We start from the raw sequence: 57671 nt of genomic DNA, 5'->3' as shown, positions 1-57671 counted from the left end.
TCGAACAGGTCGAAGGTCTGGTTTATGACCCAGTCGATCCGCGCGCCCGGACGGTCGATCTTGTTGACGACCACGATCGGCTTCAGGCCGAGCGCCAGCGCCTTCTTCGTGACGAAGCGCGTTTGCGGCATCGGGCCCTCGACCGCGTCGACGAGCAGCAGCACCGAGTCGACCATCGACAGCACACGCTCCACCTCGCCACCGAAGTCCGCGTGCCCCGGCGTGTCGACGATGTTGATGTGCGTGCCTTCGTATTCGACCGCGCAGTTCTTCGCGAGAATCGTGATCCCGCGCTCTTTTTCGATGTCGTTCGAGTCCATCACTCGCTCGGCAATCTGCTGGTTCTCGCGGAAGGTGCCGGACTGGCGGAGCAGTTGGTCGACGAGCGTGGTCTTGCCGTGGTCGACGTGAGCGATGATGGCGATATTGCGAAGGGCGCGGGTCATAGAAACCTGGAAATCGTTGAACGCGCAAACGCGCACGCTCGTCAGTCACCGGGACACGTGCGCGCGCGTTGCAGCTTGGAAAGCCTCAAATTATAGCACGTGAGAATGTCGAGAGCCGGACCGTGTGTTGCAACGCGAAAGATGATGCGCCCCGCCCTCGCCTCGCAGAGGGCGATTTCGCCTGCCGACACACCGCCCACGAACGAAGACCCTGACGCCCGCAAGGGAATTTCGGGCCGCGCAGCGCCCGCCCGCCCGTTCGATTAATATTTGCCGCGGCAAGCAAATAGCGCCTATACTGCTGCCTAGTCAACTATTGCAGCTTCAGGGTTTTATGTCGGATTCTCCTTCCCAACCGCCCGTTTCACCGCTGTCCTCGTATCAGATGAACGACAGCGTCGGTTATCTGATGTCGCGTGTGAAGTCGGTGATGACCAACCTCGTCACGCAGCGCACGCAGGAAGAGCTCGGCATTACGGGCACGCAGGCGAGCATGCTGTTCATGATCGCCGTCGGAAAGTGCTCGACGGCCGCCGAACTCGCTCGGGAATACGGGATCGACGCGAGCGCGGTCACGCGCCTGCTCGATCGCGTCGAGAAACGCGGCCTGCTGTCCCGCGTGCGCAGCATCGAGGATCGGCGGGTCGTACGCCTTGAGCTGACCGATGAAGGCCGCGCGCTTGCCGAGCGTTTGCCGCCGGTGTTCCGCAGCGTGCTCGACGAGCTGCTGGACGGATTTACGCCGGAAGAAGTCGGGTTCCTGAAGAGCATGCTGCGCCGCATTCTCAGCAACTACTGCGAAACCGCGGGCGGCAGCATCACGTAATAGTTGCCATAACAATTACTTTTGACAGATTAATGTAAGGAAATCCTTGCAGTGTCCATCATTCATTCCGAGTCAGGGAACAGCGCGATGAAATCCTCCCCGTTGTCCGTGTGCGCCGGGTCGTGCCGCGCCGCCGTCGCCGCCGCGGTTGCCGCGCTGGCGCTGGCGGGCTGCGCAAACTACATCGGCATCAAGAGCGACAAGCAGATCGCACCCGCATCGCAATTCGAAACCGCCCAGAGCCTGCCGGCCCAGGGCGGCCAGTGGCCGGCGCTTGACTGGGCCAACCAGTTCGGCGATCCGCAGTTGCCGAAGCTGATCGACGAGGCGCTCCAGGGCAACCCGTCGATCGCGCAGGCACAGGCGCGCATCGCGAAGGCGTCGTCGTACATCGAGTCGTCGCGCTCGAACCTGATGCCGAAAGCCGAAGCCAGCTACTCGTGGACACGCGAGCTGTATTCGTCGAACGCGCTGTTCCCGCCCCCGTACGGCGGCCAGTGGTACAGCGAGAACAACGCGCTCGCGAGCGCGTCGTGGGATCTCGACCTGTGGGGCAAGAACCGCGAGCGCCTGCACACCGCCGTGTCGCAGGAAAAGGCCGCCGAGGCCGACATGCAACAGGCGCGCATCACGCTCGCGTCGTCGGTGGCCCGCACCTACAACTCGCTCGCCCAGCTGTATGCGCTGCGCGACATCGCGCAGCGCGAGATCGCCAACCGCCAGACGGTCGGCAGGATCACCGACGGCCGCGTGTCGGCCGGTCTCGACACCAACGTGGAACGCCAGACTGCGCGCGGCAACATCGCGACGACCCAGGCATCGCTGTCCGACCTCGACGGCCAGATCACGACCGTGCGCTACCAGCTCGCCGCACTGCTCGGCAAGGGGCCGGATCGCGGGCTGCAGATCGCCGCGCCGGTGATGAACCCGACCGGCGAAGTCGCACTGCCCGGCAACCTGCCGGCCGACCTCGTGTCGCGCCGTCCCGACATCGTCGCCGCGCGCTGGCAGGTCGAGGCCGCGATGCACGACGTGAAGGAAGCGAAGGCCGAATTCTTCCCCGACGTGAACCTCGCGGCCGGCTTCGGCTTCGATGCGTTCGGCTGGGGCAAATTCCTGAATTTCGCGAGCCGCCAGGCGCAGTTCGGGCCGGCCATCCACCTGCCGATCTTCGATGCCGGTGCGTTGCGCGCGCAGCTCAAGGGCCGCTACGCGGACTTCGACCTGTCGGTCGCGAACTACAACCAGACGCTGATCAGCGCGCTGAACGACGTCGCGACGCAGGTCGCGTCGATCCGTGCGGTCGATCGCCAGATGGATGACGCGCAGCGTGCGCTCGATGCGTCGACGCGGGCGTACGACCTCGCCGTGATCCGCTACAAGGCGGGCCTGTCGCCGCAGCTCCAGGTGCTGACCGCGGACACCAACCGCCTCGCATCGGAACAGACGGTGACCAACCTGAAGATGCGCCGGCGCGACATGCAGCTCGCGTTGATCAAGGCGCTCGGCGGCGGGTTCGACGCGACCGGCACGCGGCTCGCCGCGCCCGACGCCGACAAGCAGACAAGACAGGCCGCCAACTGATCCGGCGCCACCACTACGCAGACACTCGAAATAACGGACGGAGAAAATCGCCATGAGCGACCCTCAACAAAACGCCGCCAGCGCACAGCCGCAGAACAACGGGAAGCGCAAACGGATGATGACGCTGCTGATCGCGGTCATCGTGATCGCGGCCATCGCGTACGGTCTGTACTACTTCCTCGTCGCGCGCTTCCATGAAGAGACGGACGACGCATACGTGAACGGCAACGTCGTGCAGATCACGCCGCAGGTCACGGGTACCGTGATCGCCGTGAAGGCCGACGATACGCAGACGGTCAAGGCCGGCGATCCGCTGGTCGTGCTCGACCCGGCCGACTCGCAGGTCGCGCTGCAGCAGGCCGAGGCCAACCTAGCGCAGACGGTGCGCCAGGTGCGCGGCCTGTTCGTCAACGACGACCAGTACCGCGCGCAAGTCGCGCTGCGCCAGTCCGACCTGTCGAAGGCGCAGGACGACCTGCGCCGCCGGATGGCCGTCGCACAGACGGGCGCCGTGTCGCAGGAAGAAATCTCCCATGCACGCGACGCGGTGCGCGCCGCGCAGGCGTCGGTCGACGCCGCGCAACAGCAGCTCGCATCGAACCGCGCACTGACCGCGAACACGACGATCGCGTCGCACCCGAACGTGATGGCCGCGGCAGCGAAGGTTCGCGACGCGTACCTCGCGAACGCGCGCAACGTGTTGCCCGCACCGGTCACCGGCTATGTCGCGAAGCGCTCGGTTCAGGTCGGCCAGCGCGTGTCGCCGGGCAACCCGCTGATGTCGGTCGTGCCGCTGAACGCGGTGTGGGTCGACGCGAACTTCAAGGAAGTCCAGCTCAAGCACATGCGCATCGGCCAGCCGGTCGAATTGACCGCCGACATCTACGGCTCGTCGGCCGTCTACCACGGCAAGGTCGTCGGCTTCTCGGCCGGCACGGGTTCGGCGTTCTCGCTGCTGCCGGCGCAGAACGCGACGGGCAACTGGATCAAGGTCGTGCAGCGCCTGCCGGTGCGTATCGAGATCGATCCGAAGGAACTCGAGAAGCATCCGCTGCGCATCGGCCTGTCGATGCAGGTCGACGTCGACATCAAGGACGAGCGCGGCGACCAGCTCGCCAACGCGCAGAACACGGTCTACGAAACGAACGTGTTCGCGAAGTACGGCGACGAAGCCGACGCCGAGATCGCGCGCATCATCGCCGAGAACGCCGGCGGCAACGCGCCCGCACCGGCCGCGGCGAAGTCGAACGCCGCCGCCAAGATGATGTAACGGTTCCGACTCCGGAAAACTATCGACATGGCACAGGCTCCTGTCTCCCACCCGCCGCTGCAGGGCGGGCAACTCGTGCTCGGGACGATCGCGGTATCGCTCGCGGTGTTCATGAACGTGCTCGACACGTCCATCGCGAACGTCGCGATCCCGACCATCTCGGGCGACCTCGGCGTGTCGTCCGACCAGGGTACGTGGGTCATCACGTCGTTCGCCGTCGCGAACGCGATCTCCGTGCCGCTGACGGGCTGGCTGACCGACCGCTTCGGTCAGGTCCGCCTGTTCCTCGCGTCGATCATCCTGTTCGTCATCTCGTCGTGGATGTGCGGGCTGTCGCCGAACCTGCCGTTCCTGCTCGGCTCGCGCGTGCTGCAAGGCGCGGTCGCAGGCCCGATGATTCCGCTGTCGCAAGCGCTCCTGCTGTCGAGCTATCCGCGCGCGAAGGCACCGATGGCGCTCGCACTATGGGCGATGACGACGCTGATCGCGCCCGTCGCAGGCCCGATTCTCGGCGGCTGGATCTCGGACAACTATTCGTGGCCGTGGATCTTCTACGTCAACATCCCGGTCGGCATCGCCGCCGCCGCCGCGACGTGGGCGATCTATCGCAATCGGGAGTCGGCCGTGCGCCGCGCGCCGATCGACGGCGTGGGCCTCGCGCTGCTGGTCATCTGGGTCGGCTCGCTGCAGATCATGCTCGACAAGGGCAAGGATCTCGACTGGTTCGCGTCGACGACCATTATCGTGCTCGCGCTGACCGCTGTCATTGCGTTCGCGTTCTTCGTGATCTGGGAGCTGACCGCCGAGCACCCGGTCGTCGACCTGTCGCTGTTCCGCATGCGGAACTTCACCGGCGGCACAGTCGCACTGTCGATCGGGTACGGCCTGTACTTCGGCAATCTCGTGCTGTTGCCGCTGTGGCTGCAGACGCAAATCGGCTACACCGCGACCGACGCCGGCCTCGTGATGGCGCCGGTCGGGTTGTTCGCGATCCTGTTGTCGCCACTCACCGGGAAGTATCTGCCGCGTACCGATCCGCGCTTCATCTCGACGGCGTCGTTCCTGACGTTTGCGCTGTGCTTCTGGATGCGTTCGCGATACACGACGGGCGTCGACGAATGGTCGCTGACGCTGCCGACGCTCGTGCAGGGTATCGCGATGGCGGGCTTCTTCATCCCGCTCGTGTCGATCACGCTGTCCGGCCTGCCCGGCAACCGCATTCCCGCGGCGTCCGGCCTGTCGAACTTCGTGCGGATCATGTGCGGCGGCATCGGCACATCGATCTTCCAGACCGCGTGGGACCACCGCAACAACTTCCATCACGCGCAGTTGGCCGAGCAGGCGAACCCGTACAACCCGACGTTCAACCAGGCCGTCACACAGATGCGCAGCCTCGGGCTGACGCAGGACCAGGCGCACGGCCTCATCAACAACATGGCCACGCAGCAGGCCGCGCAACTCGGCGTGAACGACCTGTTCTACATCTCGGCGGCGATCTTCGTGCTGCTGATCGGACTGATCTGGATCACGAAGCCGGAGCGCGCGGGCGGCGGCGATGCGGGTGCGGCGGCGTCGGCTGCACACTGAGCACCGCGCTCGAACGAGCGCGCCCAACAAAAAACCCGGTCGATTTCGACCGGGTTTTTTTCGTTCCGACGACGGCGCTTGCGCGTCGCGCGTTACGCAGCCGTCACGACGAGGCGTTCGGGCGCGAGCACGCCGTTGGCCTTGCGCGCCACGCCGAGCAGTCGCTGCGCGTCGTACACGCGCACACGCTCGCCCTCGGCCGCATCGATCGAATCGAGCGCCGACAGCGGCAAGCGCTGGCCGTGCAGGAATCGCTTCGCACTCGTTTCGTCGAGGCGCACCAGCGGAAACGTCGACAGCAACGCGTCGACCGGCTGAAGCCAGGCGTCGCGCGCCGCTTCGGCAGCGTCGGACAGCGCGTCGAGCGTCACCGCATGTTCGAGCGTCAGCGCGCCGACACCCGTGCGACGCAGCATCGTCAGATGCGCACCGCAGCCGAGCGCTTCGCCGATGTCTTCGGCCAGCGTGCGCACATACGTGCCCTTGCTGCAGGTCACGCGGAACGTCACGTCCGGCAATTCACAGGCCAGCAGATCGAGCGCATGGATCGTCACGTTGCGGCCTTCCCGCTCGACGGTCTGGCCCGCACGCGCGTATTCGTACAGCGGCTTGCCATCGCGCTTGAGCGCCGAATACATCGGGGGCACCTGCACGATCTCGCCGGTAAAGCGCGCGAGCGCCGCTTCGACCGCCGCACGGTCGCATTCGACGGCGCGCGTGTCGAGCACGTCGCCTTCCGTGTCGCCGGTGGTCGTGCGCACGCCGAGACGCATCGTCGCTTCGTAGGTCTTGTCCGCTTCCAGCAAGTCCTGCGAGAACTTCGTCGCTTCGCCGAAGCACAGCGGCAACAGGCCCGAGGCCAGCGGATCGAGCGTGCCGGTATGGCCGGCTTTCTTCGCGAGAAGCAGGCGCTTCGCGCGAATCAGGGCGTCGTTGCTCGACAGGCCGACCGGCTTGTCGAGCAGAAGGACGCCATCCAGCGCGCGCCGCGGCACGCGTGGACGCTGGGGAGCTGCAGTCGTCATGGGGCGTGCGCGCTCAATCGTCCTTCGCGGGCGCGTCGGCTTCGTCGTCGTCCTTCGCGCGCGTCGAGTTGGCTTCCTTGATCAGGCGCGACATTTCCACCGCCTTCTCGATCGTCTGGTCGTAATGGAAGTGCAGCGTCGGCACCGTATGGATGTGCAGGCGCTTGAACAGCAGGTTGTGCAGGTGGCCCGACGCGTGGTTCAGCGCTTCCTGCGTCTTGTCCGGATCGCCGGTCAGCGCCGTGAAATAGACCTTGGCATGCGCGTAGTCCGGCGTAAGCTCGACGCTCTGGATGGTCACGATACCGATGCGCGGGTCTTTGACCTCGCGCATGATGAGTTCGGACAGATCGCGCTGAATCTGGTCGGCGATCTGAACGTTGCGATTGGGGGAAGTACGTTTCCTGGACATGATCGATCCGTGATCCGTTTATCAGGATAAAGCGGCGCGCCGTTGGCACGCCACCATGAAAATGGGCGGGACAGGCCCAAGCCTGCCCCGCCCCATGAGCCGATACGCGACGATTACAGCGTCCGTGCGACTTCGGTCACTTCGAAGACTTCGAACTGGTCGCCTTCGATGATGTCGTTGAAGTTCTTCACCGACATACCGCACTCGAAGCCTTGCTTGACTTCCTTCACGTCGTCCTTGAAGCGCTTCAGCGATTCGAGTTCGCCCGTGAAGATCACGACGTTGTTGCGCAGCACGCGAACCGACGACGAGCGCTTGACGATACCGTCGGTGACCATACAGCCGGCAACCGTACCGACCTTCGGCACCTTGAACACCTGGCGCACCTCGACCATGCCGGTCACGACTTCGCGCTTCTCCGGCGCCAGCATGCCCGACATCGCGGCCTTCACCTCATCCACTGCGTCGTAGATGATGTTGTAGTAGCGGATGTCGATACCGTTCGCTTCGGCCAGCTTCCGCGCCTGTGCATCCGCACGCGTGTTGAAGCCGATGATGACCGCCTTCGATGCCGTTGCCAGGTTGACGTCGTTCTCGCTGATGCCGCCCACCGCGCTGTGCACGATCTGCACGCGCACTTCGTCGGTCGACAGCTTGAGCAGCGACTGCACGAGCGCTTCCTGCGAGCCCTGCACGTCTGCCTTGATGATGAGCGGCAGGTTCTGCACTTCGCCTTCGCCCATCTGCTCGAGCATGCTTTCCAGCTTCGCGGCCTGCTGCTTCGCCAGCTTGACGTCGCGGAACTTGCCCTGACGGAACAGCGCGATTTCGCGCGCCTTGCGCTCGTCCGGCAGCACGATCACTTCCTCGCCTGCACCCGGCACTTCCGACAGACCCTGGATTTCGACCGGGATCGACGGGCCGGCTTCCTTCGTCGGCTTGCCGTTCTCGTCGAGCATCGCACGCACGCGGCCGTAAGCCGTGCCTGCGAGCACGATGTCGCCGCGATTCAGCGTACCCGACTGCACCAGGATCGTCGCGACCGGGCCCTTGCCCTTGTCCAGCTTCGCTTCGATCACGATGCCCTTCGCCGGCGCCTCGACCGGTGCCTTCAGTTCCAGCACTTCGGCCTGCAGCAGCACGTTCTCGAGCAGGTCGTCGATACCGGCGCCCGTCTTGGCCGACACCGGCACGAACGGCGAATCGCCACCGTATTCTTCCGGCACGACGCCTTCCGCGACCAGCTCCTGCTTGACGCGGTCCGGGTTCGCTTCCGGCTTGTCGATCTTGTTGATCGCCACGACGATCGGCACGCCACCCGCCTTCGCGTGCGCGATGGCTTCCTTCGTCTGCGGCATCACGCCGTCGTCGGCAGCCACCACCAGCACCACGATGTCGGTCGCCTTCGCGCCGCGTGCACGCATTGCCGTGAACGCTTCGTGACCCGGCGTATCGAGGAACGTGATGACGCCGCGCGGCGTTTCGACGTGGTATGCGCCGATGTGCTGCGTAATGCCGCCCGCTTCGCCCGCTGCAACCTTCGCGCGGCGGATGTGGTCGAGCAGCGAGGTCTTGCCGTGGTCGACGTGACCCATCACGGTGACGACCGGCGGGCGCGGCAGCTGTTCCGCATCGGTACCGGTCTCGCCTTCGACCAGCAGTGCTTCCGGATCGTCCAGCTTCGCGGCAACCGCGCGGTGGCCCAGTTCCTCGACGACGATCATCGCCGTTTCCTGGTCCAGCACCTGGTTGATCGTGACCATCTGGCCCATCTTCATCATCACCTTGATGACTTCGGAGGCCTTGATCGACATCTTGTGCGCGAGATCGGCAACCGAGATGGTTTCCGGCACGTGCACTTCACGCACGATCGGTTCGGTCGGTGCCTGGAACGTCGATGCGCTGTCCTGGTGACGGCCGCGACCCTTCGGGCCGCCGCGCCAGCCGCGGTCGACGCCGCCGCTCGAATCGCCGCGCGTCTTGATGCCGCGGCGCTTCGCTGCGTCGTCCTGCCAGCCGCCCTTGCCGCCGCCCGGCTTCTTGTTGCGGTCGCCCGCGCCTGCCGGTGCCGTCGTGGCCGCCGGCGCTGCACCGGCCGGCTTCTTCACGGCCGGACGTCCCTGCGCGCCTGCGCCCGCCGGCTTTGCCGGCTTGTGCAGCGTGCCCTTCGCTTCGGCCGGCTTCGGCGGTTCCACCGGCTTCGGCGGCTCGACTGCCTTGACCACGGCCTTGCGCGGCGTGTTCATCATTTCGCGGATCGCGCGTGCTTCGGCTTCTGCCGCCGCGCGACGCTTGCTGATCTCTTCCTGCTCGGCGCGCGCCTTGTCCGCCGCCTCGCGGGCAGCATCCTCGGCCTTCTTCGCCGCTTCGCGCTGGGCCGCACGTTCGGCGGCCGCGCGTGCTTCATCCTGCGCGGACTGCGCACCGGCTGCTTCCTGCTGAGCCTCGGCGGCCTGCTGGGCAGCCGCCTGCTGTGCCGCTGCGGCTTCGGCCGCGGCACGCTTCGCCGCCGCTTCTTCCTCGGCACGGCGGCGCTCGGCTTCGGCCGCTTCCTCACGGGCACGGCGCTCGGCTTCCTCGCGCTCGAGGCGCTCCTGACGCTCGCGCAGTTCCTGCGCCTGCTTCTCGAGCAGCTCGGCCTCGCGGCGCGCTTCCTCCTCGCGACGCTTCAGTTCCGCATCGTCGTCCGCTTCGGCGACCTGCGCCTGACCCTGTTCCGCACCCTCGGCCACGTCGTCGCGCTTGACGAACGTACGCTTCTTGCGGACCTCGACCTGAATGGTGCGAGCCTTGCCCGTCGCGTCAGATTGCTTGATCTCCGACGTATGCTTGCGGGTCAGCGTGATCTTGCGCTTGTCGCCGTCGGTTGCGCCGTGTGACTTGCGCAAATGATCGAGCAGACGCGCCTTGTCCGCTTCGGACAGCGCATCGTCTTCACTCGCTTTCTGGACGCCCGCTGCCTGCAGCTGTTCGAGCAGCACACCAGCAGGCATTTTCAGTTCCGCGGCAAATTGGGCTACGTTGTTACTCGCCATTCATTCCTCTTAGTGCAAGGACCGATTCCTTGCGGTTAGCATCGGGTCAGGCCATACGGCCGCCATCAAATCAGTGCGCCATGGTCATTTCTCACTGGAACCAGTGTTCACGTGCTTTCATGATCAACGCCTTAGCGGCATCCTCTTCCATCCCGGTCATATCGACCAGTTCATCCACGGCCAGCTCGGCGACATCGTCGCGCGTCTGCATGCCGTGTTCGGCCAGCTTCGCGAGCAACTCCGGCGTGATGCCGTCGAGGCCCTTCAAATCCAGCGCTGCATTTTCAACCTTTTCTTCGTTCGCGATCGCCATCGTCAACAGTGCGTCGCGTGCGCGGTTGCGCAGTTCGTGCACGGTGTCCTCGTCGAACGCCTCGATTTCGAGCATTTCGTTGAGCGGCACGTACGCGATCTCTTCGAGGCTCGTGAAGCCTTCGTCGATCAGGATGTCGGCAACTTCTTCGTCGACGTCGAGACGCGCCATGAACAGCGAACGCAGTCGGTCGCGCTCTTCACCCTGCTTCAGGGCGGATTCGTCCGGCGTCATGATGTTGATCTGCCAGCCGGTCAGTTCGCTGGCAAGGCGAACGTTCTGACCGCTGCGGCCGATCGCGACAGCCAGCTCGTTCTCGTCGACGACGACGTCCATCGAGTGCTTTTCTTCATCGACGACGATCGACTGGACGGCTGCCGGCGCGAGCGCGCCGATCACGAACTGGGCGGGATCCTCGGACCATAGCACGATGTCGATGTTTTCGCCACCGAGCTCGTTGCGCACGGCCTGCACGCGGGAACCGCGGATGCCGACGCAGGTGCCGATCGGATCGATCCGCTTGTCGTAGGCGATCACGCCGATCTTCGCGCGCACGCCCGGATCGCGAGCGGCTGCCTTGATCTCGAGCAGGCCCTGCTCGATTTCCGGCACTTCCATCTCGAACAGCTTCATCAGGAACTCGGGCGCCGTGCGCGAGAGTTCGATCTGCGGGCCGCGCGCGGTGCGGTCGACCTTCGCGATGTAGGCACGCACGCGGTCGCCCACGCGCAGGTTTTCCTTCGGGATCAGCTGGTCGCGGCGCAGCAGCGCTTCGACACGGCCCGATTCGACGATGAAGTTGCCCTTGTCGAGGCGCTTCACCGTGCCGGTCATGATCTTTTCGCCGCGCTCGAGGTAGTCGTTCAGAATCTGCTCGCGTTCGGCATCGCGCACCTTCTGCAGGATCACCTGCTTCGCGGCCTGCGCGCCGATACGGCCGAACTCGATCGACGGCACCGGCTCCTCGATGAATTCGCCGACTTCGACGTCGGGCTTCTGCTCACGTGCTTCGAACAGCAGGATCTCGCGATCCGGCTCCTGCAAGCCTGCCTCGTCGGGCACGACGAGCCAGCGACGGAAGGTTTCGTGCTCGCCGCTTTCGCGATCGATATGGACGCGGATTTCGGCGCCTTCGTCGAACAGCTTCTTGGAAGCGGAAGCGAGCGCGGCCTCGAGGGCGCCCAGCACCACATCCTTGTCGACGTTTTTCTCGCGCGCCAGCGCATCCACCAGCATCAACACTTCGCGACTCATTATTTGCGGCTCCTAAAGTCAACTTGCGGAATCAGGCGGGCTTTGTCGATATCGGCCAGCGTGAAATCCAGCATGGCTGCCTCGCCCTTCTTCCTCTCAAATTCCAAACCGATCGTTTCGCCATTCGGCGCGCGCAGAATGCCCCGGTACGTCTTGCGCCCGTCCAGCGGCTTTTTCAAGGTCACGGAAACTTCGCTGCCGGCGAAGCGCTCGAAGTCGGCCAGCTTCTTCAACGGGCGGTCGAGCCCCGGGGACGAGACTTCGAGCCGTTCGTAATCGATGTTTTCGACCGTCAAGACGTGCTGGAGCTGACGCGTGACCTTTTCGCAATCTTCGAGCGAGATGCCGGCAGGCTGATCGATGTAGATGCAAAGCATGCCGCGCCCGGTGCGCTCGAGATCCACCAGCTCGTAGCCGAGCCCGGTGACCGTGGTTTCTATCAGTTCCGTCAGTTGCACAGTGTCCTCTCAGGTGTTCGCGCCCGCCGCTCGCGATTCACCCGCGGGCGCGCGCCTTAGCCGGCGCAGGAAGCGCTACCCGAGATGCCTAACCGTTTCAGCAAAAAAAAATGGGCGGAACGCCCATCTTCTTACTGGTGGTCGCACCTGAGCCGCACATTGAATCCGTACGCCCAGCGACTCCGCGATTATAGCGATTTTTGGCGCAAACGCCAAGCCAGCCGGTAAAAGCAGCGTCCAGCCCGCCTTTACCGACCAAAAATGCGAAACCGGACTGTCCGACCAGGCGGCATAGTCCGGCAGCGCGATATATATACAGTCAAAAGCAAACCACGCGGGGCGAGGTGCCGACCCAATCGGACTCATGCCGATATCGCCGGCACACCGGCGGCTTCATGCCGCCGGACGCCACAAACGCTCAGCGGCCCCGCGAGCGATTGCGCTGCGGACGCTGACCGCCGCGCGCACCGCCACCGCCGTTGCCGGCGCCTTCGGCGCGATTGCCGTTGGGATTGCGGTTGCCGCCCTTGCCGCCGCCGCGCTTGCCGCCAGCGCCTTCACGCTTGGGGCCCGCGCCATACGACGCGCGATTGCCATCGACATCGCGACCGCCACCCGAGCGGTTGCCATAGCCTGACGGCGAAACCGGCAAGCTGCCGTAACCGCTCAGGCCGGGCAGGCCCGGAGCGCCGCGCCGGCCGCCACCGCGACGCGGCTGGTCGAGCTGACCATGCGTCGTCAGCACCGGCTCGCGGCCGATGAAGCCCATCGACGTCTGCATCGGATCCGGCTGGCGGCGCTCGGCCTGCCCTGCACCACCGCGCTTGCCCTTTTCCTCGGACGGCGCCTTCAGGCCGACGGTCGCCATCAGCTTGCGCACCTGCGCCTCGTCGAGCTCTTCCCAGCGGCCGCGCTTCAGGCCGCGCGGCAGCGGGATCGGACCGTGACGCGTACGGATCAGGCGGCTCACCATCAGGCCGGCCGCCTCGAACATCCGGCGCACTTCGCGGTTGCGGCCTTCGGCCAGCGCAACGTGATACCAGTGGTTCGTGCCTTCGCCGCCGCCGTCGCGGATGCGCAGGAAGTTCGCCGGGCCGTCATCGAGCTCGACGCCATGCAGCAGTTTCTGCCGCATCCCTTCGGACAGTTCGCCGACGACGCGCACCGCGTACTCGCGTTCGACGCTGTAGCGCGGATGCATGAAGCGGTTCGCGAGATCGCCCGACGTCGTCAGCATCAGCAGGCCTTCGGTGTTGAAGTCGAGACGGCCCACCGCGAGCCATTTCGCCGTCTTCATCGGCGGCAGGCGGTCGAACACCGACGGACGACCTTCCGGGTCCGCGTGGCTGACGATCTCGCCGGTCGGCTTGTGGTACAGCAGCACGCGCGGCGGCTTGTTCGGCAGCTTGCGCTTGACCGGCTTGCCGTTGATGCGAACCTGATCGGTCGGCATGATGCGCTGGCCGATATGCGCGGGCTCACCGTTCACCGACACGCGGCCGGCGACGATCAGCTCTTCCATTTCGCGGCGCGAACCCATACCGGCTTCCGCGAGCACCTTGTGGAGCTTCGGCGCGTCGTCGTCCGGCGACAGCACGCGCTTGTTCGCCGGCTGGCTGCGGCCGCGACGCAGCATCGGCGCACGTACGCCGCTGCCGCCCGCCGAATTGTCCGCGTCGAATGCCGGCGACGTCACATAGGCGAACAGATCGTCCTGCGACGCTGCGTCGCCTTCGGCCTTCGCCGCGCCGCCCTCGGCCTTCGCCGAACCGCCGCGTCGCCCCTGGCCGCCTTGCCCGCCCTGGGCGCCCTTGGCTGCGCCTTCGCGCTTGCCGGCCGGCTTGCGGCCACCCTTGGCCGCACCTTCCTTGCGCGGCGCGCGTGCGGGCTGCGCTTCCGCCGCGTCGGCCGGCTGCGCTTCCGCGCCCTCGCCGCCCTGCGACTCGCCATCGCCCTTCGACTTGGCTGCCGCGCGGCGACGCGCGATCAGGCTGCGCGGGCCGCGCCGCAGGCCGCGGCGGGGACGCTCGTCACCACCCGCGGCCGGAGCGTCCTGCTCCGGCGCATCGTCGGCACGCGCGGCCTGCACGGCAGGCGCGGACGATTCAATATCGTGGATATCAGTCAAAACAACCTCAAAATGTCAGGTCTCGCGCCCGACTCGGGCGCGGCAAGAAGTCGGCCGCGATCAGGCGCGGCGCTGTTCGGGTTCTGCTTCGTCGTCCGGCAGCGCGTCGGCGCCGATGGGCGCGCTGGCACTGCGTACGGCGTCGGCGAGGCTGTCGGACGTATCGTCCAGCAACTCGCCGTCCGCGGGACGGGAGCGTGAGGCGTCGGCCTGGCCAGCCTCGCCCGGCATGTCGCCGGCCGCTTCCGCTCCGTCTCCGGCAACCGCGTCGGCAGCCGGCTTGCGATCTTCCTCGTTCCACACCGCGTGCAGCGGCTCGGGCTGCTCGCCGGCCGGCGCTGCTTCGGCGCCGCCCTGTTCGCTCTGAACGCGATCCGCTTCCAGCGTATCGCGGTTCGGCATTTCCTGCGTCGGCGCGCCTTCCGTTGCGGCGTCGCCCGGCAATTCGTCCGGCCGAACGTGCGACTCGTCCGCCGCCGCCTCGCCGGCTTCCGGCACCGCGTCCGCCGCCGGCGCATCGCCGTCGAAGTCCATCGCCTGCTGCGCGAGCAGCGCGGCTTCGATGTTCGCCGCCGGCTCCTCGAGCGCCGGCAGGTCGTCGAGCGCCTTCAGGCCGAGATCGTCGAGGAACTGCTTGGTCGTCGCGTACAGCGCCGGGCGGCCCGGCACGTCGCGATGCCCGATCACCTCGATCCAGCCGCGATCCTCGAGCTGCTTGACCACCTGCGTATTGACCGTGACGCCGCGAATCTCTTCGATGTCGCCACGCGTGACGGGTTGCCGATACGCAATGATCGCGAGCGTCTCGAGCACCGCACGCGAATATTTCGGCGGCTTCTCGGGATGCAGTCGGTCCAGGTAATGGCGCATCGCCGGCTTGCTCTGGAAGCGCCATCCGGTTGCCAGCGCCACCAGTTCGACACCGCGGCCGGACCAATCCTGTTTCAGATCTTCGAGCAACGTGCGGACCGTGTCAGCCGACACGCCGTCGGCAAAGAGCTTGCGCAAATCGCCGAGCTTCAGCGGTTCCTGCGCGCAGATCAAAGCAGTCTCGAGGACGATCTTCGCCTCTTGGGTATTCATGCAGCTAGGCCAGACCCTGTGGTCAAACGAACCGGATCAACAAACAGACGAAAGGAACGGAAGACGCGCTCGCCCGATTCTGATCGGTCATATTGATGGGAGCACGAACCGGGGGCGGCGAACCAACTTCAAGCCAGGCCCAAACCGGACGGAACAGCACGGTTCAACGACGGAACCGCGTGACTGAGCGCCATCTTACGCAAAATTGCCCGGTGCGTAAAGATGAGCCGAAAGGCCCGCCGCCCGCATGCCGCACCCGCTCCGCCCCCGCTTCAACGCAGGCCTGCGCCGCGCGCGAGGAACGCCCGCAAGCGCTCGACGCCTGCCTCGAGCCGCACCGGATCGCACGCGTAGCACCAGCGCACGAACCCTTCCCCCTCCGGGCCGAACGCGCGGCCGGGCGCCAGCCCGAGCCCCGCCTCGCGCACCAGCGACTTGCAGAACGCAAGACTGTCGTCCGCGCCCGGCAACCGCAGGAACAGGTACATCGCACCCGGCGGAGGCGGCACGTCGACGCCCGGCAACGTGCGCAGCGCGGCGACCAGGTGGTCACGCGCACCGCGCAGCGCCGCGACGAACGACTGCACGAACGGCTCGCCGTCACGCAGCGCGACTTCTCCCGCGGCCTGGATGAAACCCGGCGCGCACGATGTGTTGTACTCGACCAGCTTCGACAGATCGCCCATCACCGACGCCGGCGCGACCAGCCATCCGAGCCGCCAGCCCGTCATCGCCCAGGCCTTCGAGAACGAATTCACGACGATCACCCGCTCGTCGCGCGATGCGATGTCCAGGAACGACGGCGCGCCGTCCGTGCCGAACACGAGCCGCTCGTATACCTCGTCGGCGACCACCCAGATGCCGTGGCGCCGGCAATGCGCGAGCACGACCTGCTGGTCGTCGCGGGACATCACCCAGCCGGTCGGATTGTTCGGCGAGTTGACGAACAGCATCCGCGTGCCGGGCGTCAGCGCCGCGATCAGCCGGTCGACGTCGAGCCGCCAGCCCGCATCGCCATGGCGGAGCGACACGCACTCGACCTGTGCACCGAGGATCTTCGGGATCTCGACGAGGTTCGGCCAGAGCGGCGTGACGGCGACGACGCGGTCGCCCGGGCCGACCAGCAATTGCGCGGCCAGCATCAGCGCGCTCACGCCCGAACTCGTCACGGCGATCGTATCGGCCGCCGTCGCACCGTGACGCGCACCGACATAGGTCGCAATCGCGTTGCGCAGCGACACGGTGCCGAGGTTGTGCGTGTAGAAGGTCGCACCGTCGCGCAGTGCCGCGGCAGCCGCGTCGCGAATGAATTCGGGCGTCACGCGATCGGATTCGCCGAACCAGAACGGCAGCACGTCGGGTACGCCGAAGCCGGCGTTCGCCACTTCCCGGATCAGCGACGGACGCAGCGCCTGAACTGCGCTGCGCGCCGCCGGCTCGCCCGTCGCCGGGCCGACATCTGCGGAATGCGTCATCGAGAACCGCCACCGAGGAACACGATCCGCGTAGTGTACCGGCGTGCGCGCCCGATCCGCACCCTTTCAGTCGAGATCCTCCGCCCGCGCCGGCATCTGGCGCACGAGTTCCCAGATCGCCTGCGCGGCCGGCGACAGCGAGCGGTCGCTGCGGCGCACCAGCTCGACGGTGCGCTCGGTACGCGGCGTCAGCGGCCGCGCGACCAGTGTCGATCCGGCCGGCAGCGGCAGCGACAGCCACGGCTGCACGCTCACCCCGACGCCGGCCTCAACGAGCCCGAACACCGTCGCCGAATGCCCGAGCTCCTGCATGACCGTCGCATTGACCCGATGGGCGGCCAGCGCGGCGTCGATCAGCGGCCGGCTTCCGGACGCATGGTCGAGCAGCACGAGACGCTCGCCGTCGAGCGCCGTCCACGGCACCTCGGCCCGCGCCGCGAGCGGATGATCGGCGCGCGCGACCAGGCAGAACGAGTCGGTCATCAACGGTTCGCATACGAGATCGGCAACGGCGAGCGGCCCGATGACGACGCCGAAATCGACTTCGCTCGACTTCACCTTGCGCAGGACGTCGCTCTGCACGTCGTCACGCAGGCCGAGCGTGACGAACGGGAACTGGCGCTCGCACGACGCGACGACGCGCGGCATCAGCCGGCACGCGATCGTCGGGCTCGCTGCGACGATCACGCGCCCCCGCCGCTGCTCGCCGATCTCGCGAATCTCGCGCAGCGTGTCGTCGAGATCGGCGATCAGGCGGGACACGCTCGCGATCAGGTTCGTCCCGACGTCGGTCAACTGCACGTCGCGCGTCGTCCGGTCGATCAGCTTCAGTCCGAGCTCGGTCTCGAGTTCGCGCACGCAACGGCTGACCGCGGACTGCGTGAGCCCGATCTCGTCGCCCGCGCGACTGAAGCTCCGGAGCCGCGCAACCTCGATGAATACGCGAAGCTGGCGCAGCGTAACGTTCATCCCCTCTCCTCATCAATCGTCGATACCGATGCGCGATTTTAATGCGCGCCATCGTCTTCGATGTGCGAATCCGGCACCGGCAGCACATGTTTCGCTGCGGTGCAATATCGACGCAAACGCACGTAGCACGGGCGACTTGCACAAGATTGGTGATTGTCCTGATTTGCTGGCGGGTTATTTTGGCGTCTTATACGCCCCTAGCTGACTTAGCCGTCAGCCCGCTGCCAAGCGGCTCTCACGGGAATCGCCTCAGACATGGCACACATCGTGCTTTATCTGACGTACAGGGCGCAGGTCGAGTCGGGACAGAGGGCAGAAACGCCGCTGCCGGCCAACCGGAAGCCCCCACCCGGCACTCGACGCTCGAGTGCTTGAAGAGTGCGCGGCGCAGGGCAGCGCACCGGAGTTAGCTTCGCTGAGGTGAGGACATGATGCTGTTCGACGATTTGAGAGATAACGAGTGGGCGCTGGTCGAAGGTCTGTTTTGCTCGGAACCCGCACGCAGTGAACGGCGCGGCCGTCCCCGCGTGGAGGCCCGTTCGGTGGTAAACGCCGTGCTGTGGGTACTGTCGACGGGTGAAGGCTGGTCGAAGCTGCCGGGCCGCTATCCGTCGCCGCCGACCTGCCGCCGTCGCTTCGACGAATGGCAGGCAGACGGCACGCTCGCCGAAATCGTCAAGCGACTCGGCACGAGCGGCCGCCAGATCTCGCTGCGCGGGCGCATCGGGGCGAGCGCGACGAAGCCGCCAGCACCGCCGAGCCGCGACCGGCTGCGCGGCGCCTTCTGGACCAACCCGGAATCCTGGCGCGCCCCCGTGAAGATGGCGTAACGCATGCTCGATCGGGCGGCTTCGGCCGCCCGGTTTCTTTCAGTGCCACGCGCTTTTGCGCGGCGCTCGCGTCGTCGTCGATTGCGCCTGTCGTGCGGCGATACATCTATTTACGATTATTTACAGCAAGCCTGCACTCCCACGCTTACCTTAGCGAAATATCAACAGGCCGCGCCGGTGGCTTGAAGGGAGCCCCGCCATGAAACCAATGTCACTGCTCGTCGCATGCGGCATTGTCATTTCGCTGGCGCTGACCGCCCCCGCTCGCGCGGACGATCGCGCGAAGCCGCCTCACCACCAGCAGGATCATCGGAACACCCTTCGCCAGCAACCGCCCGCCGCGCCGCCCAATCGGCAGACCGTGCCGCGTGGCGATTTGCGCGGCGACATCGCCAGCAACGCGCGCGCGCGCACTGGCTCGCAGCCGACCGACCTGCCGCGTCATCCGTAGTCCGCGGGATTTCGTCAAAGAAAATTACCGGATTCGGGAACTGCCCGACATGCGACGAGTCACATTCGTTGCCATGAGCACAGCGTGGCAACAGCAAAAGTATCCGGTACGCCCGTATCCTCGCGATACGGGCTTTTTTTTGCGTCGTCGGTGGCCGGCGCGCGAGAACGGGAGTGCGCCGCTACAGGCGGCTTTCGAGAATCGCCACGGCGCTCGCTTCGCTCAATGCGTAGTCGTCCATACGGCGATCGGTCCAGGAAAGCAGTTTCTCGTCACGCTCGAGGCGCGCGCATTCGGCACGACCGTTGTCGGTCAGCACCGCGATGTCGACCGGCGCATGGAAACCCGGTGCGGGAGCAACGGTCTTCTGCCTGACCGTGTCCATCAGCCCCAGCGACCGGAGATACTCGAACACGCCCGGGCGGCGCGCCCACGGTACCTGGCGGTACTGCACTCGTCTCAATGCGTCGAGCACCGCTTCGTTGGAATACGTGGTCATCTCGATTCTTTCTTAAAGTGCAGCGACAATGCGAAGCGGCGCGCCGGGCGGGAGCTCCGCCCGCCGATACCGCCACCGATTCTGGGGGCCGACGTTCGGCGTCGCGTCAGGGCCGGATCGTCAGCCGTCCATAAAAAGACACCATACCCCAATCAAATTGATTCTGTTCGATTCATTTGTACTTCTCTTCATCGGTTTCATGCTCTGCCGCAAGCGGCGGCGACTCATCGCGATCGCGAGCGTCGCGCTATTCTGGCTGCTCGCGACAGGCTGGCTCGCCGCGCCGCTCATCGCGTGGACCGAGGCGGGCGTGACGCCGGTCGAGCGCCCCGACATGCATGGCCGGACCACGCTGATCATCATCGGCGCCGGCACGCGGCGCAGCGACACCGGCCTGCGACCGCCTCCCGACGGGGAAGCACGCATCCGCGCGACCGCGGCGCTCTACCGCACGTGCCGGCAGCAGGCCACCCGCTGCACCGTGGTGATGTCGGGCGGCGACCCGCAACGTCACGGCGAAACCGAGGCGGCCGTCTACGGGCGCCTGCTGGTCGCGGCGGGTGTCGCTTCCAGCGACCTCGTCCTCGAGCCGAACAGCCGTACCACCTACGAAAATGCGAAATTCACTACATCTATACTACGCTCACAACATGACGACACGCGCATTCTCGTCACGTCGTCCTATCAGATGCGCCGCGCATTGCTCGATTTCCGCCGCTTCGACATCGATCCGCAACCCGTTTATGCGAACCGCCGGCGCGCGCAAACGGGCTGGCTGCCCCGCTGGCACAACCTGGAAGACGCGAATCAGGCATTGCACGAACTGATCGGCATCGCACAATTCCACGTCTACCGATGGCTCGGCTGGTTTTGATGGCGACGCTTGCACCGGCGGCGAATGCGACGGTGCCGCCCCGGGATGGCATGCGCATGACGGAATGCACGAAGTGTTGCGCGACTTCAACGGGGCCTTGCGCTGTGCCTCGATCCGGTGCACATTGATCCGTCACTTTTGTTACACTCGACACGCACTCGATTGCAGTCGCCAGACAAAACGGCAACATTCGGGTTCATCACCACTTAGCGGAGGTAAAGCAATGAAGAAGACGTCCCTGGCTATTCTGGTCGCGATGTCGGCGCTGACTGGCGCAGCGTATGCGCAAGAGAGCACGCAAATCCAGACCATCACCGACCCGGCGAAGATCGCCGAGATCGAGCAGCGCGCACAGGCACTGCAACAGCAGCAAGCAGCCGAGGCTGCACAGCCGGCGGCGCAGGAAGAGCACCACGGCAAGAAGGCTGCTCACCACAAGGCAGCGAAGAAGGCTGGCAAGAAGGCCGCCAAGGCCGCTCCGGCAGACGCTGCCAGCCAGTAAGTTCGGCGGCACCGCACAAGCGAAAAGCCGAATCCGGGCAACCGGGTTCGGCTTTTTTGGTTGCGGCGCCTGCGCGCTGTGCTAAAGTCGCGCACCGAAATTTTCCACCCGTGCGCACCCCGGTGCGGAGGACAGCATGAGCAACATTCAACTCGACATCGAGTGGACCGAAGCAGCCACTCGCAAGATCAAGCAACTGATGCCGCGCGGCTCGGACGACGCCTTTCTCGCGCTGCCGCCGATCGAGTGCCTGCCGATGGAGGGCGACGTGCTTTTCCTCGGCCCGCAAGGCAAGCAGCAACCGTTCATCGTCGCCGAACGCCAGTATCACCACGACGGCGATGCCGACTGGACGATCATCCTGATCCTTGACGTACCCAGCGCGTCGCACTGACGCGTCGCGGCGGCCGGCAACGCGTCCGGCCGCACCGCCCTGCTCGCACGCGCTGCGACTGCACGCGAACCCCGGGCCGATCGAGCCGGTCCGCGTCCGTTTCGCGATTGAGCGGCGTGTGAGTGGAACGCTCACACACCGCCAACGCGACCTCGCCCTACCGGCGCTCGCCGGATGCGAACCGCGCCGCCCCCACTCCAATTGATTGCGAATCACCGAATCCCGCACAGGCCGGATCGGCGCCCTCGCATTGCGGCCCCACCAAAAAAAATTGCCCGCGCTTCATACGAAGCGCGGGCGAAACCGTCGCCCTACGAGGATAGGCGACGGGGCCATCGAGACCCGCGCGCGGCGCGGATCATCATCGGTTGTGCCCGCGCTCGCAGCGCCGGCATCTGGGGACGTCGAAACCGTTGGTCGGGCGTTCGCGACGCCTGCCCGGTCTCTGGCACCACCCTCCCTGTCCTAACGATTCGAACTAATAAAGCAGTTTGCGTGCCAGGTGCATTTTCGAAAGCACGTCATTGATCCATAAGGATATTTTCCGGGACCATGACGATGTAACACCCGTTCCGCCGCCGTAACGCGCGGATGTTACGTAACGTCACAAGGCGGAGCAGCCGAACGTCCCGCACACGCCGACGTCACGGCGCGCGACCATAAAAAAAGCCCGCCGGGCGGCGGGCTTGTTCGACGAGCGGGATCGTCGCGATCAGCGCAGCTGATTCACGAGCAGCCCCATGATCTGCCGGGCCGGCGACGACGAATCGATCGCACCCGAATCGTCGACGACTGCCACACGCGTCTGGTCGGCCGTCAGCGCCTTCACGTTGACGCGATACTGCTTCGCCTGCTTTTCCTTCTTGCCGTGGAACAGTTGGCTCCAGAAGCCCTGCTCGGCCGCGCTCAGATCCTTCGGATCGACATAACGCACGAAATACAGACCCTTCGTGCGATCGCGATCGTCGACCGTGAAGTTCGCGCGATCGAGTGCGAGGCCGACGTGCAGCCACGACCGGTCGTACGGCTCGCCGAGCGTGACTTCGGACGGCACTGCACTCGTGTCGACGTCGTTCGCTTGCGACGACGTACGCGCGACGTTCTGCGCAGCAATCGCCGCGGCAGCCGCCTTCGATGCGTCGGTATCGGCCTTCTTGTCCTTCTGCACCGTGTTGTCGTTGATGTTCGCGACCGGCGGCTCGCCGTTCTTCGCACGCTGCTCGTTCTGCGCAAGCACCGCCATCAGCCGCTTCAGGTATTCCGTCTCGAGCGCCGGATCGTTCGGCTTCGCTTCCCACTTGCTCGAATCGTTGTTCGCGCCGGTGATCGCCTCGCGCATGCCCTTCTGGCTGACGAACACATAGGTGCCGCCGTTCGGCGCCGAATCGAGGCGCGTGCGGTACTTGTTGCGCTCGGCCGTCACGTACGAATTGCCCATCGCTTTCGAGATCACACTGCGGATCAGGCCGTCGTTGATCTGCGGATGGGTCTCGTTCCAGTCGGTTTCCATCACGCCCTTGTCGCGCTGGTCGACGACGAGCAGGAAGCCCTGCTCCTGCCAGAAGCGGCGCACTTGCGGCCAGATGTCGCCGGGCTTCTTGCCGTCGATCACGAGCCAGCTCTCGGTGCCGTCGCGCTGGATATGCATGCCGGCCACGGCGGGCGCGACGGTATCCGTCGCGGGCGCCGTGTGCTGGACCTGCTGAAGCGCGGACAGGGAAGTCGCGCCGCCCTGCGGCGGCAGCGAACGCTGATCGGCCGTCTCGTCGAGCATGTTGGGCGGCACTGCGAGCGACGCTTCCTTCGATTTCGAATCGCTCTTGTAGTCCACTTTCGTGGGCGACGACGTACCGCAACCGGCGACGAGCGCGCCAGTGGCGAGCACTGCAGCGAACCGCATGGTAAGACGAAGATCAGTCATGTTCGGGGAATCCTCTTCCGCTAAATCACGGCGCTTTCCGTGGATCAACCTTGCATTTTACCGGGGCCGCGCCGGGATGTGCAAAAAAGCGACGGGCAAGAAAAAACCCGCGTCAGCCTGAACTGACGCGGGTTCTTATCTGGTCGGGGCGAGAGGATTTGAACCTCCGACCACCTGCACCCCATGCAGGTACGCTACCAGGCTGCGCTACGCCCCGAAAGAAAAAAATTATAACAGAGAGTTGGCCGGTTTAGAACGGGTCGCATGCATTTTGTGCATGTCCCTGCCGAAATTTTTTGTGGCGCACCGTGGCATGACGGATCCGACACGAACGGCGACGCACATGACGCCCCGCCGGTCCGTCGTCCGTCCACGCGATCCGCCTGACGCTCACGCGCTGCGCGCGACACAGATCACCGTGAGCCCCGCCAACCGGTTGAACCGGAACATCGGCAACTCGGCGCGGCAGATCAGCTTGAGCAAACCATTGACTACCGGATTGTGTCGACGCAGTTGCGACGCGGGTTCGCGTGGCTGGCGACGCGCTCGCTCGCTCAGTCGCAATGCCGCCGCGAGCGGAAACGTGAAGCCGAAGTAGTAAGCGCCGCGCTCGACCTCGAGCCCCGCACGGCGCACGACGTCTTCGAGGCCGTCGAGCGTATACCTGCGCTTGTGTTCGAGAAAGTCGTCGTGCGCGCTCCAGAGGAACTGAAACGCGGGAACGGTGATCAGGAAGCGGCTGCCCTTCGGCACGCCGGCCACATATTGTGCAAGCAGCCCGACATCGTCGTCGACGTGCTCGAGCACGTCCATCAGCAACACGAGATCGGCATCGAGCCGATTGACGGCGCGGCGAAAATGGACGGGCTTGCCTGCCGCCTCGCCGTCGGTATCGTCGGCGTAGCTCGTGTCGACACACCACGCTTCCGTCGCCTGCGTGCGCTCGAGCAAATGTTTCGAAAAGAAACCCGAGCCCGCGCCGACATCGAGTATCCGGTTTGCATCCGCCGCGCCCAGGAACCGGCGAATCGCGCTCGCCTTCGACGCGTAGTACCAGTGATCGCCGACGTCCGCTCCCAATACGTCGAGTTCCTTCAGATCCATGACGCCTCCCCCGTGTCGGCCACCATGCTTCGATCATCAAGCTACTGACGCCGATCTTACCGCGCCGCAGCCGTCGCACGCATCGCAAGTTGCGCGAATTGCACCGCGCCCGCATCGCGTCCTAGTCGAAAAGGACGATGGCCGTTTCGCCGCGAATCGCTACCGTGCGCTTACCCGGCGAGAGATCGACGCGCCCGGCGCATCGTCCGACTGCAGGCCGATCGAGATCGCAGATCTGCGCGTTGCCGCGCGGCGCGCCGGGCCGGCAGCGACTTCGATCGCAACGGCGGTCGCAACTTCCCGTGACAGTCTCCGACAAAGGTCAGTGAATGCATCAGAAAAACGAAATTTCCCGACGACACTTTCTCCGGCTGGGCGCCGGCACGTTCGGCATCGCGCTGGGAAGCGCGTCGTTTCTGTCCGCGTGCGGCGGCGATTCGATCGCGATCGCCCCCGTCACGACGCCCAGGCTCGCCTCGGTAGCGAATTTTCGCGATACCGCAGGACCGGACGGAACGGGCTATGCCACCCCGAGCGGCGCAGCGATGAAAAAAGGCGTGATCTACCGGTCGTCCGCGCTCACGTTTTCCGCGGCCGACGTCGCAACGGTCGATACGCTCGGCATCACGCAGGTGTGCGACCTGCGCACGACCTCCGAGATCCAAGCGCAGCCGGATGTACCGTTGGCTGGCGCCATTTGGCAGAACCTCAACGTGCTCGGCGCCGCCAATCTCGGCCCGCTGCCGACCAGCGGCGCGACGGCCACGGCCTTCATGATGAGCATGTATCGGGCGTTCGTGACGTCGGAAACCGCACGCACGAGCTACCACGCGTTGTTTGCCGGCTTCGCGTCGTCCGGCGGCAATCTGGTCTTCCACTGCACGGCCGGCAAGGATCGCACCGGCTGGGCGACGGCCATCCTGCACACGATCCTCGGTGTCCGCCCGCAGACGATTCTCGCCGACTATTTGCTGACCAACGTCTACAGCGCGTCGGAAATCGCCGCCTATGTCGCGCAGGCGCAGAAGCGCGGCGGGCAGGATGCGGCCGACATGATGGCCGCGCTGCAAGGCGCGCAAGCCGCCTATCTGCAGGCGGCGTTCGATCAGGTCGTCGCGTCGTATGGCTCGATGACGTCGTACATCGAGAACGGCCTGCAGCTCGACGCGTCGACGCAGAATGCGATCCGGCAGCGCATGCTGGTCTGACCGATCACGCAGGCGGCGCTGGCGACAGCGCGGCTGTCATCGCACTGCCGCCGCGCCCGGACCGGACACGGCCTTCATCCGGCACGAAACCCGGCGTCAACCCACGCCGCCGGGTTTGCCGATCCGGCGCAATGCGCGCCGCCCGCCCCTCGACCGCAAAACCAAACGACCGTTTGATATTGCCGCCCCGACGCCGCGAATCCTTTGCCCTGTCGTGCGCCGACCGGTGTTGCCCGCACGCCCGCTGTTTGGTAACGCCGCTCTAGCGCGCTATGCCACACTGCACGGCATCGACGACTGCGCCGCGCATCGATCGCGCGCCCTCGCCGGTCACGACAAGACATGGAGACAGACGATGCGGAATTCGGTCCGGCGCGGCCATCGCACGCCCTTGGCAAGTTTCGACTGGATGGCCGGCCTGCGACGCGCGGCCGCCCCGGTTTCACACGGCACCGCTCGCGCATTCGGCTGCGGTGCGCTTGCGCTCGCGCTGCTCTGCACCGGCTGCGCGGAACCGGCCGCGCAGCGCGACGGCAACGCGTCGGTCGCATCGACGAAGATCGAGCGCGCCAAAGCCGAACGCCTCGCTCACGAACAGCAGATCGCCCGCACGGTGCCGTCGCTCGCGTCGATCAACCTCACGCAGCCGCGCCCGTTCACGCTGCGCGACTCGGGCCAGAACGGCGCGATGACGTTCCTGCGCGACGTCGATTTCCGCATCGTCAACAACCTCGGCTTCTTCATCCATCAACTGTCCGCGACGCTCGTGCCGACGCAGGCCGGCGCCCCCATCGTGTTCGACGACCCGACGAGCTTCGAGATCGACGTACACGAAGGCGCGGTCACGCTCGACAACGCAAAGCTGACCGCGCTCTTCGACACTTACATCTTCGGTTACCGCAACGCGCCGCTGCGCAAGCTCGCCGTATCGGCCGGCGACAGCGTGATCCATCTTCAAGGCGAGATGCAGCGCGACGGCTGGGTGCCGTTCTCGCTGACCGGCACGCTCGCGATCCGCGACGGCAGCCAGCTCGTATTCCACCCGACCGGCGTGCGCGTGTCGGGCATCAACGCGCAGCCGGTCATGCGCGCGGCCAACGTGAAGATGGCCGATCTGCTGAAGGTGGAAACACCGATCGCGCGGCTCGCCGGCGACGACCTCGTGATGTCGGTCGACAAGCTGATGCCGCCGCCACGGCTGAAGATCCGGATCACCGCGCTGCGCGTTACACCGGCCGGCCTCGACCTGACGCTCGACGACGGCTCGCACGCCGGCTTCGCGCTCCCCGCGAACGCGCCGCAACAGGCGATGTACATCCGCGGCGGCGACGTGAAATTCATGCGCTCGATGCCGATGAACGCCGACATCCTGATCGGCCCGGTCGATCCGACGAAGCGCGACCAGCACTTCGTGTTCGACCTGTACCACTATCGCGACCAGGTTTCGGCCGGCTATTTCAATTTCGACGAAAGCGGCGCGATGGCGATCCGGATGCCGTCGTACGCGGGCCCCGCGAGCGGCGCCGCGCTCGGCAATGCAGCCGCTCGCCTGAACGACAGCTTCCTCGCCGCGCAGCAGAACGCGTTGCGCGACTCGCGCCAGCACTGGGAAGCGTTTGCACTCGCGGCCAGCGCACCGCAACCCGGCATGCAGAAAGTCGCGATGCGGCGCTCGTCGATCGCTCCGTTCAACGAACGGCACGTGTCGAACCGCAACCCGACGATCCACCTGCACAACGTCGACTTCAACCTGTCCGGCGACATCGGCTTCCATGTCGAGGATCTCGACGTGCAGCTGATCGCGAAACGCCCGGGCGAACCGGTCGATCTCGACGATCCGAACCAGTACGACATCCGCATTCTCGGCGGAACGGTCGTCGAATCGTGGAAGGCGATGTCGGCGCTCTTCAACAACTACCTGCTCGACTACTCGCCGCGCTCGCTGAACGACCTGCAGTTGAGCGCAGATGGCCAGGACCTGCGCGTCCAGGGCGGCATCAAGCTCTGGAATCACGTGCCCGGCGTGTGGCTGCCGACCGACATGAAGGGCACGCTGTCAGTGCTCGACGACCGGCACCTCGCGTTCAAGCCGGCGCAGGTATCGGTGCTCGGCATCCCGCAGGCGAAGCTGCTGCGCTCGCTCGGCATCGAGCTCGCGTCGCTGACGCCGCTGCAGCGCCGCGGCGCGGAGCTGCGCGGCGACACGCTCGTGCTCGACCAGTACACCGTGTTTCCGCCGCCGGTGCTGAACGGCAAACTCGGCCAGGCGACGGTCGAACGCGACGGGCTGCGCCTCACGTTCCGGCGTGCCGCCGACGCGCCCGCGACGAAGCGGCCGCAGATCGACGCGCCGAGCTACATGTGGATGGAAGGCGGCGACATGAAGATGTTCAACGTGCTCGAACTGAACGTGCGCGCGCTGATCCGGAACTCGGCCGAGGCCGGCCCGATGCGTTTCGACCTGTACGGCTACCGCAGCCAGGTCGCGCAGGGCTCGGTGCGGATGCTGCCGGACGGCACGCTGGTCGTCGACATGGGCAAGCCGAACCCGCTCGCATCGCGCTGACCCGCCGAGCACGAGCCCGCGTGCATGAAAAAACCCGGCGGCGCATCGCCGACCGGGTTTCCTGTTGATTCGAGCGTTGCGCTCAGTCGTGTTTGAGTCCGTCGATCACATCGAGGAGCGCCTGCCGCAACGCGATCACGTCGACCGTTGCACCCGGCTTGCCCGATACTCGCACGTCGCCGGCCGGCACATCGGGCTCGGCCGGCGCCGCGGCAGCGCGCTCGCCGCCCGGCGAATCGAGCCGGTTGCGCGCCCCGTTGATCGTGAATCCCTGTTCGTACAGCAACTCGCGAATCCGCCGGATCAGCAGCACTTCGTGGTGCTGATAGTATCGGCGATTGCCACGCCGCTTCACCGGCCGCAACTGCGTGAATTCCTGTTCCCAATAACGCAGCACGTGCGGCTTGACCCCGCACAGTTCGCTGACTTCACCGATCGTGAAATAGCGCTTCGCGGGAATCGGAGGCAAGACGACTTTCTCAACCGTAGTGGTCATCGTCGGTTAACCGTCGGTAAAGAATGCGCGGCGGCCGCGCGGAGACTTCGGCGCGCGGGCGTTACTCCGCGCCGTTTTCGACCAGCGCCTTCAGCTTCTGGCTCGCGTGGAAGGTTACCACCCGGCGGGCCGCGATCGGAATCGCCTCGCCCGTCTTCGGGTTGCGGCCCGGACGCTGCGGCTTGTCGCGCAGCTGGAAGTTGCCGAACCCCGACAGCTTGACGCTTTCGCCGTTTTCGAGCGCGTCGCGGATCACTTCGAAAAACGCCTCGACCATGTCCTTCGCTTCACGCTTGTTCAGCCCGACGCTGTCGAACAGCAGCTCCGCCAGCTCCGCTTTCGTCAGCGTCGGCGTCTCGGTGGACGCCGGCGCCGAAGCGTCGCGGTTCATGGCGCTGCGTTGCGCCGTCAGGAGGGCTTCGAATTCACTCGAGGTCATGTCGTTCATATCTGCCATACAGCGCGTTAAACCAAAACTCACGATGGGGAAGCGCCACCCGCGAACGGGCGGCTCCTCTCCTTAGCCGCGCAGGCGGGCACCCGCACGAGCCATCCGCTCGACCAGCGTCTGGATCGCCTGATCGACGACCTCGTCCTGTAGCGTGCCAGCCGCATCCTGCAGCGTCACGCGGAAGGCAAGGCTCTTCTCGTGCGCGGCAAGACCACCGGAAGTATTTGATTTTGCACGAAATTCGTCGAAGAGTACAACCTTCTGAACGAATCGGCAGGCGTCTTCGGCCAGCGCCTTCTTCATTTCATCGAAAAGTGCCTGAACCTCGACCGCCTGATCGACGACAACGGCGATATCGCGCCGTACCGGCGGGAATTTCGACACGTCGGTCGGCGCCGGCAGTGCACGCGCGATCAGCGCATCCGCGTCGATTTCGAACATCACCGGCGCGTGCGGCAGCTCGTACTTCTGCATCAGGCGCGGATGCAGCTCGCCGATCCAGCCGACCGCGCGGCCATCCACTTCGATGCGTGCGCTGCGGCCCGGATGGAGGGCCGGATGCTCGGCCTTCACGAAGCGCGCGGCGGCCGGCGCGAGCAGTGCCTCGAGGTCACCCTTCACGTCGAAGAAATCGACCGCGCGGGTCGCGACGCCCCACTGCTCGTCGACTGCCGGGCCGTACGCGAGCGCGCCGACACGCTTCGGTTGCGTGTAGCCTTCGACGGTCAACTCGCCGGCCTTCACCGACGAATCCGCGAGGAACACGCGCCCCGTCTCGAACACGCGCACGCGATCCGCGCGACGGTTCAGGTTGTGGCGCAGCACGGAGATCAGGCTGCCGAACAGCGTCGTGCGCATCACCGACAGCTGGCTCGCGATCGGGTTCAGCAGGCGGATCGGATTGTCGTTGCCGGCGAAGTCGTGCTCCCACTCCGCATCGACGAAGCTGAAGTTGACCGTTTCCGCATAGTCGCGCGCCGCGAGCGCGTGACGGATATCGTGGATCGAGCGCCGCGTCTCGTTGGTCGCGCGCATCTCGCTCGTCGCGACCGGCGGACGCGCGGGAATCTTCTCGAAACCGTAAATGCGCGCCACTTCCTCGATCAGGTCTTCCTCGATCTCGATGTCGAAGCGGTGCGACGGCGGCGTGACCAGGAACGCGTCGTCGTCACGCTCGAACGGCAGGCGCAGGCGCGTGAAGATGTTCGCGATCTCGTCGGCGTCGATCTTCACGCCGATGATGCGGTTCGCGCGCGATACGCGCATCTTCACCGGCGCACGCTGCGGCAGGTTCACTGCCTGGTCGTCGACCGGGCCGGCCTTGCCGCCGCAGATCTCGAGAATCAGCTGCGTGATGCGCTCGACGTGTTCGACGGTCGTCGCGTAGTCGACGCCGCGCTCGAACCGATGGGCCGCATCGGTCGAGAAGTTGTACTTGCGCGCGCGGCCACGGATGCTGTCCGGCCACCAGAACGCGGCTTCCAGGTAGATGTTGGTCGTATCGAGCGTGACGGCCGTGCTGTCGCCGCCCATGATGCCCGCGAGGCTTTCGACCTGACGGTCGTCCGCAATCACGCCGACCGTTTCGTCGAGCTCGACCGTGTTGCCGTTCAGCAGCTTCAGCGACTCGCCGCGCTTGCCCCAGCGCACTTCGATGCCGCCGTGGATCTTGTCCAGATCGAACACGTGCGACGGACGGCCGAGCTCGAACATCACGTAGTTCGAGATGTCGACGAGCGCCGACACGCTGCGCTGGCCCGAACGCTCGAGGCGCTCGACCATCCATTGCGGCGTCTTCGCATGCGCGTTCACGCCGCGGATCACGCGACCCGAGAAGCGGCCGCACAGATCGGGCGCAGCGATGCGCACGGGCAGCGTTTCGTCGAGCTCGACGCGCACCGGACGGATATCGACCGGCGTCAGCGGCGCGCCGGTGATCGCGGCCGTCTCGCGCGCGATGCCGAACACCGACAGGCAATCGGCCTTGTTCGGCGTCAGCTTGATTTCGAAGATCGTGTCGTCGAGATTGAGCGTATCGCGGATGTCCTGGCCGACCGGCGTGTCTTCCGGCAGGATCAGCAGGCCGCTGTGGTCCTCGGACAGCTTCAGCTCGCGCGCCGAGCACAGCATCCCCTGGCTCTCCACGCCGCGCAGCTTCGACAGCTTGATCGCGAACGGCTTGCCGCCCTCTTCTGCCGGCGGCAGTTCCGCGCCGACCAGCGCGACCGGCACCTTGATGCCGGGCGCCACGTTCGGTGCGCCGCACACGATATTCAGCGTCGCGCCGGTGCCGGCGTCGACCTGGCAGACATTGAGCTTGTCCGCATCCGGATGCTTGACGACTTCGAGCACGCGGCCGACGACGATCTTCGATGTCGGCGGCGCAGCCTTGCTCAGCGATTCGACTTCGAGCCCCGCCATCGTCAGCGCGTGCGACAGTTCGTCGGTCGTCAGCTGCGGGTCGACAAAGGTTCTCAACCAGGATTCAGGGAATTGCATGGATGTCTACGTTCGAAACAGGTTAGATCGGCGCCCGGCCCCCATCGGAAACGTCCGGCGGGGCATGCGCGGGCACATGTCGGCGCGGCGCGTGCGTTATGCGAACTGGCGCAGGAAACGCAGGTCGTTCTCGAAGAACAGCCGGAGATCCTGCACGCCGTAGCGCAGCATCGTCAGGCGCTCGAGGCCGCTGCCGAACGCAAAGCCGATGTAGCGCTCGGGATCGAGGCCCATGTTGCGGATCACGGTCGGATGCACCTGCCCCGAGCCCGAGATCTCGAGCCATTTGCCGGCGTTCTTGCCGTGCTCGAACATCATGTCGATCTCGGCCGACGGTTCCGTAAACGGGAAATACGACGGGCGGAAGCGCACGAGGATGTCGTCGCGCTCGAAGAATTTCTTCAGGAAGTCGGTATAGACGCCCTTGAGGTCGGCGAAGCTGATGTTCTCGTCGATCCACAGCCCCTCGACCTGATTGAACATCGGCGAGTGGGTCGCATCGCTGTCGACGCGATACGTGCGGCCCGGCGCGATCACCTTGATCGGCGGGCGGTTCATGCGCGCGTAACGCACCTGCATCGGGCTCGTGTGCGTGCGCAGCAGCAGCTGGCGGCCGTCGGCATCCTTGCCTTCGACGTAGAAGGTGTCCTGCATCGAACGCGCCGGATGGTTCTCCGGGCTGTTCAGCGACGTGAAGTTGTACCAGTCGGTCTCGATTTCGGGACCGTCGGCCACGTCGAAGCCGATCGAGCGGAAAATCTGTTCGACGCGCTCCCACGTGCGCATCACGGGGTGCAGGCTGCCTGCGCCGGCGCCGCGGCCCGGCAGCGTCACGTCGATCGCCTCGGCGGCGAGGCGCTGGTTCAACAGCGCGTCGGCGAGCGCCTGGCGGCGTGCGGTCAGCGCGGCTTCAACCTGCTGCTTCGCGACGTTGATGCGTGCGCCTTCGGTCTTGCGTGCTTCGGGATCGAGCTTGCCGAGGCCCTTGAGCAACTCGGTCAGCGCACCCGACTTGCCGAGAAAGCGTGCTTTCTCGTTTTCGAGCGTGGTGATGTCGGCAGCCTGTTCGAAGGACTGCTGCGCGTCGGCGACAATCTGGTCCAGATCCATAGATCCCATCATTTCCAACGTCATTCGGTCTTGGCGAGCGAAACTGCTCCACCAAACAAAAAAGGGGCTCGGAAGAGCCCCGTTTTCGCTGCAGCGGCCGAGACTACCGGAACGTCGCTGCAACTAACCACGCAGTGCTAATTTCGCAATTAGGCTGCAACGGCGGCTTTCACCTGCTTGACGATCGCAGCAAAAGCAGCCTTGTCGAACACCGCCATGTCGGCCAGAACCTTACGGTCGAGTTCGATCGACGCCTTCTTCAGGCCGTTGATGAACACGCTGTAGGTCATGTCGTGCTGGCGAACTGCCGCGTTGATACGCGTGATCCACAGTGCGCGGAACACACGCTTCTTGTTGCGGCGATCGCGGTACGCGTACTGACCAGCGCGCATCACCGCCTGCTTGGCGATGCGGTAGACGTTATTGCGACGGCCGCGATAACCCTTGGCCAGGTTGATGATCTTCTTGTGGCGGGCCCGTGCGGTTACCCCACGTTTGACTCGAGGCATGTTTCTCTCCTTGGAGTATCAGTTGAGGGGTTACGCGAACGGCAGCATTGCGCGGACGGAGTTCAGATCGGAATCATGAACTGCCGTTGCGCCGCGCAGGTGACGCTTGTTCTTCGTGGTTTTCTTGGTCAGGATGTGACGCTTGAAGGCTTGACCGCGCTTGACGGTACCGCCCGGACGCACCACGAAGCGCTTTGCAGCACTCTTCTTGGTCTTCATCTTAGGCATGACGAACAACTCCAGTTTATTTGATGGCGATGGGTGTGCGGTTGGCTTGCGCCCTTGACCCGCCCTTCGAAACCCAGTCCACTTGTGTACGGCGAACCGCTTGCGCAGCCGCCGTCATTGTTGGTGCGCCGCCCTGACCGGGCCACGCACCGAACCACTTTCGAACCTGCGCGCGTGGCGCGCAGGCCCGTTACTTCTTTTTCTTCGGCGAGAGCACCATGATCATCTGGCGCCCTTCCATCTTCGGCATCTGCTCGACCTGGCCGACTTCCTCGAGATCCGTGCGCAGACGCTCAAGCATCCGCATGCCGATCTCCTGGTGAGCCATTTCGCGGCCGCGGAAACGCAACGTGATCTTCGTCTTGTCGCCCTCTTCGAGGAAGCGCACGAGATTGCGAAGCTTGACGTTGTAGTCACCGTCATCGGTACCCGGGCGGAATTTGACTTCCTTCACCTGGATGACCTTTTGCTTCAGCTTCGCTTCGTGCTGCTTCTTCGATTCCTGGTACTTGAACTTGCCGTAATCCATCAGACGGCAAACCGGCGGAACCGCTTGCGGCGCGATTTCCACCAGGTCAACATCCAGTTCTTCCGATTTACGGAAAGCATCAGCGAGTTTTACGATACCGAGCGGTTCGTTCTCGATCCCGACCAGACGCACTTCCGGCGCAGTGATTTCACCGTTGATGCGGTGCGACGACTTATCAGTAGCGATGTTACGTTTCCTCTAAAAATTAAAAAAACGAGCCGCGCTGCCAGGGCGGTTACTTGAACGAGCGCAGGTCTTCCTGCAGACGCTCAACGAAGGCTTCGATCGGCATAACGCCAAGATCGACGCCGCCACGGGCACGCACGGCTACCGTTTGCGCATCACGCTCCTTATCGCCCACGACGAGGAGATAAGGCACCTTTTCCAGCGTGTGCTCGCGTATTTTATAGCTAATCTTCTCGTTGCGCAAATCGGCCGCCACTCTAACCCCTTGTTTTTGCAACGATTGGGCCAGGGACTGCGCATATTCGGCCTGACTTTCGGCGATATTGAGCACAATTGCCTGGAACGGCGCGAGCCAGACGGGCATTGCACCAGCATGGTGCTCGATCAAAATGCCGAGGAAACGCTCCATCGAACCGACGATCGCGCGGTGCAACATCACCGGCCGGCGGCGGCTGTTGTCTTCCGCAACGTACTCGGCGCCGAGGCGCTCCGGCAGGACCATGTCGAGCTGCAGCGTGCCGCACTGCCACGAACGGCCGAGTGCATCCTTGATGTGGTACTCGATCTTCGGGCCGTAGAACGCGCCTTCACCCGGCAACTCTTCCCACGTGAGGCCGCAGGCCGTCAGCGCGTCGCGCAGGCCCTGCTCCGCGCGATCCCACGTCTCGTCCGTGCCCGCACGCTGCTCGGGACGCAGCGACAGCTTGATGTCGATGTGATCGAAACCGAAGTCCTTGTACACGCTCATGGCCAGCGTGTTGAACGCGATCGATTCCGAAATGAACTGGTCTTCCGTACAGAAGATGTGCGCATCGTCCTGCACGAAGCCGCGCACGCGCATCAGGCCATGCAGCGCGCCCGACGCCTCGTTGCGATGGCACGAACCGAATTCCGCGTAGCGCAGCGGCAGGTCGCGGTACGAGCGCAGGCCGTGCTTGAACACCTGGACGTGCCCCGGACAGTTCATCGGCTTGATCGCGTAGTCGCGCTTCTCCGACTCCGTCGTGAACATGTTCTCGCGGTAGTTCTGCCAGTGGCCCGACGCTTCCCACAGCGAGCGGTCCATGATCATCGGCGTCTTGATCTCGAGGTAGCCGGCTTCGTTCACGCGGCGGCGCATGTACTGCTCGACCTGCTGCCACAGCGCCCAGCCCTTCGGATGCCAGAACACCATGCCCGGCGACTCTTCCTGCATGTGGAACAGGTCGAGTTGCTTGCCGAGCTTGCGGTGGTCGCGCTTTTCCGCTTCCTCGAGCATGTGCAGGTATTGATCCTGGTCTTCCTTCTTCGTCCAGGCCGTCCCGTAGATGCGCTGCAGCTGCTCGTTCTTCGAGTCGCCGCGCCAGTACGCGCCCGCGACCTTCATCAGCTTGAAGACCTTCAGCTTGCCGGTCGACGGCACGTGCGGGCCGCGGCAGAGGTCGGTGAAGCCGCCGTGCGAGTACAGCTTGATTTCGTCACTTTGCGGAATCGATTCGATGATCTCGGCCTTGTACTTCTCGCCGAGGCTGCGGAAATAGCCGGCCGCCTCGTCGCGCGATACGACGCGGCGCGTCACCGGCTCGTCCTTCTTCGCGAGTTCCTGCATGCGCTTTTCGATCTTTTCCAGATCTTCAGGCGTAAACGGGCGGTTGTACGAGAAGTCGTAATAGAAGCCGTTGTCGATCACCGGACCGATCGTCACCTGCGCATCCGGATACAGATCCTTCACCGCATAGGCGAGCAAGTGCGCGGTCGAGTGACGAATGATGTCGAGACCGTCGGCATCCTTGTCCGTGACGATCGCGAGCGATGCGTCGCGATCGATGACCGTGGACGTATCGACCAGCTCGCCATCGAGCTTGCCACCAAGCGCAGCCTTCGCAAGGCCGGGACCGATCGAGGCCGCAACCTCGGCAACTGTCACCGGATGCTCGTATTGTCGAACTGAGCCGTCAGGCAAGCGTATCGAAACCATAGCAATCTCCGTGATGCCGACAGTGGGCGGCAAACCAAGCACGCGATATCAAAGTCACGCGCGAAAATTTCGCGACAAAAAAAATGCGGCCCCGCTTTCGAGGGGCCGCATTCGATACTTCACTCAAACTGAAAGGGCGAAAACGTTCCTCGACTAGCGTCGCTCCGAAAAGGTTTCGGTCAACGTTCGCGGTGTCATAACCGTATTCGCCTTGTTCGCGTTGAGTTATTTACTTCATCGAACACCCGAAAAACCGGGCATTCTCAATTCGTTGGTAGGCTCGATTGGACTCGAACCAACGACCCCCACCATGTCAAGGTGGTGCTCTAACCAGCTGAGCTACGAGCCTAGAGAAGCTAAGATTATATGGAGCCAACGCAGACTTGGCAAGCGTTTTTATGCGGCCGCAGCAAAATGATCGGGCTCCAACCCCATTACAGGGACATCAAGCCTTGCGCCCCGCCCGCACGACGCCCGGCACTTCGCCGAGCAGCGTGCACGCCCGCTGCACCTGCGCGGAATTCGACACCTCGACCGTGAACTGCATGAATGCCGCGTTGCGGCGGCTCTGCGTCTTCACGCCCACCACGTTCATCTTCTCGCGCGCGAACACTTCAGAGATATCGCGCAGCAGGCCTTGCCTGTCGCTCGCCTCGATCATCAGGTCGACCGGATAGACGGACACACCACGGCCGCCCAGCACGTCGGCCGACCAGGTCGTCTGCAGTACGCGCTCCGGCGCCCGCTCGGCCATCCGCCGGAACGTCGGGCAGTCGCTGCGGTGGATCGACATCCCCTTGCCGCGCGTCACGAAACCACTGATCGGGTCGGGCGGCGCCGGACGGCAGCAGCGCGCAAGCTGCGTCAGCAACGCATCGACACCGACCACCAGCACGCCGGTCGACGCGCCGTGCGCGACGCTCGCCCCGCTGCTGCGCTTCTCGAAATCGGCGGGCGCCTCGGGCGCATGGTCGGGCGGCGGCGCATCGGACAGCGCGTGCTCGACGTTGCGCAGGCTGAATTCCTCCTTGCCGACGACCGAGAACAACTCATCGGGCGACTTGAAGCCGAGCTTCGCGGCCAAATTGTCGAGGTTGACCGACGTCTTGCCCTCGCGCTGCAGCGTCTTTTCGACGAGCGCGCGACCATGCGCGATGTTCTCTTCCTGCTCGATCGAGTTGAACCACGCACGCACCTTCTGTCGCGCGCGCGGGCTCTTCAGGTAGCCGAGCTGCAGGTTCAGCCAGTCGCGCGACGGCCCGCCCTCCTTCACCGCGACGATCTCGACCGTCTGGCCGTTGGCGAGCGACGTGTTCAGCGGCACCATCACGCCGTCGACGCGCGCGCCGCGGCAGCGATGGCCAAGCTCGCTGTGCAGGTGATACGCGAAATCGACCGGCGTCGCGCCCTGCGGCAGCGCGATCACGCGCGCCTGCGGCGTCAGCACGTAGATATGGTCGTCGTCGAGCGATGTCTCGCGCAGTTGCGCCCACGCCTTGTCGCCCGAGACTTCGGTGCCGTCCTCGACGTCGTCCTTCCATGCGAGCAGCTGGCGCAGCCACGCGATCTTCTCGTCGTACTTGTCGCTCGCCGAGAACTGGCCGCCATAGCCGCGCGCGCCCGCTTCCTTGTAGCGCCAGTGCGCGGCGACGCCGTACTCCGCGAAGCGGTGCATTTCCTGCGTGCGGATCTGTACTTCGAACGCGCGACCGTCGTCGCCGATCACGACCGTATGCAGCGACTTGTAGCCGTTCGGCTTGGGACGCGAGATGTAATCGTCGAATTCCTTCGGCACCGGCTGCCACAGGTGATGCACGATGCCGAGCACCGCGTAGCAATCCTTGATGTCCGGCACGATCACGCGGAATGCGCGCACGTCGTACAGCTCGGAGAAGTCGAGCTCCTTGCCGCGCATCTTGCGCCAGATGCTGTAGATGTGCTTCGGCCGACCGCTCACGTCGGCCGGGATGTGCGCTTCCGCCAGTTCGTGCTGCAGCCGCTCGATCGCCTGCGCGACGTACGCCTCGCGTTCGATGCGCTTTTCGTCGAGCAGCTTGGCGATGCGCTTGTAGGTGACCGGATCCTCGAAGCGGAACGCGAGGTCCTCGAGCTCCCACTTCAGTTGCCAGATACCGAGACGGTTCGCGAGCGGCGCATAGATCTCGAGCGTCTCGCGCGCGACGTCGGGGGGCGGGTCGATCTTCGCCGCCGCGTAGTAGCGCAGCGACTGCAGCCGCGACGCCAGCCGGATCAGCACCACGCGGATGTCCTGCGCGAACGCGAGCAGCATCTTGCGCAGCGCCTCGATCTGCGTGCGCCGCTCTTCCGCGGCGTCGCGCCCGGCGTCGGGCATCGCGTTCTGCGCGGCGCGCAGGCTCACGGTGCCGAGCCGCAGCAGCTTGCGCACGTCGGATACGAGCCGCGCAACCTCTTCGCCGAAGCGTTCGGTCAACTCCCGCTCCGGGTCGTTCAGGTGCGGCGTCAGCACGAACAGCGCAGCCGCCTGCATCGCGTGCGGGTCGACGTTCAGCGTGCGCATGATCGACGCCGTGCCCGCCGAATGATCGGCGAGCAACTCGCCCGTCGACAGGCGCGCGTCGCCGGCCCGCTCGCGCACGAACGCGAGCACGTCGTCGAACGACGGCGCCGCGACGGAAGAAGCGGAAACGGACTCGGTCATTGCACGGCCTGGCGTATTGCGGTCATCGTGATGCTTCGCTCAGCTCCGCTGCGCGGCGACGACAACGATCTCGACGAGCAGCGCCGGATCCGCGAGCTTCGCCTCGACGGTCGCGCGCGGCGGCGTATTGCCGGGCGCGACCCACGCGTCCCACTCCGCATTCATGCCTTCGAAGTTCGCGAGATCCGAAATGTAGATCTGCACCGACAGCAGATGCGCCTTGTCGCTGTTCGCTTCGGCGAGCAGGCGGTCGATGTGGCCGAGCACTTCGCGCGTCTGGCCCTTGATGTCCTGGGTGGTGTCTTCGGCAATCTGGCCGGCCAGATACACGGTACCGTTGTGGATCGCGGTTTCGGAGAGACGGGCCCCGACGTGGTGACGAATGACTGCCATGGAATGTTCCGGTCGTGTGAGTAGGTGAAGTATCGGCGACGACACGGCCCGCGTGCCGCCGAACCGCATATTATGACGCGTTTATGCGCCGCCTTCGACGAAAAACCGGCGGGCGAGCGCAATCTGGTCGGCACTGATGAACGCCGGCGCATGGCCCGCGTCCTGGATCTCGGCTTGCGTCACGTGCCGGCCGCGCCGCACCATCTCGGCCGCCGTGTCGCGCGACAGCAGGTCGGAACGCTCGCCGCGCACGACCAGCAGCGACGCATCGGTGGTCTCGATCGCGCGCCACAGCGCGGCCTCGCCGAGCGCGGCCAGTTCGGGCGTCGTCGCCTTGAACGGCTCCGCGATGCGCGGATCGTAGCGCATCGTCCAGCCGCCGTCGGGCAACTCGCGCAGCAACGGCCCGTTGATCTCGCGCCACTCGTCGCCGCTCAATGCGCCGAACGGCAGCGACAGCGACGTCAGATAGTCGATGCCCTCCTGCTCCGTCGCGAAGCGCGGCTGCACGCCGAGGTATTCGCCGATGCGCGTCAGCGAATCGGGTTCGATGCGCGGGCCGACGTCGTTGACGATCATCCGGCGCAGCGGCGAACCGGGCAGCCCCGCGAGCGCCATGCCGATCAGCCCGCCCATCGACGTGCCGAACCAGTCGACCGACTCGACGTCGAGCCGCGCGATCAGCGTCACCATGTCGGCCACGTACTGCGGAATCGCATAAAGCCGCGGATCGGCGAGCCAGTCGGAGCGCCCGCGCCCGACGACGTCGGGGCAGACGACGCGATACGTATCGGACAGCGCGGCGGCGAGCCGGTCGAAGTCGCGCCCCGAACGGGTCAGGCCGTGCACGCAGAGCAGCACGCGCGGATTGGCGGGGTCGCCCCATTCGGTATAGGCGACGTGGTGAAGGCCTGCGGCGCTCGCACACTGCACCCGTCGCTGACGGGGAACCGGAGGATTCGCTGAGGTTGTTGGCATCGTTGGCATCCTGTCGAACGTGGACGGTGCGGCGGGCAATGCTTGCACCACCCGATGCAAACGATTGTAAACCGCTTCTTAACGGCGGGTCGTCACGCGCCTGCGGTCATCCGGCGCATCGTTCGCACCGGCTCACGCGCCGCGGCGCCACGAGGCGCGCAACTGCTCGCGCAGGAAGTCGATGAACGCCCGCACGCGCAACGGCACGTGACGCCCGCCGGGATAGACTGCATGAAGCGGCGCCGCGGGTGCGGCGAATGCCGGCAGCACGCGGACGAGCCGGCCCGCGTCGAGGTCGGCACCGACATCCCAGATCGACTTCAGCGCGATGCCCGCGCCCTCCAGCGCCAACGTACGAGCCGCACCGCCGTCGTTCGTCAGCAGCGCGGCCGTCACTTCGACCGCAACCGCGCCCTGTACACCGTCGAACCGCCACTCCGCACGCGGCTGGTCGCCCATCACGATGCATCGGTGCATGCGAAGCTCGGCGGGATGGGCCGGCAGCCCGTGCACGGCGAGATAGCTCGACGACGCGCACAGCACGCGATGATTCGGCGCCAGCTCGCGCGCGATCATCGTCGAATCGGCGAGGCTGCCGATCCGCACGGCAACGTCGATGTCCTGCGCGAGCAGATCCACGATCGCGTCGGTCAGCATCAGGTGCACGGTCAACTCCGGATGTTGCCGTTGAAACGCGGCGACGAGCGGCGCGATCCGCAGCCGGCCGAGTTCGCCGGGCGCCGTCAGGCGCAGCACGCCGCTGACCGTGCCGCGACGATCGCTCATCAGCGTTTCGGCGCGATCGACCTCGGCCAGGATGCGCAGCACCTGCGCATGGAACTGCGCACCGTCGTCGGTCAGCGTCTGCTGTCGCGTCGTCCGGTGCAGCAGACGCACGCCGAGCTGCGACTCGAGATGCGCGAGCCGCTTGCTGACGACGGACAGCGACAAGTCCAGCTCGCGCGCCGCCGCGGACAGGCTACCGGCCGACACGATTCTCGCGAAGGTATCGAGCGCCGGGAGATCGTCGATCAGCATCGCGGCACCCGCTTCGCCTCGCCCTTTCTTTTTTTCGAATAATCCATTCGCTTTTAGACCGTATTTGTGTTCAGAACGGAAACCTACCATACCTGTTCCGCGTCGTCCCGCGAGGCCATTCACAGGACATCCGAAACCATGTCGATCCTTCCTTCGAACGTGCGCCCGATCACCCGCGTCATCGCCGCGGCGGCCTGCGTCGCCGCGCTGTCGCCTGTCGCGGCCCGCGCCGCCGACCTTCTCGACCCACACGGCCTGACCGTCGCGACCGACGTGCCGGCTACGCAGGCGCGCGCGCAGATCCTCGCCGCGCGTCGCTACGGCACGTTCTGGGATACCGGTGATGCGACCCTCGCCCGCGCTGCACTCGCGGCCGATTTCGTCGACCGGACGTTGCCGGCCGGCCGTGAACAAGGCGTAGCGGGGCCACTCGCGGCGTCCAGGACGATGCGCACGGCCATCCCGGACCTGCATTGCGACATCGAACAGATGATCGTGGCGGGCGACCGTGTCGTCGTGCACCTGCACTTTCGCGGCCATTTCACCGGCACGTTCAACGGAACGACCGGAAGCGGACAGGCGATCGACTTCATCGCGACCGACATCTACCGCATCGTCCAAGGTCGGATAGCGGAAAACTGGCACATCGAGGACAACCTGACGCTGATGCGTCAGCTCGGGCTCGTCGGCTGACGGAGGGGACGATGACTGACAGCGACTACGATTCTTCGGCGATGCGTCCGGCGCGCCGCAAGTTTCTTGCACAAGCAGGCGCCGGGGCGGCCGCCGGCATCGCGATGGCCGCGGGCGCCTCCCGGTCGGCAACTGCCGCGCCGATATCGGATGCTGCCGGGACGAACGCCAGCGGGTTCTGGCCGGACAACACGCGGCTCGCCATCTCGATCTCGATGCAGTTCGAGGCCGGCGGACAACCGCCCAAGGGCGCGGACAGCCCGTTCCCGTCCGTCGAGTTTCCACCGTCGGTCCCGGTCGACCTCGCGTCGGCCACGTGGTTCGCATATGGCTACCGTGAGGGGATCCCGCGTCTTCTCGACCTGTGGGACCGGCATGGCGTGAAGGTCACGTCGCACATGATCGGGGAAGCCGTGCGCCGGCATCCCGAACTGGCACGCGAGATCGTGTCGCGCGGCCACGAAGCGGCCGCGCACGGCCCGACCTGGCGGTCGCAATTCGCGATGAGCCGCGACGACGAGCGCCGCTTCCTCACCGAAGCCCGCGACATGGTCGAAGCGGCGACGGGACGGCGCCCGATCGGCTACAACTGCAACTGGCTGCGGCGCGGACCGCACACGCTGCCGCTGCTGCAGGAACTCGGCTACGTGTATCACATCGACGACGTCAGCCGCGACGAGCCCTTCATCGAAACCGTCGACGGCCGCGATTTCGCGGTCGTTCCATACACGTTGCGCAACAACGACATCCTGCTGATCGAAGGCCGCAATTACTCGCCGACGATGTTTCTCGAGCAGATCAAGCTCGATTTCGACCAGTTGTACGCGGAAGCCGGCCAGCGGCGACGATTGATGTCGATCAGCGCGCACGACCGGATCAGCGGCACGCCGCAGATGGTCCGCGCCTGGGACGCGTTCCTGCACTACGCTCGATCGCATCCGGGCGTTGCCTTCATGCGCAAGGACGACATCGCCCGCTTTGCCCTGCGCAGCCCGTCGACGTTGCGCGAAGCCGAAACGATCTGACCGGATTGCGCTCACCTGCTCACCTCCTCACCTCGGAAGGACCACCATGAACGATTCACTCCACGGAAAGAAGGTACTCGTCGTCGGCGGCAGCTCCGGCATCGGTGCCGCCGCCGCGACCGCATTCGCACGACTCGGCGCTGTCGTGACGATCGCATCGCGCAACCCGGACAGGGTCGATGCAGATGCCGCGCCGGGCGCGCAAGTACGCACCGAAGCGCTCGACATCACGGATACGGCGGCCGTCGATGCGTTCTGCGCGCGCGCCGGCCAGTTCGACCACGTCGTGATTTCGGCCGCGAAGACAGCGACAGGCCCGATCCGCGCGCTGCCGCTTGCCGACGCGCAGGCCGCGATGGACAGCAAGTTCTGGGGCGCATACCGCGTCGCACGCTCGATCGATATCGCACCCGGCGGTTCGCTGACGTTCGTGTCGGGCTACCTAAGCGTGCGACCGAACGCGTCGTCGGTACTGCAGGGGGCCATCAACGCGGCACTCGAGGCGCTCGCCCGCGGCCTTGCGCTCGAGCTGTCGCCCGTGCGGGTGAATACCGTATCACCGGGCCTGATCGCGACGCCGCTGTGGGACAAGCTCGCCCCCGATGCGCGCGACGCGATGTACGCGGGCGCCGCGCAGCGCCTCCCGGCACGCCGCGTGGGCCAGCCGGAGGACGTCGCGAATGCGATCGTGTATCTGGCGGCAACGCCTTATGCAACCGGCTCGACGGTGCTGATCGACGGCGGCGGCGCGATCGCGTGATTAGCGTGATTCGGGTGACGTATGCGGTCATGACAAAACGCCCCGCGTTCCACAGGGGAACGCGGGGCGTCGAGCGTCGAGACGAAAGGCCGGCGCTTACGCGACCGCGCTCACGTCGAGCGGCGCGCCCGTCTTTGCCTGGATCTCTTCCGCGCTTACGCCGTCGGCGAGTTCGAGCACCTTCAGGCCGGCCGGCGTCACTTCGATCACGCCGAGATCGGTGATGATCAGGTCGACCACGCCGACACCCGTCAGCGGCAGGTTGCATTCGTCGAGGATCTTGTGCTGGTCGCCCTTCGCGACATGCTCCATCAGCACGACGACGCGCTTCACGCCCGCGACGAGGTCCATCGCGCCGCCCATCCCCTTGATCATCTTGCCCGGGATCATCCAGTTCGCGAGGTCGCCCTTCTTGCTGACCTGCATCGCGCCGAGGATCGCGAGGTTGATGTGGCCGCCGCGAATCATCGCGAACGAATCGGCCGACGAGAAGATCGACGAGCCCGGCAACGTCGTGACGGTCTGCTTGCCGGCGTTGATCAGGTCGGCGTCGACCTCGTCCTCGGTCGGCGACGGGCCGATGCCGAGCAGCCCGTTCTCCGACTGCAGCCACACTTCGACGCCTTCCGGCACGTGGTTCGCGACGAGCGTCGGCAGGCCGATGCCGAGGTTCACATAGAAGCCGTCCTGCAGTTCCTTCGCCGCGCGCGCGGCCATCTGGTCACGATTCCAGGCCATGTCAGTCTCCTTTCGCGCGTACGACGCGTTGTTCGATGCGTTTTTCGGGCGTCGCGTTCAGCACGATGCGCTGCACGAAGATCCCCGGCGTGTGGACATGGTCCGGATCGAGTTCGCCGTTCTCGACGATCTCCTCGACTTCCGCCACGGTGATCTTGCCCGCCATCGCGCACATCGGGTTGAAGTTGCGCGCGGTGCGGCGATAGATCAGGTTGCCGGACTTGTCGGCCTTCCATGCCTTCACCAGCGCGACGTCGGCCGTCAGCGACGGCTCGAGCACGTAGTGGCGATCGCCGAACTGGCGCGTTTCCTTGCCTTCCGCGATCACGGTGCCGTAGCCGGTGTTCGTGAAAAAGGCGGGGATGCCGGCGCCGCCCGCGCGCAGCTTCTCGGCGAGCGTGCCCTGCGGCGTGAATTCGAGCTCGAGTTCGCCGGCCAGGTACTGGCGCTCGAACTCCTTGTTCTCGCCGACGTACGACGAGATCATCTTCCGGATCTGGCGCGTTTCCAGCAACAGGCCGAGACCGAAGCCGTCGACGCCTGCGTTGTTGCTGATGCAGGTGATGCCCTTGACGCCGGAATCGCGCAGCGCCGCGATCAGCGCCTCGGGAATCCCGCACAGGCCGAAGCCGCCCACCGCGAAGGTCTGTCCGTCGCGGACGATCCCTTCCAGCGCGGCGGCCGCGCTTGGATAGACTTTGTTCATCTGTATGTCCCTTCCTCTATGGAAACCAGCAAAACCGGTTCACGCGCCCACTGGGCCGCAAGCCCGCCGCATCATTCTATGCATGCACGGCGATACCTGCGTCGAGGCGCGCTGTTTTTATATCGCGGCAAACCGCCGCGAGATGCCTGAAAGGGTACGATGTGACGCCGATACGGCACAATACGCAAAAATACATAAGCATTTGCCTCCGCTTGCCCGCGCCATGCCCGCTCTCGATTACCAGACTGCCTTTCACCTCGCGCCGCTCGGCCTCGTGATGTCGCGCGACCGCGTGATCGAGGACTGCAACGACGCGCTCGCGGCGATCTTCCGCTGCGCGCGGGCCGATCTGATCGGCAAGTCGTACGAGGTGCTGTATCCGTCGCCGGACGAATTCCAGCGCATCGGCGAGCGCATCTCGCGCGTGATGATCGCGAACGGCACCTACGCCGATGACAGAATCATGAAACGGGCCGACGGCGAGCTGTTCTGGTGCCACGTGACGGGCCGCGCGCTCGACCGCACCGCGCCGCTCGCGGCGGGCGTCTGGACCTTCGAGGACTTGAGCGCGACGCGCCGGGTCGCCGTCGAGCTGACGCCGCGCGAACGCGAGATCGCCGCGCAGCTCGCGACCGGCAAGACCAGCAAGCAGATCGGGCGCGTGCTCGACATCAGTTCGCGCACGGTCGACATCTATCGGGCGCGGCTGATGCGCAAGTACGGCACGAACAATACGCCGGAGCTGCTGCAGCGCCTGCTCGGCCAGTAAGACGCGCCCCGGAATGGCAATCGGCCGCGTGAAGCGGCCGATTCGGGAGATCATCGGGAAATGGCGACACACCGGGCGCCGGCTTCGGCGCCGTCGCGCTCAGCCGACCTGCGCCGCGAGCGCGCGCTCGATCGTATCGCGCAGCAGTTGCGGCAGCGGCACCGACTTGCCGAGCGCGTAGTCGACCCACACGCAGCGCGCGTTGCCGCGCGCATACACGTGCTGCGGATCGTCCGCGCGCGTCAGCTCGAAACCGGTGTCGAAGCTGCTGCGGCCCGGCTTCGCGGCCGACATCTTCGCGATCACGTCGCCCGGATAGTGCAGTTGCTTCAGGAACTCCATCGACGCCGTGACGATCACGGGCCCCTGCCCCTCGCCGTTGCCGCCCGCGATGCCGAGTTCCTCGAACCACGAGATCCGCGCCTGTTCCATGTAGCGGAAATAGACCGTGTTGTTCACGTGGCCGAACGCATCCATGTCGCCCCAGCGGATCGGCATCGACATTTCAAATACGGGGGAATATTCGCTCATTGCAGTCTTCTTTGTTGCTGAATGTCATCCAGTCAGGCGAGGCCGAAGCCATCGTCGGCGGAGATAATCGAGCCATTGATGAACTGCGACTCGTCGGCCGCGAGCAACAACAACAGCCCGTCGAGATCCTGCGGCTTGCCGACGCGCCGGCGCGGCAGCATCGACTGCAGCTTCTGGCCCTGCTCGGTTTCCCACAGGTAATGATTGATTTCGGTATCGATATAGCCCGGACAGATCGCGTTGACGTTGATCCCGTGGCGGCCCCATTCGAGCGCCATCGCGCGCGTCATCTGCACGACCGCCGACTTGCTCATCGCATACAGCCCGATCTGCGGAAACACGCGCAGCCCCGCCACCGACGCGATGTTGATGATCCGGTAAGGCGGTTTGCCGTTGCCGTTCGCGCGCATGATCATCCGCTTCGCGACTTCCTGCGCGACGAAAAACGCGCCGCGCGTATTGGTGTCGAACACGAACTCGAAATCGGACGGCGTGACGTCGACGAGCTTCTGCATCGTCGAGACGCCCGAATTGTTCACGAGGATGTCGATCGTGCCGGCTTCCGTCTCCGCGTGCGCGATGGCCGCCTTGATGCTCTGCACGTCGGTGACATCGAGCGACACCACGTGCGCGGCACCGCCCGCCGCCTCGATCTCCGCGCGCAGTTCCTTCAGGCGCTCGACGCGGCGGCTCGCGAGCACGACCTTCGCGCCGGCCTGCGACAGCACCTGCGCAAAGCGTTGCCCGAGGCCGCTCGATGCGCCCGTGACCAACGCGACCTTGCCTTCCAGATTGATCGATCGACCCATTGCACATCCCCTTTCGATGTCGTTTCGCCGCCGCGGGCGCCCTGTCCCACGCAGCATAACCCTAGCACATAAAATAGAACGATCGTGCTAATGTATCCGCATGCTGTTGCGGCAAGCGTTTCGTTTCGCAGACAATACGCTCCCGAATAAAAGCATTCTAACGGTTAGAGGAACGCCAATGACCCCCGCAAGCCTCATCGAGCAATACGGCCCGCGCGAATCGATGGAATACGACGTCGTGATCGTCGGCGGCGGCCCGGCCGGGCTGTCGGCCGCGATCCGGCTCAAGCAGCTGGCCGCCGAGAAAGGCACCGAGATCGGCGTGTGCGTGCTCGAGAAGGGTTCCGAGATCGGCGCGCACATCCTGTCGGGCGCGGTGATGGACCCGCGCGCGATCACCGAGCTGTTCCCCGACTGGAAGGAACAGGGTGCGCCGTTGAACGTCGAGGTGACCGAAGACCGCTTCCTGTTCCTGTCCGAGAGCAGCGCGGTCACCACGCCGAACTGGGCGCTGCCCGACAACTTCAAGAACCACGGCAACTACGTGATCTCGCTGGGCAACGTCACGCGCTGGCTCGGCCAGCAGGCGGAAGCGCTGGGCGTCGAGATCTTCCCGGGCTTCCCGGCCGCGGAGATTCTCTACAACGACGACGGTTCCGTGAAAGGCGTCGCCACCGGCAACATGGGCGTAGGCAAGGACGGCGAGCCGACCGAGAACTTCCAGCTCGGCATGGAACTGCACGCGAAGTACACGCTGTTCGCCGAAGGCTGCCGCGGTCATCTTGGCCGCCAACTGATCTCGAAGTTCAAGCTCGACGCGAACGCCGATCCGCAGGCGTACGGGATCGGCATCAAGGAACTGTGGGAAATCGATCCGGCGAAGCACAAGCCGGGCCTCGTGATCCACACGGCCGGCTGGCCGCTGAAGTCCGATACGTACGGCGGCTCGTTCCTGTATCACATGGACAACAACCAGGTCGTGGTCGGCTTCGTGGTCGGCCTGGGCTACACGAACCCGTACCTGTCGCCGTTCGAGGAGTTCCAGCGCTACAAGACGCACCCGTCGATCCGCGCATTCCTGGAAGGCGGCAAGCGTGTGTCGTACGGCGCGCGGGCGATCACGGCCGGCGGCCTGCTGTCGCTGCCGAAGACGGTGTTCCCGGGCGGCGCGCTGATCGGCGACGACGCGGGCTTCCTGAACGCATCGCGGATCAAGGGCAGCCACGCGGCGATCAAGACCGGCATGCTGGCGGCGGACGCCGCGTTCGACGCGTTGCAGGCCGGTCGCCAGAGCGATGAGCTCAACGCGTATCCGGACGCCTTCAGGCAATCGTGGCTGTACACGGAGCTGTACCGCGCGCGCAACTTCAAGCAGTGGATGGCGAAGGGTCTCTACCTCGGCACGCTGATGGTCGGGCTCGAGCAGAAGTTGATGGGCGGCAACGTGCCGTGGACGCTGCACCACAAGCATGCGGACCACGAGATGCTGAAGCCGGCATCGCAGTGCACGCCGATCGAGTACCCGAAGCCGGACGGCAAGCTGACGTTCGACCGGCTGTCGTCGGTGTTCATCTCGAACACGAACCACGAGGAGAACCAGCCGGCGCACCTGACGCTGAAGGACGCGAGCGTGCCGGTGAACGTGAACCTGCGCACCTACGCGGGACCGGAGGCGCGCTTCTGCCCGGCGGCCGTGTACGAGTTCGTGAAGAACGACGACGGCAGCGACCGCCTCGTGATCAACGCGCAGAACTGCGTGCACTGCAAGACCTGCGACATCAAGGACCCGACGCAGAACATCGTGTGGGTCACGCCGGAAGGCGGCGGCGGGCCGAATTATCCGAACATGTAACTGCCGAAGAACGCCGCCTCGCGCGGCGTTTTTTTTCGTCGGTTCGACGTTCGACATTCGACGCCGCCCGGCTCTCCATCGGGCGCGCGACTCATGCACCGCGCCCGTATCGGCTGCGCTAACGCGCCGCGATCCGCCGACGGAAATGCTCGGTACCGGACACGATCTTGTCGAGCACCGCGTCGAGCGCCCAGAAGCGCTCGCGCACGTCGTAGTCGATCGCACGGCAACGAATCGATCCGAACGTGCCGATCCGTTGGTGATAGATCTTCGCAAGCGCCGGGTAGCCCAGCGCTTCCGACACCGCCGAGAGCACCAGGAACGTCGACAACTCGTCGGCCAGCGCCGGATCCGAGCCGCCCTGCGTGCGCAACCATCGGTACAGGTCGGGATGGAAGTTGGTGAACACGCCGTTGAAACCGGCCGAACCCGCCTTCATCGCATCCCATGCGATCGCGGCGTTCGCATTGAGGATCTTCAGCGGCGACCCCGCGGCGAGTGCGACGCGTCGCTTCACCGTCTCCAGATCGCAGCTCACGTCCTTCAACATCACGAAGCGGCCGGTGTCGATGCACGCACGCAGTTCGTCATCGGACAGCAGTCGCCGATAAGGCGCCGGACATTCGTACAAACCGAGCGGCAGATCCGACGGCAACCGGGCGAGCAGCTTGTGAAGATGGTCGAGAAGCGCCGCGCTGCCCTTGCGCTGCGGATCGAGGCGGTTGGTCACGAGCACGACGCCCTGCGCCCCCGATTCCGCCGCGGCACGCAGCTCGGCGACCTGCGCATCCAGATCGTCGCTGATGTGCCCGGACGCGACGACGGGCACGCGCCCGGCCACCCGCTCGACCACGAAACGCGCGAGTTCCGCACGCTCGGCAAGACTCAGGAATTGCATCTCGCTCGATTGCGCGACCGCGAACAGCGCATCCGAGCCGTGCGCCAGATACCATTCGACGAGTCGCTCGAGGCCCGCGTAGTCGATCGCGCCGGCGTCGTCGAACGGCGTCAGCATCACCGGTACGATCCCCTCGATGGTTGCGCTCGATTGCCGATGTGGTTGCATCTGTTTCTCCTTCCTTCAGTGAATACGGGGGTGTAGCCGACGGACTCAGGCCGGCAGCGGTCCGGGCGCGGCGCTCGCGGACTGCTCGGGAATCGGTTTGCGCACCAGCAGCAGGTAAGCCATCGCGCCGGCGAATGCGATTGCCGCCGCCGTCAGCAGCGCGGGCACGAACGACCACCTCTGCGCGATGACCCCCGTCAGGATCGGCGCGAGCGCACCGCCGATGAAACCGCCGAAATTCTGGATCGCGCCGAGCGATGCGACACGGCTCGGCGGGGCGGCCGCCGTCGCGAGCGCCCACGAGCATGCCGACGCCGCATTGGCGAGAAAGATCACGACCGAGATGCATGCGAGCGCGACCGTGTTGCTCTGCACGAGCGCGGCCGGAATCGTGAACGCGACCATCCCGAGCATCGCGACGACCACCGCGTTGCGCCGGCTCACGACCGGCGAGCGGCTGCGGCGCGTCACCAGATCCGAGAGCCAGCCGGCAACGAGCGAACCGACGAACCCGCACAGGAACGGCACGGATGCCGCAAACCCGGTGCGCACGAGGCTCATGTGACGCTCCATCGTCAGGTACCCCGGCAGCCAGGTCAGGTAGACCCAGTTCAGATACACGGAACCGAAGAATCCGAGCAGCATGCCCCAGGTCGTGCCGTGCGAAAACAGGCTGCGCCAGTCGGCGAAGGTCAGTTTCGGCATCGCGACGGCCGTCTGCGCATCGGTATCGAGATACGCGCGTTCCGCCGCGGTCAATTGCGCGCGCGCCGGATCGCGGTACAACGCAAACCAGACGACGGCGACGACGAGGCCGAGCGCACCCGTCACGACGAATGCCCAGCGCCAGTTGAACGATGCGACGAGCACCGCGAGCAGCAATGGCGCGAGTGCGGTGCCGAGCGGCGACGCCGCGTTGAAGATCCCGGTCGGCGTACCGCGCGCGCGCAACGGAAACCAGTTGCTCACCACCCGCGCCGCCGACGGGAACTGCGGCGCCTCGCCGATGCCCAGCACGATGCGCGCGACGATGAACCAGCCGAAGGTGGACACGATGCCGCCCGATGCCTGCGCGAGCGACCAGACGATCAGCCCGATGCCGAGCAGCCGGCGCGGCCCGATGCGATCGACGAGTCCGCCGACCGGGAACTGGCACAGCGCGTAGCTCCACGAGAACGCCGACAGCAGCAAGCCCATCTGCGAGAGCGACAGCCCGAGATCGCCCCGGATTGCCGAACTCGCGACGGCCAGCGTGCCGCGGTCGAGATAGTTGACGATCCCGCTCGCCATCAGCAGCGCGAGCGCAATACGTTGTCCGCGCCGGATACGTGGCGGCGCAGTCGGAACAGCATGATTCTCGTTCATTGCGTTTGTCTCCATGTCCTGAATGGTTTCCGGGCCTCGGTCTGTTCCGTCTTCGCGGAATCTATGCGGCCCCACGCTCCACTTCCTCGCGTGTCGGAATCGACGTCTGCGCGCCGTGGCGCGTGACGCTGATCGCGGCCGCACGCTGTCCGAACGCGATCGCGTCGTCCATCGACGCGCCGCTCGCCCGGGCGGCCGCGAAGCCGCCGACGAAGGTATCGCCGGCCGCCGTCGTATCGACGGCGACCACCGCCATCGCCCGATGGCGGCCGCTCCCTGCACTTCCGCGCCAGCAGACGCCGCGCGCGCCCAGCGTGACCAGCACGTTGCCGACACCCTTCGCGCGCAGCGCGTCGGCGGCCCGCACCGCCGACGCGTCGTCGCCGACGGCAATGCCGGTCAGCGACTCCGCTTCCGTTTCGTTGACGACGAGATAGTCGATGCGGGCCAGCAATGCGTCGAACAGCGGCCGGGCCGGCGCCGGATTGAGCAGCACCGGCGTGCGATGCGCGATCGCATTGCCGATGGCGCGCGCGACGGTCTCGATCGGCACCTCGAGCTGGCACACCATCAGCGCCGCGCCGGCGATCGCGTCGCGCGCCCGGTCGATCAATTCGGCATCGAGGCGCGCGTTTGCACCGGGCACGACGACGATGCTGTTCGCGCCGTGCGCATCGACCGTGATCGTCGCGACCCCGGTTGCCTCGCCGTCGATCCGGTGCAGATGCGTCACGTCGATGCGCTCCGCCGCCAGCGCGTCGTGCAGACGTGCGCCGAACGCATCGTTGCCGACGCAGCCGATCATCGCGACCGACGCACCGAGGCGCGCGGCGGCCACCGCCTGGTTCGCCCCCTTGCCGCCGTGAACGGTCTGGAACGTGGTGCCGAGCAGCGTTTCGCCCGGCACGGGCAGCCGCGGCGCATGCGTGACGAGGTCGACGTTGACGCTGCCGACGACAGCGATCCAGGGTGGTCTGGTGTGGATCATCATCGAATGTAATCGCTTACATTTTCGACGTACAAAATGGCCTGATCGGCCTTCGTCGACGAAAACTTCACGATGCGGTTGAAATCTGTGTCTGACATAATACGGAGTAGCATCAAGATAGCGCTTACATTCTCACAGGCGAGACCGGGATTGCAAGCGGGACCACGATGAATCGAGGGTAAACGATGGCGTTTTTGACCACGCGCGGAGCCTGCAGGGCAGCCGCGCCCGGGGATAACCGATGAGTACGCCTTCATCCGGCGGTGGCGCGGCTCGCGCGCGCCGCGGCAGCGGCCGGTCGGTGCTCGGCGACGTCGCGAAACTCGCCGGCGTGTCGACCGCGACCGTTTCGCGCGTCTACAACGATCCCGGCAAGGTCTCGGCCGACGTGCAGCAGCGCGTGCGCGACGCGGCACGTGCGCTGAACTGGATTCCCAACGCAGCCGGCCGCGCACTCGCCTCCACGCGCACCCACATCACCGGGGCGATCATTCCGACGCTCGACGACCAGGTGTTCGCATCGCAGGTAGCGGGCATGCAGGCGGTCATGGCCGAGCATGGCATCACCCTGTTCCTGGGCTGCTCGAATTACGATCCGGCGCAAGCGCTCGCGCAGGTGCGCGCGATGCTGTCGCGCGGCGTCGAAGCGGTGTCGCTGGTCGGCGAAGCCTATCCGCCGGAAGTATTCGAACTGCTCGACCTGCATCGGGTGCCGTATGTCGTCACCTATGCTTACCGCGACGACAGCCCGCACTGCTGCATCGGCTTCGACAACCGCGCGGCATTCGCGCGACTGACCACGCACCTGCTCGAGCTCGGGCATCGCGATTTCGCGATCATCATGCAGCCTTCGGCCGACAACGACCGCGTGCAGGCCCGCCTGCGCGGCATTCACGAGACGCTCGCCGCGCGCGGGCTCGCGGTCAGGCCGATCCACCAGCACGAGGGCGCGGCCACGATCGCGTTCGGGCGGGCGAGCCTGCGCGCGATTGCCGACAGCGGCGCGACGCGCCCGACGGCCGTGATCTGCGGCAACGACGCACTCGCGCTCGGCGCCCTGCTCGAGGCCCAGGCACTGGGCCTCGACGTGCCTTCGCAGCTGTCGATCACCGGGTTCGACGATGTCGCGCTGGCTCGCGAAATCCGGCCGGCGCTGACGACGATGTGGGTCGACACCGATGCGATCGGCCGCAAGGCCGCCCGCGCGTTGCTCGACGCACTCGAAAACGGCGCAGCCGGGCCCGGTTGCGCGGTACTGCCGGAGCTGCGGGTACGCGAATCGGCCGCGCCGCCGGATGCGGCGGCCCAATGAAAACGGGGCGCCGCAGGCGCCCCGTTTCGCATCGAATCGGCCAAATCGGTCGAACCGGCGAGTGCCGGCTCCGCTGCATCAGGTCGCGCTGCCCGCGATCTTCGGCGTCGGCGTCTCGACGTCGCCGCACTGTGCGCGATGGCGCAGCGCGTGGTCGATCAGCACCAGCGCGAGCATCGACTCGGCGATCGGCGTCGCGCGAATGCCGACGCACGGGTCGTGGCGGCCGAAGGTTTCGACGGTCGCTTCTTCACCGGACTTCGTGATCGAACGGCGCGGCGTGCGGATGCTCGAGGTCGGCTTGATCGCGATCGACACGGTGATGTCCTGCCCCGTCGAAATCCCGCCGAGCACGCCGCCTGCATGGTTGCCGACGAAACCGGCCGGCGTCAGTTCGTCGCCGTGCACCGAGCCGCGCTGCGCGACGCTGTCGAAGCCCGCGCCGATCTCGACGCCCTTCACCGCGTTGATGCTCATCATCGCCTTCGCGATGTCCGCGTCGAGCCGGTCGAATACCGGTTCACCCCAGCCGACCGGCACGCCCGACGCGACGACGTCGATGCGCGCACCGATCGAATCGCCGTCCTTGCGCAGCGCGTCCATGTAGGCTTCCAGCTCCGGAACGATCGCCGCGTTCGGCGAGAAGAACGGGTTCTCGCGGACGTGCGACCAGTCGACGAACGGGACGTCGATCTCGCCGAGACCGCTCATGTAGCCGCGCACTTCGACGCCGAAGCGCTCGCGCAGCCACTTCTTCGCGACCGCGCCCGCGCCGACGAGCGGCGCGGTCAGGCGCGCGGACGAGCGGCCACCGCCACGGTAGTCGCGGATGCCGTATTTCTGCCAGTAGGTGTAGTCGGCGTGGCCGGGGCGGAACGTCTCGACGATGTTGCCGTAATCCTTGCTGCGCTGGTCGGTGTTGCGGATCAGCAGCGCGATCGGCGTGCCGGTCGTCACGCCTTCGAACACGCCGGAAAGGATCTCGACCTCGTCGGCTTCCTGGCGCTGCGTCACGTGCCGCGACGTGCCGGGCTTGCGGCGATCGAGCTCGACCTGGATGTCGGCTTCGGTCAGCCCCATTCCCGGCGGGCAGCCGTCGATCACGCAGCCGATCGCGGGACCGTGCGATTCGCCGAAGGTCGTGACAGTGAAAAGCGTGCCGAGGGTATTGCCGGACATGATGGAACCGCCCAAAGAGAAATGGACAAACCGATGCGCTGCCGGGGCCGCTGGCAGGCCGATCGTTTGCCGGTCGAGAAAAGAGGTAAACCGCTATTATGCCAGCCGTCCCGGACCCGCGGGCCGCGTGAACCGTTCAGACCATACTGGCCGGCCACGCAGACGGCCCGGCGCGAGAATCGTCGACCTGCGCCGTTCCGGTCGAACCGGCCGGTTTGCAGCCGCCCGCTGCCCGATACGAAGCCGCCGGGGCCCGCCCTGCCTACTTCCGCGCGCCGCGCAGCTCGGTCACCGCCGCCTGCAACGCCTCGGGCGTCGCGACCGAGGCCGCGATCGGCTCGCCGACCGCGAGCGTCAGCCGGCTCATCACGCCGCGCTTGATGGGCCGCGGCATGCGCGCATCGGCATGACGGGAGAAATAGCTGCCCCACAGCCCGCGCAGCGCCATCGGGATCACGGGCGCCGGCGTGCGGCCCAGGATCTCGGTGATGCCGTGGTGGAAGGTGTTGATGTCGCCCGTCTTGGTCAGCTTGCCCTCGGGGAAGATGCACACGAGTTCGCCGTCCTTCAGCGCGGCCTCGCATGCGTCGTACGCGCGCGCGAGCATGTCGGGATCCTCGTGGCGCGGCGCGATCGGAATCGCCTTCGCATGCCGGAACACCCAGCTCGCGAAGCGCGCCTTGAAGATCCGGTGATCCATCACGAACCGGATCGGCCGCGGGCTCGCAGCCGCCAGCACGAGCGCATCGACGTAGCTCACGTGGTTGCATACGAGCACGGCCGCGCCCTCTTCCGGGATCCGCTCCGCATGGACGAGACGAATCCGGTAGAACGTGTGCACCAGCACCCACGCGACGAAACGCAGCAGGAACTCGGGGACGAGCAGGTAGATGTACGTCGCGACCACGACGTTCAGCAGCGCGGTGACGAGGAACAGGCCGGGGATGTCGACCCCGGCCTTGGTCAGCCCCATCGCCATCAGGGCCGACAGGATCATGAACAGCGCGTTCAGGATGTTGTTCGCGGCGATGATCCGCGCACGGTGGGTCGGCGCGCTGCGGCTCTGGATCAGCGCATACAGCGGCACGCTGTAGAAGCCGCCGAACATCGCGAGCAGGAACAGGTCGGCCAGGATGCGCCAGTGACGCGCGCCGCCCAGGAATTCCCCGACCGACAGCAGATGCCCGGGCGATGGCAGCGAGCGGCTCGCGAAATACAGCTCGATCGCGAACACGCTGATGCCGATCGAGCCGAGCGGCACGAGGCCGATCTCGACGCGCCGCTGCGACAGCCGCTCGCAGAGCAGCGAGCCGAGGCCGATCCCGACCGAGAACGTCGCGAGCAGGACCGTGACGACGTCGGGGCTCGCGGACAGCACGTCCTTCGCGAAATTGAAGAACGACGTGAGGAACGTCGCGCCGACGAACCACAGCCACGAGATGCCGAGCAGGCTCAGGAACACGGTGCGGTTCTGCCGCGCGAGCCCGAGGTTGCGCCACGTTTCGCTGAACGGATTCCAGTTGATCACGAGATCGGGCTGCGGCGCGGGCGTCGACGGCACGCGCTGCGCGACGAGCCGCCCCGCGAGCGCGATGACGACGACGCTCACCGCGAGCACGCGCTCGCCGCTGCCTTCGATGCCCGCGGCCGCGCCGCCGATGATCGTCCCGATCAGGATCGCGATGAACGTGCCCATCTCGACGAGGCCGTTGCCGCCGACCAGTTCGTGGTCGCCGAGATGCTGCGGCAGGTACGAATACTTGACGGGGCCGAACAGCGTCGAGTGCATGCCCATCATGAACGTGCACAGATACAGCAGCGTCGCGCTGTGCGTGACGAAACCGGCCGCGCCGACCAGCATCAGCACGATCTCGAAGGACTTCACGAAGCGCGTGAGCGTCGCCTTGTCGTATTTGTCGGCGATCTGGCCGGAGGTGGCCGAGAACAGCACGAACGGCAGGATGAAGATCGCGGAGATCAGGAACGCGGCCGTCTTCGCGTCGACGCCGGAAAAGCGCGCGGTGTGATAGGTGACGAGCGACGTGAAGCCGATCTTGAACACGTTGTCGTTCAGCGCGCCCAGGAACTGGGTCGTGAAGAACGGCGCGAAACGGCGCTGGCGCAACAGGTCGAACTGCGACGCGTGGGCGCGCCGATCGCCGCGCGACGCGGAAGAGACTTGCGTGTGATCGCTCATGCGGAATACGCGCGAATCGTCTGGGCGAAGCTGCGCGGACCTTGGGTTGTTGTCGAAAAAACGGCGGCGCAGGCTGAACCTGCGCCGCCGTACGCCGAATGGCAGCGCCCGCGCGTCATGGCACCGGGCGCGACGCGATTCACGGCTTCTGCGCTTCGGCTTCCGATTCCGGCCAGTCGCGGATGTACGCCTTCAGCATCCGGTTCTCGAAGCTCTGCGCCTCGACGACCGTCTTCGCGACGTCGTAGAACGAAATGACGCCCATCAGCACCTTCTTGTCGAGCACCGGCATGTAGCGCGCGTGGCGCTCGAGCATCATCCGGCGCACTTCGTTGACGTCGGTTTCCGGCGTGCACGTAAGCGGCTCGTCCATCACCTTGCGCACCTGCACGTCGCCGATCGCGCCGCCGTTC

The 57671-nt window shown here is 65.7% G+C and carries 51 protein-coding genes, 2 tRNA genes and 1 pseudogene (2 of these 54 only partly in view); 17 read left to right on the top strand and 37 right to left on the bottom strand.

Annotation, left to right across the window (positions count from 1 at the left end; all coding sequences use genetic code 11):
• Positions 1–446, bottom strand: partial view of a translational GTPase TypA gene (gene typA / locus DIE04_RS06960; RefSeq protein ID WP_044846027.1) — the 5' end (the start) only. Its footprint begins 1381 nt before the window's first position; 446 of the gene's 1827 nt are visible here — the first part of the coding sequence; the start codon lies at positions 444–446; its stop codon lies off the left edge, out of view.
• Between the two features lie 334 nt (positions 447–780).
• On the opposite strand from typA, the gene DIE04_RS06955 reads away from it, so the two are divergent.
• The 4 genes from DIE04_RS06955 to DIE04_RS06940 all read left to right on the top strand — a co-directional run bounded on the left by DIE04_RS06955 (position 781) and on the right by DIE04_RS06940 (position 5713).
• Positions 781–1272, top strand: coding sequence for a MarR family winged helix-turn-helix transcriptional regulator (locus tag DIE04_RS06955; protein ID WP_014897211.1), 492 nt, complete (start codon positions 781–783; stop codon positions 1270–1272).
• Between the two features lie 87 nt (positions 1273–1359).
• Positions 1360–2856 carry an efflux transporter outer membrane subunit gene (locus tag DIE04_RS06950; RefSeq protein WP_124522560.1) on the top strand — a complete coding sequence of 499 codons (1497 nt, stop codon included), beginning with the start codon at positions 1360–1362 and terminating at the stop codon, positions 2854–2856.
• 52 nt (positions 2857–2908) lie between these two features.
• On the top strand, positions 2909–4126 hold the full coding sequence (locus tag DIE04_RS06945; RefSeq protein ID WP_044846029.1) for an efflux RND transporter periplasmic adaptor subunit: 1218 nt from the start codon (positions 2909–2911) through the stop codon (positions 4124–4126).
• A gap of 27 nt (positions 4127–4153) precedes the next feature.
• Positions 4154–5713 carry a DHA2 family efflux MFS transporter permease subunit gene (locus tag DIE04_RS06940; protein ID WP_124488903.1) on the top strand — a complete coding sequence of 520 codons (1560 nt, stop codon included), beginning with the start codon at positions 4154–4156 and terminating at the stop codon, positions 5711–5713.
• A gap of 92 nt (positions 5714–5805) precedes the next feature.
• On the opposite strand, the gene truB is transcribed toward DIE04_RS06940, so the two are convergent.
• The 9 genes from truB to DIE04_RS06895 all read right to left on the bottom strand — a co-directional run bounded on the left by truB (position 5806) and on the right by DIE04_RS06895 (position 17865).
• Positions 5806–6738 carry a tRNA pseudouridine(55) synthase TruB gene (truB, locus tag DIE04_RS06935; RefSeq protein ID WP_124522558.1) on the bottom strand — a complete coding sequence of 311 codons (933 nt, stop codon included), beginning with the start codon at positions 6736–6738 and terminating at the stop codon, positions 5806–5808.
• Between the two features lie 13 nt (positions 6739–6751).
• Positions 6752–7150 carry a 30S ribosome-binding factor RbfA gene (rbfA, locus tag DIE04_RS06930; RefSeq protein ID WP_006495346.1) on the bottom strand — a complete coding sequence of 133 codons (399 nt, stop codon included), beginning with the start codon at positions 7148–7150 and terminating at the stop codon, positions 6752–6754.
• 113 nt (positions 7151–7263) lie between these two features.
• On the bottom strand, positions 7264–10185 hold the full coding sequence (gene infB, locus DIE04_RS06925; protein ID WP_124522556.1) for a translation initiation factor IF-2: 2922 nt from the start codon (positions 10183–10185) through the stop codon (positions 7264–7266).
• 91 nt (positions 10186–10276) lie between these two features.
• On the bottom strand, positions 10277–11752 hold the full coding sequence (gene nusA, locus DIE04_RS06920; protein WP_044846033.1) for a transcription termination factor NusA: 1476 nt from the start codon (positions 11750–11752) through the stop codon (positions 10277–10279).
• Positions 11752–12210 (bottom strand): ribosome maturation factor RimP, encoded by a 459-nt coding sequence (gene rimP, locus DIE04_RS06915; protein WP_124572948.1) that lies wholly within the window; start codon positions 12208–12210, stop codon positions 11752–11754. Before rimP ends, nusA begins: the two co-directional genes overlap by 1 nt.
• A gap of 418 nt (positions 12211–12628) precedes the next feature.
• On the bottom strand, positions 12629–14338 hold the full coding sequence (gene rluB, locus DIE04_RS06910) for a 23S rRNA pseudouridine(2605) synthase RluB (RefSeq protein WP_124522554.1): 1710 nt from the start codon (positions 14336–14338) through the stop codon (positions 12629–12631).
• Between the two features lie 60 nt (positions 14339–14398).
• The gene (gene scpB / locus DIE04_RS06905; protein ID WP_124488900.1) at positions 14399–15421 is read right to left on the bottom strand and encodes an SMC-Scp complex subunit ScpB; all 1023 of its coding nucleotides are present in this window, start codon (positions 15419–15421) and stop codon (positions 14399–14401) included.
• Positions 15422–15693: 272 nt separating this feature from the next.
• Complete coding sequence (locus DIE04_RS06900; protein WP_124522552.1) at positions 15694–16896, bottom strand: pyridoxal phosphate-dependent aminotransferase; 1203 nt, start codon at positions 16894–16896, stop codon at positions 15694–15696.
• Between the two features lie 66 nt (positions 16897–16962).
• Positions 16963–17865, bottom strand: coding sequence for a LysR family transcriptional regulator (locus tag DIE04_RS06895; protein WP_124572946.1), 903 nt, complete (start codon positions 17863–17865; stop codon positions 16963–16965).
• Between the two features lie 431 nt (positions 17866–18296).
• Here DIE04_RS06895 and DIE04_RS06890 point away from each other — a divergent pair.
• Positions 18297–18692: pseudogene (locus DIE04_RS06890) on the top strand (transposase); the annotation flags it as partial.
• 202 nt (positions 18693–18894) lie between these two features.
• The gene (locus tag DIE04_RS06885; RefSeq protein ID WP_124488897.1) at positions 18895–19146 is read left to right on the top strand and encodes a hypothetical protein; all 252 of its coding nucleotides are present in this window, start codon (positions 18895–18897) and stop codon (positions 19144–19146) included.
• A gap of 181 nt (positions 19147–19327) precedes the next feature.
• On the opposite strand, the gene DIE04_RS06880 is transcribed toward DIE04_RS06885, so the two are convergent.
• The gene (locus DIE04_RS06880) at positions 19328–19645 is read right to left on the bottom strand and encodes a hypothetical protein (RefSeq protein WP_044846039.1); all 318 of its coding nucleotides are present in this window, start codon (positions 19643–19645) and stop codon (positions 19328–19330) included.
• 157 nt (positions 19646–19802) lie between these two features.
• On the opposite strand from DIE04_RS06880, the gene DIE04_RS06875 reads away from it, so the two are divergent.
• The 3 genes from DIE04_RS06875 (at position 19803) to DIE04_RS06865 (ending at position 21415) form a co-directional block, all read left to right on the top strand.
• The gene (locus DIE04_RS06875; RefSeq protein ID WP_124522596.1) at positions 19803–20519 is read left to right on the top strand and encodes a YdcF family protein; all 717 of its coding nucleotides are present in this window, start codon (positions 19803–19805) and stop codon (positions 20517–20519) included.
• A 223-nt stretch (positions 20520–20742) separates the two neighbouring features.
• The gene (locus tag DIE04_RS06870) at positions 20743–21021 is read left to right on the top strand and encodes a hypothetical protein (RefSeq protein WP_059608570.1); all 279 of its coding nucleotides are present in this window, start codon (positions 20743–20745) and stop codon (positions 21019–21021) included.
• Positions 21022–21157: 136 nt separating this feature from the next.
• Complete coding sequence (locus DIE04_RS06865; protein WP_006486090.1) at positions 21158–21415, top strand: hypothetical protein; 258 nt, start codon at positions 21158–21160, stop codon at positions 21413–21415.
• 712 nt (positions 21416–22127) lie between these two features.
• Here DIE04_RS06865 and bamC read toward each other — a convergent pair.
• The 3 genes from bamC to DIE04_RS06850 all read right to left on the bottom strand — a co-directional run bounded on the left by bamC (position 22128) and on the right by DIE04_RS06850 (position 24440).
• On the bottom strand, positions 22128–23336 hold the full coding sequence (gene bamC, locus DIE04_RS06860) for an outer membrane protein assembly factor BamC (RefSeq protein ID WP_124522548.1): 1209 nt from the start codon (positions 23334–23336) through the stop codon (positions 22128–22130).
• 140 nt (positions 23337–23476) lie between these two features.
• Positions 23477–23553, bottom strand: a tRNA-Pro gene (locus DIE04_RS06855).
• 173 nt (positions 23554–23726) lie between these two features.
• On the bottom strand, positions 23727–24440 hold the full coding sequence (locus DIE04_RS06850) for a methyltransferase domain-containing protein (protein ID WP_124488894.1): 714 nt from the start codon (positions 24438–24440) through the stop codon (positions 23727–23729).
• 347 nt (positions 24441–24787) lie between these two features.
• Between DIE04_RS06850 and DIE04_RS06845 the strand changes: the two genes are divergently transcribed.
• A complete protein-coding gene (locus DIE04_RS06845) occupies positions 24788–25648 on the top strand; it encodes a tyrosine-protein phosphatase (RefSeq protein ID WP_311766321.1) in 861 nt (286 codons plus the stop codon).
• 355 nt (positions 25649–26003) lie between these two features.
• Positions 26004–28214, top strand: a complete 2211-nt coding sequence (locus DIE04_RS06840) for a hypothetical protein (RefSeq protein ID WP_124522529.1) — start codon at positions 26004–26006, stop codon at positions 28212–28214.
• An 82-nt stretch (positions 28215–28296) separates the two neighbouring features.
• Here the strand turns inward: DIE04_RS06840 and DIE04_RS06835 are convergent, their stop codons facing one another.
• The 13 genes from DIE04_RS06835 to DIE04_RS06770 all read right to left on the bottom strand — a co-directional run bounded on the left by DIE04_RS06835 (position 28297) and on the right by DIE04_RS06770 (position 41268).
• Entirely contained in the window at positions 28297–28710 is a 414-nt protein-coding gene (locus DIE04_RS06835; RefSeq protein ID WP_124488891.1) for a MerR family transcriptional regulator, read from the bottom strand.
• Positions 28711–28771: 61 nt separating this feature from the next.
• Complete coding sequence (locus DIE04_RS06830; protein ID WP_006486093.1) at positions 28772–29158, bottom strand: integration host factor subunit alpha; 387 nt, start codon at positions 29156–29158, stop codon at positions 28772–28774.
• Positions 29159–29230: 72 nt separating this feature from the next.
• On the bottom strand, positions 29231–31660 hold the full coding sequence (gene pheT / locus DIE04_RS06825) for a phenylalanine--tRNA ligase subunit beta (RefSeq protein WP_124488890.1): 2430 nt from the start codon (positions 31658–31660) through the stop codon (positions 29231–29233).
• A gap of 96 nt (positions 31661–31756) precedes the next feature.
• Positions 31757–32770 carry a phenylalanine--tRNA ligase subunit alpha gene (gene pheS / locus DIE04_RS06820; RefSeq protein WP_006753318.1) on the bottom strand — a complete coding sequence of 338 codons (1014 nt, stop codon included), beginning with the start codon at positions 32768–32770 and terminating at the stop codon, positions 31757–31759.
• A 149-nt stretch (positions 32771–32919) separates the two neighbouring features.
• The gene (gene rplT, locus DIE04_RS06815) at positions 32920–33279 is read right to left on the bottom strand and encodes a 50S ribosomal protein L20 (protein ID WP_004192938.1); all 360 of its coding nucleotides are present in this window, start codon (positions 33277–33279) and stop codon (positions 32920–32922) included.
• Between the two features lie 30 nt (positions 33280–33309).
• Positions 33310–33507: a 50S ribosomal protein L35 gene (gene rpmI, locus DIE04_RS06810; RefSeq protein WP_004191477.1), complete on the bottom strand. Its 198-nt coding sequence runs from the start codon at positions 33505–33507 to the stop codon at positions 33310–33312.
• Between the two features lie 190 nt (positions 33508–33697).
• Positions 33698–34222: a translation initiation factor IF-3 gene (gene infC / locus DIE04_RS06805; RefSeq protein WP_071734130.1), complete on the bottom strand. Its 525-nt coding sequence runs from the start codon at positions 34220–34222 to the stop codon at positions 33698–33700.
• Positions 34223–34271: 49 nt separating this feature from the next.
• Positions 34272–36179 (bottom strand): threonine--tRNA ligase, encoded by a 1908-nt coding sequence (thrS, locus tag DIE04_RS06800; protein WP_124522527.1) that lies wholly within the window; start codon positions 36177–36179, stop codon positions 34272–34274.
• 272 nt (positions 36180–36451) lie between these two features.
• A tRNA-Val gene (locus tag DIE04_RS06790) sits at positions 36452–36528 on the bottom strand.
• A gap of 96 nt (positions 36529–36624) precedes the next feature.
• Positions 36625–38859 carry a bifunctional (p)ppGpp synthetase/guanosine-3',5'-bis(diphosphate) 3'-pyrophosphohydrolase gene (locus DIE04_RS06785; protein WP_044846048.1) on the bottom strand — a complete coding sequence of 745 codons (2235 nt, stop codon included), beginning with the start codon at positions 38857–38859 and terminating at the stop codon, positions 36625–36627.
• A 39-nt stretch (positions 38860–38898) separates the two neighbouring features.
• Positions 38899–39252, bottom strand: coding sequence for a RidA family protein (locus tag DIE04_RS06780; RefSeq protein ID WP_006758848.1), 354 nt, complete (start codon positions 39250–39252; stop codon positions 38899–38901).
• A gap of 81 nt (positions 39253–39333) precedes the next feature.
• Positions 39334–40230 (bottom strand): alpha/beta fold hydrolase, encoded by an 897-nt coding sequence (locus DIE04_RS06775; protein WP_124488888.1) that lies wholly within the window; start codon positions 40228–40230, stop codon positions 39334–39336.
• Between the two features lie 132 nt (positions 40231–40362).
• Complete coding sequence (locus DIE04_RS06770; protein WP_124488887.1) at positions 40363–41268, bottom strand: LysR family transcriptional regulator; 906 nt, start codon at positions 41266–41268, stop codon at positions 40363–40365.
• 138 nt (positions 41269–41406) lie between these two features.
• Between DIE04_RS06770 and DIE04_RS06765 the strand changes: the two genes are divergently transcribed.
• The 3 genes from DIE04_RS06765 to DIE04_RS06755 are packed head-to-tail and all read left to right on the top strand — an operon-like array spanning position 41407 to position 43746.
• Complete coding sequence (locus DIE04_RS06765; RefSeq protein WP_124522525.1) at positions 41407–41961, top strand: ester cyclase; 555 nt, start codon at positions 41407–41409, stop codon at positions 41959–41961.
• Positions 41962–41972: 11 nt separating this feature from the next.
• Entirely contained in the window at positions 41973–42986 is a 1014-nt protein-coding gene (locus DIE04_RS06760) for a polysaccharide deacetylase family protein (RefSeq protein WP_124522523.1), read from the top strand.
• A 46-nt stretch (positions 42987–43032) separates the two neighbouring features.
• Positions 43033–43746 carry an SDR family oxidoreductase gene (locus DIE04_RS06755; RefSeq protein WP_124522521.1) on the top strand — a complete coding sequence of 238 codons (714 nt, stop codon included), beginning with the start codon at positions 43033–43035 and terminating at the stop codon, positions 43744–43746.
• A gap of 96 nt (positions 43747–43842) precedes the next feature.
• Here DIE04_RS06755 and DIE04_RS06750 read toward each other — a convergent pair whose 3' ends face one another.
• Both DIE04_RS06750 and DIE04_RS06745 read right to left on the bottom strand, forming a co-directional pair.
• Complete coding sequence (locus DIE04_RS06750; RefSeq protein ID WP_124488883.1) at positions 43843–44484, bottom strand: CoA transferase subunit B; 642 nt, start codon at positions 44482–44484, stop codon at positions 43843–43845.
• 1 nt (position 44485) lies between these two features.
• On the bottom strand, positions 44486–45190 hold the full coding sequence (locus DIE04_RS06745) for a CoA transferase subunit A (RefSeq protein ID WP_044846055.1): 705 nt from the start codon (positions 45188–45190) through the stop codon (positions 44486–44488).
• Positions 45191–45413: 223 nt separating this feature from the next.
• Between DIE04_RS06745 and DIE04_RS06740 the strand changes: the two genes are divergently transcribed.
• The gene (locus DIE04_RS06740) at positions 45414–45959 is read left to right on the top strand and encodes a LuxR C-terminal-related transcriptional regulator (protein ID WP_044846056.1); all 546 of its coding nucleotides are present in this window, start codon (positions 45414–45416) and stop codon (positions 45957–45959) included.
• Positions 45960–46058: 99 nt separating this feature from the next.
• On the opposite strand, the gene DIE04_RS06735 is transcribed toward DIE04_RS06740, so the two are convergent.
• Positions 46059–46490: a thioesterase family protein gene (locus tag DIE04_RS06735; RefSeq protein ID WP_044846057.1), complete on the bottom strand. Its 432-nt coding sequence runs from the start codon at positions 46488–46490 to the stop codon at positions 46059–46061.
• A gap of 32 nt (positions 46491–46522) precedes the next feature.
• A complete protein-coding gene (locus DIE04_RS06730; protein WP_044846058.1) occupies positions 46523–47299 on the bottom strand; it encodes an SDR family oxidoreductase in 777 nt (258 codons plus the stop codon).
• Between the two features lie 178 nt (positions 47300–47477).
• Here DIE04_RS06730 and DIE04_RS06725 point away from each other — a divergent pair, with 178 nt between their 5' ends.
• The gene (locus DIE04_RS06725; RefSeq protein WP_124572944.1) at positions 47478–49151 is read left to right on the top strand and encodes an electron transfer flavoprotein-ubiquinone oxidoreductase; all 1674 of its coding nucleotides are present in this window, start codon (positions 47478–47480) and stop codon (positions 49149–49151) included.
• Positions 49152–49269: 118 nt separating this feature from the next.
• Here the strand turns inward: DIE04_RS06725 and DIE04_RS06720 are convergent, their stop codons facing one another.
• The 3 genes from DIE04_RS06720 to rbsK form a co-directional block, all read right to left on the bottom strand.
• A complete protein-coding gene (locus DIE04_RS06720; RefSeq protein WP_044846060.1) occupies positions 49270–50217 on the bottom strand; it encodes a dihydrodipicolinate synthase family protein in 948 nt (315 codons plus the stop codon).
• A 45-nt stretch (positions 50218–50262) separates the two neighbouring features.
• On the bottom strand, positions 50263–51582 hold the full coding sequence (locus tag DIE04_RS06715) for an MFS transporter (protein ID WP_124488978.1): 1320 nt from the start codon (positions 51580–51582) through the stop codon (positions 50263–50265).
• 61 nt (positions 51583–51643) lie between these two features.
• Positions 51644–52570 carry a ribokinase gene (gene rbsK, locus DIE04_RS06710; protein WP_409333440.1) on the bottom strand — a complete coding sequence of 309 codons (927 nt, stop codon included), beginning with the start codon at positions 52568–52570 and terminating at the stop codon, positions 51644–51646.
• A gap of 241 nt (positions 52571–52811) precedes the next feature.
• Here rbsK and DIE04_RS06705 point away from each other — a divergent pair, with 241 nt between their 5' ends.
• Positions 52812–53882: a LacI family DNA-binding transcriptional regulator gene (locus DIE04_RS06705; RefSeq protein WP_124523062.1), complete on the top strand. Its 1071-nt coding sequence runs from the start codon at positions 52812–52814 to the stop codon at positions 53880–53882.
• Positions 53883–53960: 78 nt separating this feature from the next.
• On the opposite strand, the gene aroC is transcribed toward DIE04_RS06705, so the two are convergent.
• The 3 genes from aroC to DIE04_RS06690 all read right to left on the bottom strand — a co-directional run.
• On the bottom strand, positions 53961–55061 hold the full coding sequence (aroC, locus tag DIE04_RS06700) for a chorismate synthase (RefSeq protein ID WP_124523060.1): 1101 nt from the start codon (positions 55059–55061) through the stop codon (positions 53961–53963).
• 262 nt (positions 55062–55323) lie between these two features.
• The gene (locus tag DIE04_RS06695; RefSeq protein ID WP_124523058.1) at positions 55324–57258 is read right to left on the bottom strand and encodes an MFS transporter; all 1935 of its coding nucleotides are present in this window, start codon (positions 57256–57258) and stop codon (positions 55324–55326) included.
• 139 nt (positions 57259–57397) lie between these two features.
• On the bottom strand, positions 57398–57671 hold the 3' portion of the coding sequence (locus DIE04_RS06690; protein ID WP_044846066.1) for a CBS domain-containing protein. The gene runs 182 nt beyond the window's last position; 274 of the gene's 456 nt are visible here — the last part of the coding sequence; its start codon lies off the right edge, out of view; it ends in the stop codon at positions 57398–57400.

This window comes from Burkholderia sp. Bp8994 (assembly GCF_003853805.1).
In the GTDB taxonomy this organism is placed as follows: Bacteria; Pseudomonadota; Gammaproteobacteria; order Burkholderiales; family Burkholderiaceae; genus Burkholderia.
This window is presented reverse-complemented; position numbering and strand designations above follow the sequence as displayed.

Coding starts and splice junctions, on each gene's coding strand:
- DIE04_RS06865 (WP_006486090.1), top strand. CDS start 21,158: ATGAGCAACATTCAACTCGACATCGAGTGGACCGAAGCAGCCACTCGC.
- DIE04_RS06785 (WP_044846048.1), bottom strand. CDS start 38,859: ATGACCGAGTCCGTTTCCGCTTCTTCCGTCGCGGCGCCGTCGTTCGAC.
- DIE04_RS06945 (WP_044846029.1), top strand. CDS start 2,909: ATGAGCGACCCTCAACAAAACGCCGCCAGCGCACAGCCGCAGAACAAC.
- DIE04_RS06745 (WP_044846055.1), bottom strand. CDS start 45,190: ATGAACAAAGTCTATCCAAGCGCGGCCGCCGCGCTGGAAGGGATCGTC.
- DIE04_RS06900 (WP_124522552.1), bottom strand. CDS start 16,896: ATGACGCATTCCGCAGATGTCGGCCCGGCGACGGGCGAGCCGGCGGCG.
- rplT (WP_004192938.1), bottom strand. CDS start 33,279: ATGCCTCGAGTCAAACGTGGGGTAACCGCACGGGCCCGCCACAAGAAG.
- DIE04_RS06885 (WP_124488897.1), top strand. CDS start 18,895: ATGAAACCAATGTCACTGCTCGTCGCATGCGGCATTGTCATTTCGCTG.
- DIE04_RS06850 (WP_124488894.1), bottom strand. CDS start 24,440: ATGGATCTGAAGGAACTCGACGTATTGGGAGCGGACGTCGGCGATCAC.
- rpmI (WP_004191477.1), bottom strand. CDS start 33,507: ATGCCTAAGATGAAGACCAAGAAGAGTGCTGCAAAGCGCTTCGTGGTG.
- infB (WP_124522556.1), bottom strand. CDS start 10,185: ATGGCGAGTAACAACGTAGCCCAATTTGCCGCGGAACTGAAAATGCCT.
- DIE04_RS06830 (WP_006486093.1), bottom strand. CDS start 29,158: ATGAACGACATGACCTCGAGTGAATTCGAAGCCCTCCTGACGGCGCAA.
- DIE04_RS06765 (WP_124522525.1), top strand. CDS start 41,407: ATGTCGATCCTTCCTTCGAACGTGCGCCCGATCACCCGCGTCATCGCC.
- DIE04_RS06770 (WP_124488887.1), bottom strand. CDS start 41,268: ATGCTGATCGACGATCTCCCGGCGCTCGATACCTTCGCGAGAATCGTG.
- DIE04_RS06760 (WP_124522523.1), top strand. CDS start 41,973: ATGACTGACAGCGACTACGATTCTTCGGCGATGCGTCCGGCGCGCCGC.
- DIE04_RS06725 (WP_124572944.1), top strand. CDS start 47,478: ATGACCCCCGCAAGCCTCATCGAGCAATACGGCCCGCGCGAATCGATG.
- DIE04_RS06775 (WP_124488888.1), bottom strand. CDS start 40,230: ATGCCAACAACCTCAGCGAATCCTCCGGTTCCCCGTCAGCGACGGGTG.
- DIE04_RS06755 (WP_124522521.1), top strand. CDS start 43,033: ATGAACGATTCACTCCACGGAAAGAAGGTACTCGTCGTCGGCGGCAGC.
- DIE04_RS06695 (WP_124523058.1), bottom strand. CDS start 57,258: ATGAGCGATCACACGCAAGTCTCTTCCGCGTCGCGCGGCGATCGGCGC.
- DIE04_RS06730 (WP_044846058.1), bottom strand. CDS start 47,299: ATGGGTCGATCGATCAATCTGGAAGGCAAGGTCGCGTTGGTCACGGGC.
- DIE04_RS06705 (WP_124523062.1), top strand. CDS start 52,812: ATGAGTACGCCTTCATCCGGCGGTGGCGCGGCTCGCGCGCGCCGCGGC.
- truB (WP_124522558.1), bottom strand. CDS start 6,738: ATGACGACTGCAGCTCCCCAGCGTCCACGCGTGCCGCGGCGCGCGCTG.
- DIE04_RS06955 (WP_014897211.1), top strand. CDS start 781: ATGTCGGATTCTCCTTCCCAACCGCCCGTTTCACCGCTGTCCTCGTAT.
- bamC (WP_124522548.1), bottom strand. CDS start 23,336: ATGACTGATCTTCGTCTTACCATGCGGTTCGCTGCAGTGCTCGCCACT.
- DIE04_RS06940 (WP_124488903.1), top strand. CDS start 4,154: ATGGCACAGGCTCCTGTCTCCCACCCGCCGCTGCAGGGCGGGCAACTC.
- DIE04_RS06950 (WP_124522560.1), top strand. CDS start 1,360: ATGAAATCCTCCCCGTTGTCCGTGTGCGCCGGGTCGTGCCGCGCCGCC.
- DIE04_RS06780 (WP_006758848.1), bottom strand. CDS start 39,252: ATGGCAGTCATTCGTCACCACGTCGGGGCCCGTCTCTCCGAAACCGCG.
- DIE04_RS06895 (WP_124572946.1), bottom strand. CDS start 17,865: ATGAACGTTACGCTGCGCCAGCTTCGCGTATTCATCGAGGTTGCGCGG.
- DIE04_RS06720 (WP_044846060.1), bottom strand. CDS start 50,217: ATGCAACCACATCGGCAATCGAGCGCAACCATCGAGGGGATCGTACCG.
- DIE04_RS06880 (WP_044846039.1), bottom strand. CDS start 19,645: ATGACCACGTATTCCAACGAAGCGGTGCTCGACGCATTGAGACGAGTG.
- pheS (WP_006753318.1), bottom strand. CDS start 32,770: ATGGATCTGGACCAGATTGTCGCCGACGCGCAGCAGTCCTTCGAACAG.
- aroC (WP_124523060.1), bottom strand. CDS start 55,061: ATGTCCGGCAATACCCTCGGCACGCTTTTCACTGTCACGACCTTCGGC.
- DIE04_RS06835 (WP_124488891.1), bottom strand. CDS start 28,710: ATGACCACTACGGTTGAGAAAGTCGTCTTGCCTCCGATTCCCGCGAAG.
- rbsK (WP_409333440.1), bottom strand. CDS start 52,570: ATGATCCACACCAGACCACCCTGGATCGCTGTCGTCGGCAGCGTCAAC.
- scpB (WP_124488900.1), bottom strand. CDS start 15,421: ATGAATACCCAAGAGGCGAAGATCGTCCTCGAGACTGCTTTGATCTGC.
- DIE04_RS06870 (WP_059608570.1), top strand. CDS start 20,743: ATGAAGAAGACGTCCCTGGCTATTCTGGTCGCGATGTCGGCGCTGACT.
- rbfA (WP_006495346.1), bottom strand. CDS start 7,150: ATGTCCAGGAAACGTACTTCCCCCAATCGCAACGTTCAGATCGCCGAC.
- DIE04_RS06735 (WP_044846057.1), bottom strand. CDS start 46,490: ATGAGCGAATATTCCCCCGTATTTGAAATGTCGATGCCGATCCGCTGG.
- nusA (WP_044846033.1), bottom strand. CDS start 11,752: ATGAGTCGCGAAGTGTTGATGCTGGTGGATGCGCTGGCGCGCGAGAAA.
- pheT (WP_124488890.1), bottom strand. CDS start 31,660: ATGCAATTCCCTGAATCCTGGTTGAGAACCTTTGTCGACCCGCAGCTG.
- DIE04_RS06750 (WP_124488883.1), bottom strand. CDS start 44,484: ATGGCCTGGAATCGTGACCAGATGGCCGCGCGCGCGGCGAAGGAACTG.
- DIE04_RS06715 (WP_124488978.1), bottom strand. CDS start 51,582: ATGAACGAGAATCATGCTGTTCCGACTGCGCCGCCACGTATCCGGCGC.
- thrS (WP_124522527.1), bottom strand. CDS start 36,179: ATGGTTTCGATACGCTTGCCTGACGGCTCAGTTCGACAATACGAGCAT.
- DIE04_RS06740 (WP_044846056.1), top strand. CDS start 45,414: ATGCCCGCTCTCGATTACCAGACTGCCTTTCACCTCGCGCCGCTCGGC.
- DIE04_RS06840 (WP_124522529.1), top strand. CDS start 26,004: ATGCGGAATTCGGTCCGGCGCGGCCATCGCACGCCCTTGGCAAGTTTC.